Genomic DNA, 55,301 nt, shown 5'->3' with positions numbered 1-55,301 from the left:
GATGTCCAGGCGATTCACAATCTGGTGAAGAGGTTCTTTACGCTCAAGCGCCATGCCAACAATACACCAGACCATCATTTCGAGGGGAAGACGGCGCTTGCGTAGCGTTACTGTACCTGATTCGGCAAGGCAACGAGAGATGAGTTCGGGGTCGAGGTAATCCCCCAGAGAAGTCAGTGGGTTACGCAGAGAATCGTAACGGGATACCAAATCAAGGGCCTGTCCAATGTACATAAAAAAATCCGGAAACGAGTGAGCGTTTCCGGATTCTTACACAGCCACTGGATCGGTCAACTGATCCTTAACTGATCGGCATTACTCCGCCGGTAGCGCTTTGTTGTAAAGCCAGCTTTGCCCGTATTACACGCCACACTGTTATGAGTTTCGGTTTCGATACCTTTGGTAAACATCGCCAGTGTTAAGGCTTTTGCCATCTTGATAATGTGCGGCGTCACAGTTTTATGGGCAAAGAAACAGCGAAACAGATTATCGGCGGTGCGCCAGTCTGCGAACCAGGCGATCTCCCACCATCTGCACGCCCTGTACCATCACCACCAGGATAATCACGGTGCCGAACATGACCTGGTTGTTAAAGCGTTGGTAGCCGTAACGAATGGCTAAATCGCCCAGCCCGCCGCCGCCAATTACGCCCGCCATCGATGAGAAGCCAATCAGCATCACCACCGTTAAGGTGATCCCGGCCAGCAGCATGGGAAGCGCTTCTGGCAACAGCGCTTTCGCAATCACATGCCAGAGGTTACCGCCCATAGATAAAATGGCTTCAATGCGCCCGTAATCTACTTCGTCCAGCGCGGTTTCTGTCAGGCGCGCGAAGAAGGGAAATGCGCCAATGGTCACCGGCACGACGGCGGCGGTACTACCCAGCGTGGTTCCTATCAGTAAACGGGTAAATGGGATCAGTGCAATCAATAGCACAATAAATGGCAGCGAGCGGCCAATATTGATAATCGTACCGAGTAGCGCATTCAGCTTTGGCATCGGCGCTAAGCCATTGTTGCGGGAAATAAACAGCAGCACGCCCAACGGTAGACCAATCAGTACGGTAAAGAGTGCCGACAGACCGACCATATAAATGGTCTCCAGTGAGCCGTTTAACAGCAGTGGCCAGAGATCCTCCCAGCTCATGCGACCCCACATAACGGCCTCCCGGTAAAACCATGACGAGCAAGAAATGCCTGCTCTGCCTGCGGATCGTGCAACAGCGCCTGGCGCAGCCGTGACCACGGAGCGACCAGCAAATCAGCGATTTTTCCGCTCTCGATGACTTCGCCATTTTCCAGCAGCGCCGCGTGATCACACAGCGTTTTGACCACTTCCAGTTCATGGGTGATCAACACAATAGTGAGTTGCAGTTTTTGGTTGATGTCCGCCAGTAACTCCAGCACTGATGCCGTAGTTTCTGGATCCAGCGCGCTGGTGGCTTCGTCGCACAGCAGCACATCAGGATGTGCCGCCAGCGCTCTGGCAATGCCGACACGCTGCTTTTGTCCACCTGAAAGCTGTGACGGAAAGGCGTGCGCTTTTTCGCTTAATCCCACCAGCCACAGCAGTTCTTCCACACGCGCCTGACGCTGATCTTTCGCAACTCCGGCGATTTCCAGCGGCACGGCGACATTATCGGCGACGGTACGCGCATGCAGTAAATTGAAGTGCTGAAAAATCATTCCGGTGCGCAGACGGTGCTCGCGAAGCCCGGCCTTATCCAGTTGGGTGATGTCATTACCGTTAATGATAATGCGGCCCGCAGTGGGCCGCTCCAGCAGATTAAGACAGCGGATCAGCGTACTTTTCCCTGCGCCGCTGCGCCCGAGGATGCCGTAAATCGCACCTTTCGGTACGTTCAGCGACACCTCTTTTAACGCCGGTCGGCCCGCTCCGGCGTAGGTTTTACTCAGCCCTTCAATCTCAATCATGACTGCGGCGCAACCGGGATCACCGAACCGTTATATTGTTTGCGGATAAACTCCGCGACCTGCGGTGATGTCAGATCTTTGGCCAGTTCTTTGATGCGCGGATCGTTGGCCAATTGCGGATTGGTGACCAGAATATTGGCATAGGGGTTGTGCTTTGCACTCTCCAGACCGAGCGCATCTTTCGCCGGGCTCAACCCTGCTTCTAGCGCGTAGTTGCCGTTGATCACTGCCAGATCGACATCATCCAGCGAGCGCGGGATTTGCGGCGATTCTATCTCAAGGATCTGCAAATGTTTCGGGTTTTGCACGATGTCTTTCGGTGTCGCCAGCGTGGTGGCCGGATCGGTGAACTTGCTGTCGAGCTTGATCAATCCCTGAGCTTGCAGCAAGAACAGGGCCCGGCTCAGGTTAGTGGCGTTGTTCGGTACGGCCACTTTGGCGTTATTCGGCAGCGATTTGAAATCCTTGTATTTATGTGAATAGATGCCGAGCGGTTCAATGTGTACCGTCGCGGCGACGGCAAAAGTTTTACCCAGCGCCTTTTCCTGATCCTTCAAGTAAGGCACATGCTGGAAGTAGTTGGCATCGACATCGCCGTTCGCCAGCAGCTCGTTAGCATTGGCACCGTTGGTTAATTCAACTACTTTCAGATCCAGTTTTGGATCGATCTTTTTGATGTAATTGAGGATCTCCGCGTGCGGCACCGGGTCGGCAGCGACTCGCAGTGCTTCTGCCTGCGCGGAAGTCCATACCAGAGAAAGAGACAGTGCTACCCCTGCCAGAGTAAAAGCGGCATGTTTCATGATGTGTGTTCCTGTGTTGTTATGGTCAGACGATCAATTGTTCAGTGCGTTCGCGCAGCACATCGCGGTAATAACGTTCCGCCACATCCGGATGGGAGCGCAGGCGGCCTTTCAGATAGTTCCAGCCGACGTCACGCAGCAGTGGGTTGTGCGGATCGCTCTCCGGCCCGCGCGCCCCTTGTGCCAGCTTCGGCGGCAGGGTGTACAACGGCACTACCGCATCAAGCTGGGCGCCGAGGAAGAAAGCAATCGACAAACGCTGCTGTTCCGCAGGGGGCGAAACCACGCGGTGAACGGTAGCGCGCAGATAGCCGTTGGTGGCCAGTTCCAGCAGTTCGCCAATATTGACAACAAAACTGCCTGCCAGCGGTGCGGCATCGATCCAGTGGCCTGGTTCGACTTCTACCTGTAGCCCTTTTTGCTCATCCTGGAGTAGAAAACTGAGAAAGCCGGAATCTTTATGCGCGCCTACACCTTGTGCGCTTTGGGTCGAGTGCTGGCCTGGGTAGCGGATCAGCTTGATATGCTCGTTCGGTTTATCGCCATAAAGCGCGTCAAAGGCGTCCGCAGGTAGTTGCAGTGCTTCGGCAAACGCCCTCAGCAGTGTGATGGCCATATCGGTCATCGCTTTTTGCCAGGCGAGTAGGGCGGGCTTCAGCGTTGGCAAGGCTTGCGGCCAAAGATTCGGGCCTTGTAAACGTCGCCAGCCGGGATCGTTGTCGCTGAGCAGCAGCGCCGGGCGTTCCGCACCAATATCGAACTGCTCACGCCAGTCCGGCTGTCCGCGGGTTATCTCTGAAGCGACGCGGTTATAGCCGCGAAAATGGGGAGAGTGGATCATCGCCACTTGCTGTTTTTGTTCATCAGTGAGGGCGAAAAAACGTCGTGATTCTTGCTGAACGGCGCGTTGCAGTGCATCGTCGACGCCGTGGTTAATCAGGTAGAAAAAACCGATATCGCGCGCAGCGTGGCGCAGATCGGCAAGAAAGTGTTCGCGGTCAGCGCCGTGCGTGTAGCGGGCAAGATCGAGGATCGGTAACGTCGTTGCGTCCATTGTGTTCTCCGAAGGCAGTCAATAATCGTGTTCTGGTCAGGTTCAGGGTTCGGGGGCAACAACAGCGCATTTTCTTTTTCCTCTTCGTCAGGTGTGATGACAGCTTGCCTTAGGGGCATCAATTCGACCAATAACGTTCTTTTCTAATTTATGTCCGCACAGGATCATGTGCTTTTGCGAAAAACGCATAACGCGGATCGCTTGAAATGGAGAAATAACTTCGCTAGACTTTTGTTATGTTATAACAAAACAAATGAGTGAATTATGAAAGCTGATATCCATCCTCACTATCGTACCGTGGTCTTCCACGACACCAGTGCCAACGAATACTTTAAAGTGGGTTCAACCATTAAAACGGAACGCGAAATCGAACTGGAAGGCGTGACCTATCCGTACATCACCATCGACGTTTCGTCGGCGTCGCATCCTTATTACACCGGCAAACAAAAAGTGATTGCTAACGAAGGCAGCGCAGCACGTTTCCAGCAACGTTATGGTCGCTTTTTTAGCGATAAAAAGGAGTAAGTGATGCAGGTGCTGAATTCATTGCGCAATGCGAAACAACGCCACCCTGACTGCCAGGTTGTTCGGCGCAAGGGGCGTTTATATGTGATCTGTAAATCCAATCCGCGTTTCAAAGCGGTGCAGGGCAAAAAGAAAAAGCGTTAAGCGCGAAGTGATGCCAGGGAGCAGCGCTGCTTGCCATCGGCCGTGAAGTTATCGGCGGCAAGCCAGCGTTGCAGTGCGCGAAACGCCGCTTCATCTTTTTCCGGCTCCCGCAGTAACCACGTCCAGCTCCGGTTATCACCTGCTTGTTGATGCGCCTGAAACAGCGCGCTGGTGTGCTCAGTGTCCAGCGGTTCAAGACGATAATAACAGCCTTCGAGAGGGAAAGGGCGCGGCTGCCAGGAGGGGTTTTACGTCATTCGCCAGCGTTGGCGTTGACGCCGGGCATGCCGGCGGCAAATTACTTCCCGTTGGCTGTCTGGCGACGGCTGGCTGAACGAGTGTGGCGCGATGAAAGCAGCCTGTTATTGAATTATGGTGAATCCACCGGTGAATGGCGGTTACGCGTGGCATTGATTGCAACGCTGAACAGATAGTGATCACCGAAGGCGCGCAGGAAGCGCTGATGTTTTGTGTGTACTTGCGTTAAGTCGTTTCTGGCTGCATAAGAGTGCTGCTTCCAGCGGGTTGGTTCTGGGTTATGGCAACACGTCTGCCAGCCAGTTTATGGCGGCGGTACGTACGCTTAACCGGCTGATTGAGCAGTCTCGGGGCGGGTGAGGGTGAAGACGTCGTAAAATGAGAGATCGCCCTTACGCGCTACCATTTTTTCCAACCGGGACTTGCTCTCTTCCTCAACCTGCGGGGATTGCAGGATCGCGTTAATCAAACCTGATGGAACAAATCGTGTGTTGTACCACTCGCCGTTATAGCAGACCCGGAAATCGAGCACATCGATATCTTCGTAATGGTAGCGTGGATAAACGTCAAAAAAGAAGAAACCGTTCAGAACCACGAAGAGTACGATCAATAGCCAGACGGAGCCGGAGAGGGTTTCAGACTGAAGCATCACCGCCAGCGTGGCAAGCCAGGCCAGATACATGCCGACAAACAGGCCTGGGTGGTTGCGAATAAAACTGATGCTGAAGCGCGGGCGGTTATCCCGTTTCTCGCGCTGGTTGATCTCTTCGATCGTTTCGCTGAGCAGCCGCTGTATCTCTGTCATCTTACGCCTTTACTGATACTGTTTTGCAGGTAGACAGGCTATTTTAAGTTGCCATTTTGTATGAAAAAAGTAACAGTTTTGCCGCAAAAAACGATAACAGTTAGACGGCTGGCAGGGATTTGATGATACACGCCGGGTTGCCGCCGACCACGACATTCGCCGGCACATCTTTGACGACGACCGAACCGGAGGCGATGACGGCGTTATCGCCAATCGTTACTCCCGGGTTGATAATGGCGCGGCCACCTATCCAGACATTGTGACCAATGGTGACAGGTTTGCCATATTCCACACCGCTGATGCGTTCGGCGGCCTCCAGCGGATGCGTTGCGGTGTAGATATGGACGCCGGGCGCCAGCATGCAGTTATCGCCGATATGAATTGGGCAAACATCAAGCATGACACAGTCGAAATTCGCATAGAAATTGCGGCCGAGAAAAATATTGTAGCCATAATCGCAGCGAAAATTTGGTTCGATATAAGCCCCTTCACTCTGGCCGAGAAGGCTGGCGAGAATATCTTTACGCTCGGCTTTTTCTTCCGGCGCCGAATGATTGTAACGATGCAGTAACTGCCTGGCTCGTAGACGATCGGCGCGCAAGGCTTCATCTGCCGAAAGATAGGGCAATCCGGCAATCATTTTTTGCTTTTCATCATTCATCTGATTCGAAGACACTCGTCACGGAATCTGAAGGCTCTGTTTGCGTAGAAAAATAGTTTATCGTACAAATTTCCATACGGAGGAGGGGATTTTGTCATACAGCTTATTCATGGTCAGTTCTGCCAGACGATGGTCGGCTGCTGAATAAAACACCGCAAGTTCCTCATCCGGGAGTTCGTATTTATTTTTTTCAATTACGCGTTCAAGGGTATCAATTGTCTGACAGCGTCTGAGACGCATCAAATAATCAACTTTTGTTAATGGTTTTTCGGACATTGCTTCACCTTAGTGTTGAAAAATTAACAAGAGTGGCTAACCGGATTAGCCTTACTTACATTGACGAAGCAGCGGAACAGCTTGTTGCCTGTTTTTTGCCATTTCTGTAAGTCATGTGTATTTATGCCATAGCTACTGAACAACATAAACGTATCGTCAAGATATTCGTCTAACTGTTCAATCAGTTTATTATCTTCATTATACTTAATTTTATAATTAAGTGCGAAGGTCGCTATGTGTTCAATCAGCTCATTTAACTGCAAATTGGCTGCGGATGTAGGATCATTAACCCACCCATGATGGCTCTCTTCGAGATTCACAAGGCAGTCATGGTACATCGTTTCGCAGAGAAATTTGAGTTGTGCGATATCATGCCTTTTTGGCGAGTATTCGTCCATAACGCATCCCCTTCTGAGTGGTAATTTTTTACTAACCGACTGCTGTTTCAGGATGGGAACTTCTGCTCTGACCAGAGACTGACGTTGCTTTATGTTTGTCAATATAACTATAAGCTAGTCTGAATAGGATTTCATTGGGCTATCACGAAAAATTACAAATAATGTTTTTTTTGAGAAAAATGGACAAAATAGGAACATAACATCGGGATGGAACGTGTTACACCTGTGTGCGTTATTGCTTGTTCATCCTTGAGATTCATTAAGTTAGCATGGAATAGATTATTCCAGCCTGAAAGGTATTCTTATACCAGGAATCGTCTGGGTTAAACTGATTGTACCAGATAATTAAACTTTATAAACGGCAGATGATCGCCGATTTCAAAATACGTAGTTATTATAAGCCTTATATCGCCAGTATAAAATAAGCAAACAGGCAATAAATGCTTTTAATTTCGGATGTGTTGATATGAAAAAGGCCGCTAAGTGCGGCCTTTCCTGTAGAGAAACGATCAATGTTCCTCAATCTTATGGCTGTGCTCGATATCCTCACTGCGGCTGCTAAAGCGGCGACGTACCACCACGAAGAACACCGGAACGAAGAAGATAGCCAGGATGGTTGCGGTGATCATCCCACCCATTACGCCAGTACCTACTGCGTTCTGCGCGCCGGAGCCTGCGCCGGAGCTGATAACCAACGGTAGCACCCCAAGGATAAATGCCAGCGAGGTCATCAGAATAGGACGCAGACGCATACGAACCGCTTCCAGCGTCGCCTCTACCAGACCTTTACCTTCTTTATCCATCAGATCCTTGGCGAATTCGACGATAAGTATCGCGTTCTTCGCCGACAAGCCAATGGTTGTCAGCAGGCCAACCTGGAAGTAAACGTCATTGGTCAGGCCGCGGAAGGTAGCAGCCAGCAATGCGCCCACAACACCCAGCGGTACAACCAGCATGACCGAGAATGGAATCGACCAGCTTTCATACAGCGCTGCGAGACAGAGGAATACCACGATCAGCGAGATAGCATACAACGCCGGAGCCTGGTTGCCGGAGAGACGTTCCTGATAGGACATCCCCGTCCAGTCATAACCGATACCGGTCGGCAGCTTACTGGCCAGTTGTTCCATCATTATCATCGCTTCACCGGTACTTTTACCCGGTGCCGCCTGGCCGAGGATTTCCATCGATGGCAGACCGTTATAACGCTCCAGACGCGGTGAACCGTATTCCCATCGTGTGCTGGAGAAGGAGGAGAACGGCACCATCTGTCCATCGCTCGCCCGCACGTACCAGTCACCAATATCGCTTGGCAACATACGGTATTTGGCCAGTGACATAACGTACACTTTCTTCACGCGACCACGGTCGATAAAGTCGTTAACGTAACTGCCGCCCCAGGCTGCACCTAGCGTGGTGTTGATGTCGCTAATCGACACGCCCAGCGCCTGTGCTTTTTCCTGATCAATATCGATCTTGAACTGCGGCGTATCTTCCAGGCCGTTAGGACGCACGCCCACCAGCAGATCCGGATGCTGAGCGATTTCGCCAAACAGTTGGTTACGCGCCTGGGTCAATTTCTCATGTCCCAGGTTCGCTTGGTCAATTAACTGAAAGTCGAAGCCGGTTGCCGTACCGAGTTCAACAATCGCTGGCAGGTTGAAAGCGAAGACCATCGCATCTTTGATCGATGCAAAGTGCGCGCTCGCACGGCGTGCGATTGCTGGTACTTTATTCGCTTCACCAGGACGTTCGTCCCAGTTTTTCAGCGATACGAACGCCAGACCGGTGTTCTGACCGCGACCAGAGAAGCCAAAGCCGTTAACGGTAAAGACGGAGTTAACGTTGTCTTTCTCATTTTCCAGATAATAGTTTGTCACTTCATCCAGCACCTTCTGTGTACGCTCTTGCGTCGCACCTGCAGGCAACTGGGCCATAGTGAGAAATACGCCCTGGTCTTCATCCGGCAGGAACGAACTTGGCAGACGCACAAACAGCACCGCCATACCTGCAACGATGATGATATAGAGCAGCAAGTAACGACCGGTACTGCGCAGAATGTTACCTACGCTGTCGGTGTAGTGATGCGTGCTCTTCTCAAACATGCGGTTGAACCAGCCGAAGAAGCCTTTTTTGCCTTCACCGTGGTCGCCTTTGGCAACGGGCTTCAGCATCGTGGCGCACAGCGCCGGTGTCAGGATCAATGCGACCAGCACAGACAGTATCATCGCGGAAACGATAGTAATGGAGAACTGGCGATAGATTGCCCCGGTTGAACCGCCGAAGAAGGCCATCGGTATAAATACTGCCGACAGAACCAACGCGATACCAACCAGCGCTCCCTGAATCTGCTCCATGGAACGGCGCGTCGCCTCTTTTGGCGGCAGGCCTTCTTCCATCATCACACGTTCGACGTTTTCCACCACCACGATAGCGTCGTCCACCAACAGACCTATCGCCAACACCATACCGAACATGGTGAGGGTGTTGATGGAGTAGCCAAAGGTGGCGAGTATTGCGAACGTCCCGAGCAGTACCACCGGCACTGCGATCGTTGGGATCAGCGTTGCACGGAAGTTTTGCAGGAACAGGTACATTACCAGGAATACCAGTACGATCGCTTCAACCAGCGTTTTCACCACTTCGTTAATCGAGATCTTAACGAATGGCGTGGTGTCATACGGATAAACCACTTTCAGGCCGTGCGGGAAGAACGGTTCCAGTTTGGCAATGGTCGCACGTACCGCTTTGGCGGTATCGAGCGCATTCGCGCCAGTTGCCAGTTTGATACCGAGACCCGCAGCCGGTTGACCATTATAGCGCGCGATTACGTCATAGCTTTCGCCGCCCAGTTCAATCTTCGCTACGTCGCGCAGACGAACCTGTGAACCGTCAGCGTTAACTTTCAGCAGGATCTTACCGAACTCTTCCGTTGAGGTCAGACGGGTTTGCGCGATGATTGAGGCGTTTAACTGTTGCCCTTTCACCGGCGGAGTACCACCTAACTGGCCTGCCGCGACCTGGGCGTTCTGCGCTTTGATAGCCGCAATCACGTCAACTGGCGTAAGCTGGAAGTTATTGAGTTTGCTCGGATCCATCCAGATACGCATCGCATACTGCGCACCGAACAGCTGAACGTCACCGACGCCGGAAGTTCGGCTGACTGGATCTTTGATGGTTGCGCCAACGTAGTCCGCAATATCTTCCTGCGTCATAGTGCCGTTGGTACTGATCAGCCCGAGAACCATCAGGAAGCTGCTGGATGATTTCTGAACGCTAACGCCTTGCTGCTGCACTTCCTGCGGTAACAGCGGCATGGCAAGTTGCAGTTTGTTCTGCACCTGAACCTGCGCGATATCCGCATCCGTTCCGGAATCAAAGGTAATTGTAATTTGTACCGTACCAGAGGAATCACTGGCAGAGGACATATAAAGCAGGTTATCGATACCGTTCATGTTCTGTTCGATAACTTGCGTCACGGTATCCTGTACCGTTTTCGCATCAGCACCCGGGTAGGAAGCCGTGATCTGAATTGCCGGCGGCGCAATCGTTGGATATTGCGCTACCGGCAATTTGAGGATCGAGAGAACCCCTGCCAACATGATGATAATCGCGATAACCCACGCAAAGATGGGGCGATCGATAAAAAACTTAGCCATGTCTTAACGGCTCCTGTTTTAGTTAAGACTTCGGTTTTTCTGACTGGCCGCCTGTCTGGGCCTGCTCTTTGTTGTCAGAAGTCACTTCCTGAGCTTTAACCTGCACGCCCGGTTTTACTTTTTGTAAGCCGGCAATAATCACGCGATCGCCGCTTTTCAGACCTTCAGTCACCAGCCATTTGTCGCCAATGGCCTGGTTTGCGACGATATTACGGACTTCAACTTTATCGCCTTCCCCCACCACCATCGCCGTTGCGCCACCACGCGGCGTACGGGTAACACCCTGCTGTGGAACCAGCATGGCATTCGTATTGATACCTTCTTCCAGTTTGGCGCGTACGAACATGCCTGGCAGCAATGCGTGATTCGGATTCGGGAACACCGCGCGCAGAGTGATGGAACCGGTGGTCTGGTCTACCGTCACACCAGAGAACTCAAGCGTACCTTCCTGGGCGTATTGAACGCCGTCGTTGGTAACAAGCTGAACTTTCGCTTTGCCGTTCTCCTGCTTCAGCGTACCGTTCGCCATTTCCTGCTGCAGACGCAGAAAATCATTGCTGGACTGGGTAACGTCAACGTAGATCGGATCAAGCTGCTGTACGGTAGTCAGCGCAGTGGCTTGTCCGTTCTGTACCAGCGCGCCTTCCGTGAAGGTGGACGTTCCGATACGGCCACTGATGGGGGAAATAACTTTAGTATATGCCAGGTTGATGCGCGCGCTTTCTACTGCTGCTTTCGCCGCAACAACGGAAGCGTTAGCCTGCTGAGCGTCCGACTGCGCGGTATCGTAATCCTGTTGGCTAATGTACTTAGTGCCCAACAGTTTCTGATAACGGTTGACGGTCATCTGAGCGATGTTAGCAGCTGCTTGCGCTTTCGCCAGATCGCCTTTTGCGCTGTCATAAGCGGCCTGATAAGTCGCGGGATCAATCTGATAGAGTGAGACACCAGCTTCAACGTCACTACCTTCCGTGAAGTTGCGTTTCAAAATAATGCCGTTGACCTGAGGACGCACTTCCGCAATGCGAAAAGCGGTTGTTCGACCTGGTAGCTCAGTGGTGACTTGCAGAGGTTCAGTCTTGACCGTGACAACGCCTACTTCCGGCATCTGACCCGCACCATGCTGAGCCGGTTTATCATCACATCCTGTAAGCGCTAAGCTGCCCGAAAGCATCAGAACGACCGCCAGAGGCGTAAACCCTCTGTTTTTGTTCATAAGTAAACCTCGAGTGTCCGATTTCAAATTGATCAATGGATCAATGGCCCAAAAACCCATTGCTGCGTTTATGTTATGGTCGTGCTATGGTACAAACATTCACAAATGTATGTAAGTCTGACTCCTGTAAATTCACAATCATATGGCACGAAAAACCAAACAACAGGCGCAGGAGACGCGACAGCACATTCTCGATGTCGCCATACGCTTGTTTTCCCGGCAAGGCGTTTCTTCTACTTCACTGGCTGACATTGCGCAGGCGGCAGGTGTGACTCGCGGCGCGATTTACTGGCACTTCAAAAATAAGTCGGATTTATTTAGTGAAATTTGGAAGCTGTCAGAGTTCAGTATTGACGATCTTGAGCTTGAGTATCGGGCAAAATTCCCTGGCGATCCACTCTCTATACTAAGAGAAATATTGGTTTATATCCTTGAAGCGACAGTTATTGAAGAGCGGCGGCGATTAATGATGGAGATCATTTTTCACAAATGTGAGTTTGTCGGGGAAATGACCATTGTACAAGAAGCACAGCGCAACCTGTGTCTTGAAAGCTATGATCGAATCGAGCATACGCTTTCCCAGTGTATTCAGGCAAAATTGCTGCCCGCCAATTTACTCACTCGCCGCGTGGCGGTATTAATGCGCGCCTATATTTCCGGCATTATAGAAAACTGGCTATTTGCGCCGCAATCTTTCGATTTGAAAAGTGAAGCGCGTGCTTACGTGGCGATCCTGCTGGAGATGTGCCAGCTCTGCCCGACGCTGCGGGCAGACCAGGGCGGCGTCAGCGCCTGACTACCAGATCCGCCAGGATTTATTCTGAAGGCGATTCACTTTTCTAGGTTGTTGCATAACGGCGTGATATTCTTGCGTTCGCGGCCATTCCGGTCGCCTTTCCCGTACAGAAAACGATCGCTCAAATTATGTTGCACAACTACCACATGCGAAACACGCTCGCCGCTTTTGCCGCCGCACTGTTCCTGCTCTTCGCAAGCCTGGTGAGTAACGTCGCCCTTGCGCAGACCGCGAACGATTTACCTTCCCGCAGCGACGTACAAAGCCAGCTTGATACGCTAAACAAACAAAAGAATCATACCGCGCAGGACAAACTGGTTATTCAGGATTTGACCGAGACGCTGGACACATTCGACAAAATCGACCGCGTGAAGCAAGAAACCGCGCTGCTGAAGCAAAAAATTGCCCAGGCGCCGGATCAACTGCTCCAGGCGACCGATGCCCTCAATGCGCTAAGTGATAAAGATAACGACGACGAAACGCGTAAAACGCTGGCCTCGCTCTCCCTGCGCCAACTGGAGTCCCGCATCTCGCAATCTCTGGAAGATTTACAAACTGCCCAGAACGATTTATCGAGCTACAACAGTCAACTGATTTCGCTGCAAACTCAGCCTGAGCGCGTGCAACATTCCATGTACTCTGCTTCTCAGCAGTTGCAGCAGATCCGCAACCGTCTGAACAGCACTGTGGTAGGTGAAGGCGCTCTACGTCCTACGCAACAAACTCTGTTGCAGGCACAACAGGTGTTGTTGAATGCACAGATCGAGCAACTGCGTAAAAGCCTTGAAGGCAACACCACATTACAGGATACGCTGCAAAAACAACGCGATTACGTGACGGCGAATAGCAACCGCCTTGAGCATCAGTTGCAGCTGTTGCAGGAAGCAGTGAACAGCAAGCGTTTGACGCTGACGGAAAAAACGGCTAAGGAAGCGGTAACGCCGGATGAAACGTTGCGGATTCAGGCCAACCCGCTGGTGAAACAGGAGCTGGATATTAATCATCAGCTAAGCCAGAAACTGATTGCAGCCACGGAAAATGGCAACTCGCTGGTGCAGCAGAATATTAAGGTGAAAAACTGGCTCGATCGTGCTCTACAATCCGAACGCAACGTTAAAGAGCAGATCTCGGTGCTGAAAGGCAGTCTGTTGCTGTCGCGTATTTTGTATCAGCAACAGCAGACATTGCCCTCGGCGGATGAGCTGGCAGACATGACCAACCGCATTGCGGATCTGCGTCTTGAACAGTTTGAAATCAACCAGCAGCGTGATGCGCTGTTCCAGAGCGATACCTTTGTCGCCAAACTGGAGGAAGGTCATTCCAGTGAAGTCAACGATGAAGTGCATGACGCGCTATTACAGATTGTGGATATGCGTCGTGAGCTGCTCGATCAACTGAATAAACAGTTGGGTACTCAGTTGATGATGGCCATCAACCTGCAAGTTAACCAGCAGCAGTTGATGAGCGTGTCGAATAACCTGCAAGAAATTCTGACACAGCAGATCTTCTGGGTGAACAGCAATAAGCCAATGGACTGGGAGTGGATCAAATCCTTCCCGCAGGCGCTGCATGACCAAATCAAAGCCATGAAGATCACTGTCAACTGGGAGAAAGCTTGGCCTGCGGTAGCTATCGCGTTCCTGGCAGGGCTACCGTTGCTGCTGATTGCCGGGCTTATCCGCTGGCGTTTGCGCTGGCTGAAAGATTATCAGGCTAAGCTGGCGGCGCAGGTTGGACAACTGCGTAACGACAGCCAGTTGCACACGCCGAAAGCGATTCTGATTGATCTTATCCGTGCGTTGCCGGTGTGCCTGATTATTCTGGCCATTGGCCTTATCCTGCTGACTATGCAGCTTAACGTTAGTGAATTGCTGTGGGCATTCAGTAAAAAACTGACATTATTCTGGCTGATATTTGGCCTGTGCTGGAAAGTTCTGGAGAAAAACGGTGTCGCCGTCAGCCACTTTAATATGCCCGCCCAGCTTACCAGCCACTGGCGGCGGCAAATTGTGCGCGTCAGTCTGGCGCTGTTGCCGTTGCACTTCTGGTCGGTTGTTGCTGAACTCTCTCCGCTGCATCTGATGGATGACGTGCTGGGGCAGTTTGTCATCCTGCTGAATCTGCTGGTGATTACCTGTCTGGTCTGGCCGATGTTCCGTGAAACCTGGCACGACAAAGAGTCTCACACCCTTCGCCTGGCGACGATTACCGTGCTGGCAATAGTGCCGATAGCGCTTATGGTATTGACCGCAACGGGATATTTCTATACCACGCTGCGTCTCTCCGGGCGCTGGATCGAAACCGTCTATCTGGTGATTATCTGGAACCTGCTTTACCAGACGGTTCTGCGTGGCCTCAGTGTGGCCGCCCGACGTATTGCCTATCGCCGTGCGTTGGCGCGTCGGCAGAATATGGTAAAAGAGGGGGCTGAAGGCGTTGAACCGCAGGAAGAGCCGACTATCGCGCTGGAACAGGTTAACCAGCAAACCCTGCGTATTACGATGCTGGTGATGGTGGCGCTGTTTGGCGTGATGTTCTGGGCGATTTGGTCAGATCTGATCACCGTATTTGCTTACCTCGACAGCATAACGCTGTGGCACTACAACGGTACCGAAGCGGGCGCTGCGGTAATGAAGAGCGTAACGCTTGGCAGTTTGCTGTTTGCGGTGATTGTTTTTGTTGTGTCGTGGGCGCTAATCCGCAACTTGCCGGGTTTACTGGAGGTGCTGATCCTCTCCAGGCTCAATATGCGGCAGGGCTCTGCGTATGCCGTGACGACGATCCTGAACTACATCATCATCGCAGTCGGGGCGTTGACGGTGTTCGGCTCGCTTGGTGTCTCGTGGGATAAACTGCAATGGCTGGCTGCGGCGCTATCGGTTGGTTTAGGTTTCGGCTTACAAGAAATTTTCGGTAACTTTGTCTCCGGTCTGATTATCCTGTTCGAACGTCCGGTGCGTATCGGCGATACCGTGACTATCGGCACTTTCTCCGGAACGGTGAGTAAGATCCGCATCCGTGCGACCACTATTACCGACTTTGACCGCAAAGAGGTGATCATTCCGAACAAGGCGTTTGTTACCGAGCGTCTGATCAACTGGTCGCTCTCTGACACTATCACCCGCGTGGTGATCCGCCTCGGCGTGGCGTACGGTTCCGATCTGGATAAAGTGAAAAAAGTGCTGCTGAAAGCGGCGATGGAGCACCCGAAAGTGATGCACGATCCGGAGCCGTCGGTGTTCTTCACCACCTTCGGCGCCAGCACGCTGGATCATGAACTGCGTCTGTACGTGCGTGAATTGCGCGATCGAAGCTACACGGTTGATGAACTGAACCGCGCCATCGACAAGCTGTGCCGCGAGAACAATATTGATATCGCCTTTAACCAGCTCGAAGTCCATCTGCACAATGACAAAGGTGATGAGCTGACTGAAGTTAAGCGCGAACTGAAAGGCGACGATCCAACGCCTTCTCAGGCGGGGTAAGTCCTGTCAATCTTCTCCCCGCTGGGGCTCTCTTTTGATCAGATGATCCGATCAAGAGACAACTGGTGGGGAGGGGATCACGCCTCAAGTTTCTTCTCAAAATCCCGTTTGACTATCTCCAGCGCTTTCAGCACAACGTCTGGCGCAATCTCATGTTGTTCCAGTAACATGATCAGATCAACAGCCAGCTTGATCTCCTCCGGGGCATTTTCCAGCGACATTACCTCTCCTCGATTTAGCGGGTTAAGCGCGCCAGCACGCGCTCAATATTGTCCAGCGCCTGGCGGCAACGGGCGAGCCTGCCGGCCAGCACCTCCACTTCTTTATGCAGTTGCTGCTGCTCGACCAGCGTGCTGACGGCGTTTAAGCGCTGCTCGCGCGCCTGTTTCATTGCCAGCAACCGACGCTCATACTCCTGATGTTGCAAACGCCTGCGCTGCCAGCGCGCAATGCCTGGCGATGCATGATCCCACTCGCGCAGCGGCCAGACTGCGCTTTCACGCGTGAGAGCAGTGATTTGCGCGGTCAGGCGCTCCGCCAGCCAGGCAACCTGATCCAGATGGTTGCCCTCTACAGCGCGGTGCAACGCTGCCAGATTGGCCGCAGCCTCATCCAGACAGGATTTCATCAACGTGCTGCGGGTCTGGAAAAGCTGGCGGTCAAAACGAGCGCTGATCGTCGCATGCTGCGCCAGCGGCGCGGCCAACTGGCGTAATTTATCCATGTGCTGCTCCAGCGTGTCTAAAAGCGCGGCGTTTTTCACGTCTCTTCTCCCGGTAAATATCACACTCTTACATTACCCGTTCATAATGCTGATGAAGTGCGCTATGCAACGGACTATTTTACTCATCATTGGTTGGCTGGCGGTAGTGCCTGGTACGCCTGGCGTGGTTCTGTCGCTCACCCCAGTCACTGACTGGAGTAAACTCCTGGGGATTACTGAGAGACATCCTGTCTCTCACCGGAGGCCAACCTTCGGTTGGGCAAATTCGTTCCCGACGAATTTGTCGCTGCGCCGCCGCCTTCCTGCAACTCGAATTATTTAGGGTAGATATGGCGTATTCCGGTGATTGATGCAAAGCAACAAAAAACATAAACCGCAGTAATGGCAGTTGCAATTGTGGCGCACAGTCAGTAAATTCGAGCGTTTTCGAGCACGGGTGCGGCTGATTAAATGTTAATCAGTAGTTACATAAAGTGTAAACGCGTGTACCGTGAGTAATACCGTTTCTATCAGGCAAAAATCCATGACAGCGACTGCGCAGCAGCTTGAATTTCTTAAAAACAGCATCAAAAGCATTCAGGATTATCCGAAGCCGGGCATTCTGTTCCGTGATGTCACCAGTTTGCTGGAAGATCCGCAAGCGTATGCTCTTAGCATTGAATTGCTGGTTGAGCGTTATAAAAACGCTGGCATAACCAAAGTGGTGGGAACCGAAGCGCGTGGCTTCCTGTTTGGCGCACCGGTTGCGCTGGGTCTGGGCGTTGGCTTTGTTCCGGTGCGTAAGCCGGGTAAATTGCCGCGTGAAACCATTGCCGAGAGCTATGAGCTGGAGTACGGCACTGACCAGTTAGAGATCCATGTTGATGCGATCAAACCGGGAGACAAGGTGCTGATGATCGACGATCTGCTGGCAACCGGCGGCACCATCGAAGCCACGGTGAAACTGATTCGCCGTCTGGGCGGTGAGGTGAACGACGCGGCATTCATCATTAATCTGTTCGATCTTGGCGGTGAACAACGCCTTGAAAAACAGGGTATTAACTGCTACAGCTTGGTGCCGTTCCCGGGACATTAATGCCATTTCCGCTTTCTCATCCCTCAGGCCTGCGCCTGAGGGATGAAGTGTATTAACAGCATGTGCTGTGTTAGCATTATTCCTTCGTAAATCCACCTTCCAGCGTTTCAGAGCCTGCCAATGAGTTATCAGGTCTTAGCCCGAAAATGGCGACCGCAAACTTTTGCTAACGTCGTCGGCCAGGAGCATGTGCTGACCGCACTGGCGAACGGCTTATCATCAGGACGCATTCATCATGCGTATCTGTTTTCCGGCACCCGTGGCGTCGGCAAAACCTCTATCGCCCGTCTGCTGGCGAAGGGGCTGAACTGTGAAACCGGCATCACCGCAACGCCGTGCGGCGTGTGTGATAACTGCCGTGAAATTGAGCAGGGACGTTTCGTCGATTTAATTGAGATCGACGCTGCGTCGCGCACCAAAGTCGAAGATACCCGCGATCTGCTGGATAACGTGCAGTACGCCCCGGCGCGTGGGCGTTTCAAAGTCTATCTGATTGACGAAGTGCATATGCTCTCGCGTCACAGCTTTAACGCGCTGTTAAAAACGCTCGAAGAGCCGCCTGAACACGTCAAATTCCTGTTGGCGACCACCGATCCGCAAAAGCTGCCGGTGACCATTCTTTCCCGCTGTCTTCAGTTCCACCTGAAAGCACTGGATATCGAACAGATCCGCAGCCAGCTTGAGCACATTCTTACTGACGAGAAGATTGAACATGAACCCCGTGCGCTGCAATTGCTGGCGCGTGCGGCTGACGGTAGCCTGCGTGATGCGCTAAGCCTGACCGATCAGGCGATTGCCAGCGGCAACGGGCAGCTCTCCGCGGCGGCGGTCAGCTCCATGCTTGGCACACTGAATGACGACCAGGCGCTTTCATTAGTTGAAGCTGTGGTTGCCGCCGACGGCGAACGTGCCATGGGACTGGTGAACGAGGCTGCATCACGCAGCGTTGAATGGGAAGCCCTGCTGCTGGAGATGCAAACGCTGCTGCACCGTATCGCCATGGTACAGCTAACGCCTGCGGCGCTCGGCAGCGACATGGCCCCGATTGAGCAGCGTCTGCGTGAACTGGCCCGCACCGTGCCGCCCACCGATGTGCAGCTCTATTACCAGACGCTGTTGATTGGCCGTAAAGAGCTACCCTTTGCGCCGGACCGCCGCATGGGCGTTGAAATGACACTGCTGCGCGCGCTGGCGTTCCATCCACGAGCGCCGCTAGCAGCACCAGAAGTGCCTCAACAATCCTTCGCTCCTGTGGCGCCCACCGATGTGATGGCGCCGCAGCAGGTTCCGCCCGTGCCGCAGGCCCAACCAGCGGCCGCACCAGTGCAGAACGATGTACCGCTGCCTGAATCAACCAGCTCGGTGCTGGCGGCGCGCAGACAGTTGCAACGCGCTCAGGGAGCAGACAAAGCAAAAAAGAGTGAACCGGCAGCCGCAAACCGCGCGCGGCCGGTGAATAATGCCGCGCTGGAGCGTCTGGCTTCGGTTACCGAGCGTGCGCAATCGCGCCCGGCACCGTCGGCGCTTGAACAGGCTCCGGCGAAAAAAGAGGCCTACCGCTGGAAAGCAACTACTGTTGTCGCCGAGACAAAAGAGGTTGTTGCCACGCCCAAAGCGTTGAAAAAGGCGCTGGAACACGAGAAAACGCCAGAGCTGGCGAAAAAGCTGGCGGAAGAGGCAATTGAGCGTGATGCCTGGGCGAAAGAGGTCAGCCAGCTAACATTGCCGAAACTGGTTGAGCAGGTGGCGCTGAATGCCTGGAAAGAGCAGGAGGGCGATCGTTGGTGTCTGCATTTGCGCAGCTCGCAGCGCCACCTTAATTCGCAGGGCGCACAGAAGGCGCTGAGCGATGCGCTTAGTGAATTGCACGGTTCGACGGTTGAACTGACTATCATTGAAGATGATAATCCGGCGGTGCGTACGCCGCTGGAGTGGCGTCAGACAATCTATGAGGAAAAGCTCGCGCAGGCGCGTGAAGCAATTATTGCGGATAACAACATCCAGACGCTGCAACGGTTTTTCGATGCGGATCTGGATGAAGAGAGTATTCGTCCCCTTTGACGGCAAGCTGCGGCTTTCCGTTTTTAACCCTGAATGTGACTTACCGCTCTGGTCAGTCACCACAGCTAAAGAGAGAAGCCTATGTTTGGAAAAGGCGGTCTGGGCAACCTGATGAAACAGGCCCAGCAGATGCAAGAAAAAATGCAGAAAATGCAGGAAGAGATCGCACAGCTGGAAGTGACCGGCGAATCAGGTGCAGGCCTGGTGAAAGTGACCATCAATGGCGCGCATAACTGCCGTCGCGTGGAGATCGATCCGAGCCTGCTCGAAGACGACAAAGAGATGCTGGAAGATCTGATCGCCGCTGCGTTTAACGATGCTGCACGCCGTATCGATGAAACCCAGAAAGAGAAAATGGCTTCTGTTTCCTCCGGCATGTCTTTGCCGCCAGGCTTTAAGATGCCGTTCTGATGCAGACCAGTCCGCTGTTAACGCAGCTTATGGAAGCACTGCGCTGCCTGCCGGGCGTTGGCCCGAAGTCGGCGCAACGCATGGCGTTTACGCTGTTGCAGCGCGATCGCAGCGGCGGTATGCGGCTGGCGCAGGCGCTTACCCGGGCAATGTCGGAAATCGGCCACTGCGCCGATTGCCGTACCTTTACCGAGCAGGATGTGTGCAATATATGCAGCAACCCACGGCGCCAGGAAAACGGTCAAATCTGTGTGGTAGAAAGCCCGGCGGATATTTATGCCATCGAGCAAACCGGGCAGTTCTCGGGGCGCTACTTTGTGCTGATGGGGCATCTGTCGCCGCTGGACGGTATCGGGCCGGATGATATCGGTCTCGACCGGCTTGAGCAGCGGCTGGCCGCAGAAAAGATCCAGGAAGTGATCCTCGCCACCAACCCGACGGTGGAAGGTGAGGCAACGGCGAACTATATTGCGGAGCTTTGCGCGCAATATGGTGTGGAAGCCAGCCGCATCGCGCACGGTGTGCCGGTGGGTGGCGAGCTGGAGATGGTTGACGGCACCACGCTGTCACACTCGCTTGCCGGTCGCCACAAGATTCGTTTTTAATCAAACGGAGGCAGAAATTTTTGCCTCCGCTTGAAAATTCCCGCCTCTGTCCCCACTTCACCCTCAACGCATTTTTTACCTTGTAAATGGCATTGTTGAGGTTTTCCCAATGAAAGGACAAGAAACTCGCGGTTTTCAGTCTGAAGTTAAACAGCTTCTGCACCTGATGATCCATTCTCTCTATTCGAACAAAGAAATTTTCCTGCGTGAGCTGATCTCCAACGCCTCGGATGCGGCGGACAAACTGCGTTTCCGCGCGCTGTCCAACCCGGATCTCTACGAAGGCGATGGCGAATTGCATGTCCGCGTCTCTTTCGATAAAGAAAAGCGTACGTTGACCATCGCCGATAACGGTATTGGTATGACTCGCGATGAAGTTATCGATCATCTGGGTACCATCGCCAAGTCCGGCACCAAAGCCTTTCTCGAATCAATGGGCTCCGATCAGGCTAAAGACAGCCAGTTGATTGGTCAGTTCGGCGTAGGTTTCTACTCGGCGTTTATCGTTGCGGATAAAGTGACTGTACGTACCCGCGCGGCGGGCGAGAGCGCAGAAAATGGCGTGTTCTGGGAATCTGAAGGCGCGGGCGAATACACCGTCGCTGATATCACCAAAGCCGATCGCGGGACGGAAATCACGCTGCATCTGCGCGAAGGGGAAGATGATTTCCTCAATGACTGGCGCGTGCGTTCTATTATCAGTAAATATTCCGACCATATCGCTCTGCCGGTCGAGATCGAAAAACAGGAAGAGAAAGACGGCGAAACCGTGGTTTCCTGGGAGAAGATCAACAAAGCGCAGGCGCTATGGACGCGCAACAAGTCTGAAATCAAAGACGAAGAATATAACGAATTCTACAAACATATCGCCCACGACTTTACCGATCCGCTGACCTGGAGCCACAACCGTGTGGAAGGGAAGCAGGAGTACACCAGCCTGCTTTATATCCCGTCGCAGGCGCCGTGGGATATGTGGAACCGCGATCATAAACACGGCCTGAAACTTTATGTGCAGCGCGTGTTTATTATGGACGAAGCCGAACAGTTTATGCCGAACTATCTGCGCTTCGTTCGCGGCCTGGTGGATTCCAGCGATCTGCCGCTCAACGTTTCGCGCGAAATTTTGCAGGACAGCAGCGTTACGCGCAATCTGCGTACCGCGCTGACCAAACGTGTGCTGCAAATGCTGGATAAACTGGCGAAAGATGACGCGGAAAAATACCAGACATTCTGGCAGCAGTTCGGCCTGGTGCTGAAAGAAGGGGCTGGCGAAGACAGTGCTAACCTGGAAGCGATTGCCAAATTGCTGCGTTTTGCCTCCACGCACAATGACTCTTCTGCGCAGACCGTGTCGCTGGAAGAGTACGTATCGCGTATGAAAGAAGGCCAGGAGAAGATCTACTTCATTACCGCTGACAGCTACGCTGCGGCAAAGAGCAGCCCGCATCTGGAACTGCTGCGTAAGAAAGGGATCGAAGTGCTGCTGCTTTCCGATCGCATCGACGAATGGATGATGAGCTACCTGACCGAATTCGACGGCAAACCGTTCCAGTCAGTGGCGAAAGCTGATGCGTCGCTGGAAAAACTGGCCGACGAAGTGGACGACAGCGCGAAAGAGGCGGAAAAAGCGCTCGAGCCGTTTGTTGACCGCGTGAAAACCCTGCTTGGCGATCGCGTGAAAGAAGTACGCCTGACCCATCGTCTGACCGAAACGCCTGCGGTGGTAGTAACCGATGCCGACGAGATGAGCACGCAGATGGCGAAACTGTTCGCGGCTGCGGGTCAGAATGCGCCGGAAGTAAAATACATCTTTGAACTGAACCCGGATCACGCGCTGGTGAAACGTGCTGCGGGCACCCAGGATGATAACCAGTTCAGCGAGTGGGTCGAGCTGTTGCTGGAGCAGGCGCTGTTTGCCGAACGCGGCACGCTGGAAGATCCGAACCAGTTCATCCGTCGTATGAATCAGCTGCTGACTGCCTGAGTTTCTGTTTTTGGTCTGACCTTACCCCTCTCGTTTCACGCGAGAGGGGTACTCCCCGAAGTAATCTCTCTCATTAACCGTTTCAGCCATTCCGGCTTCCTTGAGCGATACTCGTTCTGGTGGTATCTTTTAGCGCTTTTGAAAAATTGAACCAACTTTTGAGGGGATTTTCGCAATGCGTATTATTCTGCTTGGCGCTCCGGGCGCGGGTAAAGGAACTCAGGCTCAGTTCATCATGGAGAAATACGGTATTCCGCAAATCTCTACCGGTGACATGCTGCGCGCGGCTGTTAAATCTGGCAACGAACTGGGCAAACAGGCGAAAGATATCATGGACGCCGGCAAACTGGTGACCGACGAGCTGGTTATCGCACTGGTGAAAGAGCGTATCACCCAGGAAGATTGCCGTAACGGTTTCCTGCTGGACGGCTTCCCGCGTACCATTCCGCAAGCAGATGCCATGAAAGAAGCAGGCATCGCCGTGGATTACGTACTGGAATTCGATGTTCCGGACGAACTGATCGTTGATCGTATCGTGGGACGTCGCGTACACGCCGCTTCCGGACGTGTTTATCACATCAAATTCAATCCGCCGAAAGTAGAAGGCAAAGACGACGTGACCGGCGAAGAGCTGACCACGCGTAAAGACGATCAGGAAGAGACCGTACGTAAACGTCTGGTGGAATACCATCAGTTGACCGCGCCGCTGATCGGCTACTACCAGAAAGAAGCGCAGGCGGGTAACACCAAATACGCTAAAGTGGACGGCACCAAAGCCGTTGCTGATGTACGTGCAGAGCTGGAAAAAATCCTCGGCTAAGCGCGTGTTCTCACTCGGATCCCTCCGGGTGAGAATATTTCTCATCTTACCTTTCGCTGCAATTGGTTCCGTTTAAACGCTTTTACGCTACAATTACCAACCATTCAAAAGGTTAAGAGGCGTGAATGAGTCAGGCGAAAACCGGCATCCTGCTTGCCAATCTCGGTACCCCCGATGCCCCCACTCCGGCAGCAGTAAAACGTTATCTGCGGCAATTTTTAAGCGACAGACGTGTTGTTGATACGTCGCGCTTGCTGTGGTGGCCGCTATTACGTGGTGTGATCCTGCCGATTCGTTCACCGCGCGTGGCAAAACTCTACCAATCTGTCTGGATGGAAGACGGTTCGCCGCTGATGGTTTACAGCCGCAGGCAGCAACAGGCGCTGGCTGCGCGGTTGCCGGGCGTTCCCGTGGCGCTCGGCATGAGCTATGGTTCACCGTCGCTGGAAAGTGCCGTGGATGCCCTGCTGGAGCAGGATGTTGACCATATTGTTGTGCTCTCACTCTACCCGCAATACTCCTGCTCAACGGTGGCGGCGGTATGGGACGAACTGGCGCGAATTCTGGCGAAGAAACGCTATATTCCCGGCATCTCCTTTATCCGCGATTATGCCGACGATACGGATTACATTTCGGCGCTGGCAAACAGTGTGCGCGCCTCTTTCGCCATACACGGCGAGCCGGATCTGCTGCTGCTCTCTTATCACGGCATTCCGCAGCGCTACGCGGCAGAAGGGGATGACTACCCGCAGCGCTGCCGTGATACCACGCGTGAACTGGTCTCGGCGCTCGATCTGCCGCCGGAAAAAGTGATGATGACCTTCCAGTCACGCTTTGGCCGCGAACCCTGGCTGACACCGTACACCGATGAAACGCTGAAAATGCTGGGTGAGAAAGGGGTGAAACATATCCAGGTGATGTCGCCAGGTTTTGCCGCAGACTGCCTTGAGACGCTGGAGGAGATCGCGGTGCAAAACCGTGAGTTTTTCCTCGAGGCGGGCGGCGAGAAATATGAATACATACCAGCGCTGAATGATTCACCAGAGCATATCGAAATGATGGTCAACCTGACGGCCAGGTATCGCTGATCGCCCGCAGGGCTGAGAGTGTGTTAACATTCTCAGCCCTTATGTTCAGCGCTTATTACAACCATGAAATTTCCCGGTAAACGTAAATCCAAACACTATTTTCCCGTTAACGCCCGCGATCCGTTATTGCAACAAATCCAGCCAGAAAATGAAGTTAGCGCCTGCTGGGTGGTTGGTATCGATCAGACGCTGGTGGATATCGAGGCTAAAGTGGATGATGCGTTTATCTCACGTTATGGCCTGAGCACCGGGCATTCGCTGGTGATCGCCGATGATGTGGCCGAAGCGCTGTACCAGGAACTGGTGAGCAACGATCTGATCACCCATCAGTTTGCTGGCGGTACGATCGGTAACACCATGCATAACTACTCAGTGCTGGCCGATGACCGTTCTGTGCTGCTCGGCGTGATGTGCGACAGCGTGAAAATCGGTAGTTACGCCTATCGTTATCTGTGCAACACCTCTAGTCGTACTGATCTGAACTATCTGCAAGGCGTGGATGGCGCGATTGGTCGTTGCTTTACGCTGATCAGCGACAGCGGCGAACGGACGTTTGCCATCAGCCCCGGACAGATGAACCAGCTTCGCCCGGAGAGTATTCCGGAATCGGTGATTGCGGGCGCGTCTGCGCTGGTGCTCTCTTCCTATCTGGTGCGTTGCAACCCCGGTGAGCCGATGCCGGATGCCACTCTGCAAGCCGTAGCTTATGCCAAAAAGCATAACGTGCCGGTGGTGCTGACGCTGGGCACCAAATATGTGATTGCCGATAATCCGCAATGCTGGCGTGATTTTCTCAAAGAAAACGTCTCGATTCTGGCGATGAACGAAGAAGAAGGCCACGCGTTGACCGGCGAAAGCGATCCTCTGCTGGCCGCCGATAAAGCGCTGGACTGGGTAGATCTGGTACTGTGTACCGCCGGGCCGATTGGCCTGTATATGGCCGGTTTTACCGAAGAGGATACGAAGCGCAAAACCCAGCATCCTCTGCTGCCGGGAGCGATTGCCGAGTTCAACCAGTATGAGTTCAGCCGGGCGATGCGCCATAAAGATTGCCAGAACCCGCAGCGGATCTACTCACACATTGCCCCCTACATGGGTGGGCCTGAGAAGATCATGAACACCAACGGCGCGGGTGATGGCGCACTGGCGGCGTTGCTGCACGACATTACCGCAAATAATTACCATCGCACTAATGTACCGAATTCCAGCAAACATAAATTTAACTGGCTGACCTATTCCTCTCTGGCGCAGGTGTGTAAATACGCCAATCGCGTGAGCTATCAGGTGCTGAACCAGCATTCACCGCGCTTAAGCCGTGGCCTGCCTGAGCGGGAAGACAGCCTCGAAGAGGCGTACTGGGAACGTTGATGTCGCATGTTTCGCCGGATAAGCGTAGCGCCATCCGGCAATCAATGTTGTTTGTTTACCCCGTCACGGCTTCTTCAGCCGACGGTTTCTCCAGCAGCGTTATCATGGTATTGGCGATTTCGCGTTCACCCATCACCACCTGGTTGGCGCCGCGCTCGGTAATGTAATCCACTTCATCGTCGTAATGCGCGCGGGCAATAATTTCAATGTCCGGGCATTTCTCACGCGCGGTTGCGACAATCTCCCCGGCCTCGTAACCATTCGGAATGGTCAGCAGCAGCCAGCGGGCGCAGTCGAGATGCGCCAGATTCATGATCTCTTCATTGGTGGCATTGCCCAGTACGGCGCGGATCCCACGTGCGCGCAACTCATCCACCCGGGTGCGCGAGGTTTCAATCACCACCAGCGGAATACCCCGCGCCATCAGTTTTTCGCCCAGCAGGCTACCAACACGGCCAAACCCAACCAGCAGTGCATGGTTGCAGATATCCACCGGGATCTGCTTCTCTTCTTCGGTGGCTTCTTCCAGCGTTTGCTCTTCCAGCGTCTCGGTTTTGTTGAGGTACTTCTCCAGCAGCGTAAACAGCACCGGGTTGAGCATAATCGACAGGATAGCGCCTGCCAGCACCAGGTTTTGCCCGGTCTGCGGCAGCAGTCCCATCGACATTCCCAGGCCTGCCAGGATAAAAGCGAACTCCCCAATCTGTGCCAGGCTGGCGGCAATGGTCAGCGCGGTGCGCGGCGAGTGACCAAACAGGCGCACCAGCAAGAAAGCGGCCACCGATTTACCGAAGATGATGATAGCCAGCGTGCCGAGCACCGCCAGCGGCTGTTCGATCAGGATCATCGGGTTGAACAACATGCCGACAGAGACAAAGAACAGCACTGCAAACGCGTCGCGCAGCGGCAGAGTGTCGTGCGCCGCCCGATGGCTGAGCTCGGATTCGTTTAGCACCATACCGGCGAAGAATGCACCAAGGGCGAAGGAGACATCAAATAGCTCGACGGCGCCAAAGGCGATGCCGAGCGCCAGCGCCAGCACGGAGAGAGTAAACAGCTCGCGCGAGCCGGTTGCGGCGCTACGCGCCATGATCCACGGCACCAGACGGCGGCCAACCAGCATCATTATGGCGATAAAGGCCACCACTTTACCGATGGTAATGCTCATATCCAGCGCCAGCGATGCCAACCCAACGTTGTCTTTTTCTATCATCCCGGCGACGGCGGGCAGTAGCACCAGTGTCAGCACCATCACCAGATCTTCAACAATCAGCCAGCCGATGGCGATTTGCCCGCGCTGGCTGTCGATAAGCTGTCGCTCCTCAAGCGCGCGCAACAACACCACCGTACTGGCGGTGGAAAGACATAACCCAAAGACAATACCGGTCATAAGAGACCAGCCAGACAGTGCGGAAAGCGCCATACCCAGCAGCGTCGCGACGGCAATTTGCGCTATCGCTCCGGGAATGGCGATCGACTTTACCGCCATCAAATCCTTTAATGAGAAGTGCAACCCAACGCCGAACATCAGCAGAATCACACCTAATTCCGCCAGTTCGGGCGCCAGTTGAGTATCGGCGACAAAGCCCGGCGTAAACGGCCCGGACAGCACACCCGCTAACAAGTAGCCCACCAGAGGAGAAATTCGCAGTTTATTGGCAAGCATGCCGAGAATGAAGGCCAGTACAAGGCCGCCGACAATGGTGGTGATAAGCGGTGTGGTGTGATGCATTCCGTCTCCTTTCGTTGATGCGTGAAACCTGCGGTCGATGACCGCTAGCTGAGTTACAGTTTATGACAATTTTTGCCAGTATGTTTATGAATAATTGTTGAATTATGAAGAAAATGACGCGTTGGAAGGAAAAAAAGCACAACAGTGTCATCTGTAACAGAAATCACGTGGCAGGTAAGGAAAAGCAATAGAAAGCAGCGGCCAAAGAGAGATTTTGGCCGCAAGGAAATCAATGTTGTGGGCGATTATCAGGCAGGAATATCGTCAGAATTCCGAGTAATGGCAGGAAAGCACATATTTTGTAGACCAAATCGATACTGGTGTGATCGGCAACCAGCCCCAGCACCGCAGCGCCAAGCCCGCCCATACCAAAGGCGAAACCAAAAAACAGTCCGGAAACCATGCCAATACGCCCTGGTAACAGCTCCTGGGCATAGACCAGAATGGCGGAGAACGCCGATGCAAGAATAAAACCAATTATCACCGTTAAAATTCCGGTCCAGAACAGAGAGGCATAGGGTAAAACCAGCGTGAAGGGAGCAACACCGAGAATGGAGCCCCAAATTACATATTTTCTGCCGATCTTATCGCCCAAAGGCCCGCCGATAACGGTGCCAGCGGCAACCGCAAACAGGAAGATAAACAGATGCATCTGCGCGTTTTGCACGGATAAATCGAACTTGTTCATCAGATAAAAGGTGAAATAGCTGCTGATACTGGCCATATAGAAGTATTTGGAGAAAATCAGAATCAGCAGGATACAGACCGCCAGCACCACTTTATTGCGTGGCAGCGGATTATTCACCCCAGTAATCTTTTTCCCTTTGTTCTCCCGGTGCTGGGCTGCATACCAGCGGCTCACCTGCATCAGCACGACGATCGCCAGCAGGGCGGCCAACACAAACCAGGCAACATTACCTTTACCATAGGGCGCAATGATCACTGCCGCCAGCAACGGGCCGAGTGAGGCACCAAAATTACCGCCTACCTGAAAAATGGATTGCGCCAGCCCGTGACGGCCACCGGAAGCCATCCGCGCCACGCGCGACGATTCAGGATGGAACACCGAAGAGCCGGTACCGACCAGCGCTGCGGCAATCAGCACCGTTGTAAAATTACCCGCCAGCGCCAGCAGAACCAACCCGCTGAGGGTAAAACACATACCAATGGGCAGCGACCACGGCATCGGATGTTTATCTGTCCAGTAACCGACCACAGGTTGCAGCAGCGAGGAGGCTACCTGGAAGGTGAGGGTGATAAACCCAATCTGCACAAAGGACAGGGAAAAATCGGCTTGCAGCAGCGGGTAAATCGCCAGCAGCAGCGACTGGATCATATCGTTAAGCAGGTGCGAAAGGCTGATTGCACCAAGAATACCGAACGAGGTGCGCGCGACCGGAGGAGTCTGCGACGTTTCACTGATTGCCATAAATACCACGTTGTGTTGTCAGAAGAGGAAAGAAGAACGGTAATCGTTATCCGACTAACATTACCTGCGTGGATGCTTTGAAGGAAGTCGCAATGATGAAAACATATTTGTCTATTATTGTTTAGCATTGTAATTTCGGGTTTTTATCAATGAAGTCAGGGAGAGAAGCATGAATTGGCTACCAAAGAGCGCCACGTTGGCGCTGCTGGCGACGATGGGCATGGCAAGCTGGCAGGTGCAGGCATATGAACAGGACAAAACGTATAATGTCACCATCTTGCATACTAACGATCACCACGGCCACTTCTGGCGCAGTGATTACGGCGAATATGGGCTGTCGGCGCAAAAGACGCTGGTGGACGGCATTCGTAAAGAGGTGGCTACCGAAGGTGGCAGTGTACTGCTACTCTCCGGCGGCGACATCAATACTGGTGTACCCGAATCCGATTTACAGGATGCTGAACCGGATTTTCGCGGCATGAACCTGATTGGTTATGACGCCATGGCTGTCGGCAACCATGAATTCGATAATCCACTCAGCGTGTTGCGTCAGCAGGAGAAGTGGGCAAAGTTCCCGTTCCTCTCCGCCAATATTTATCAAAAAAGTACCGGTGAGCGCCTGTTTAAGCCGTGGATGATCTTTAATCGCCAGGGGTTAAAGATTGCCGTGATCGGGTTAACCACTGATGACACCGCCAAAATCGGTAACCCGGAGTTTTTCACCGATATTGAATTCCGTAAGCCTGCCGAGGAAGCGAAGCTGGTGATTCAGGAGCTACAGCAGAACGAAAAACCGGACGTGATCATCGCCACCACTCATATGGGCCATTATGACAATGGCGAGCACGGCTCGAATGCGCCGGGCGATGTGGAGATGGCGCGTAGTCTGCCGAAAGGGGCACTGGCGATGATTGTGGGTGGTCACTCACAAGATCCCGTGTGCATGGCTTCCGAGAACAAAAAGCAGGTCGATTACGTGCCTGGAACGCCCTGTGCGCCCGATCAGCAGAACGGTATCTGGATTGTGCAGGCCCATGAATGGGGTAAATATGTTGGCCGCGCTGATTTCCAGTTCCGCAACGGTGAGATGAAACTGGTGCGCTACCAGCTGATCCCGGTCAACCTGAAGAAGAAAGTCACCTACGATAACGGCAAAAGTGAGCGCGTACTCTACACGCCGGAAATTGCCGAAAACCCACAGATGTTGTCGCTGTTGACGCCGTTCCAGAACAGAGGCAAAACACTACTGGAGGTGAAAATCGGTAACGCCACTGGTCACCTGGAAGGGGATCGCAGTAAAGTCCGTTTTGTGCAAACCAACCTGGCGCGGGTGATTCTGACTGCGCAAATGGTACGCACTGATGCGGATCTGGCTGTGATGAGCGGCGGTGGAGTACGTGATTCCATTGAAGCGGGCGACATCACCTATAAAGATGTGCTGAAAGTGCAGCCGTTCGGCAACACGCTGGTTTACGTCTCGCTTACCGGTAAAGAGCTGACAGATTATCTCACCACTGTGGCGCAGATGAAGCCAGATTCCGGCGCTTATCCGCAGTTCGCCAATGTCAGTTTTGTCGCGAAAGATGGCAAGCTCAACGAGCTGAAGATCAAAGGTGAACCGGTTGATGCAGCGAAAACGTATCGTCTGGCGACGTTGAGTTTCAACGCCACCGGCGGTGACGGTTATCCGCGTCTTGATGATAAAGCGGGCTATGTGAATACTGGTTTTATCGATGCCGAAGTGCTGAAAGAGTTTATTCAGAAAAACTCGCCGCTGGATGCGGCTGCATTCGAACCGAAAGGGGAAGTGAGCTGGCAGTAACCAGCTCATATACCCGTCATACTTCAAGTTGCATGTGCGTTGGCTTTTTTATTCGGCTCATCCCTGAGCCTTATCCCTTCGGGGCCGCTACTTACAGCGTTCAAATCTGCTTCTGGCAGATTTGTCGCTCACCCCGGTCACGGACTGAAGTAAGCTCCCGGGGATTACTGAGAGACATCCTGTCTCTCACCGGAGGCCAACCTTCGGTTGGGCAAATTCGTTCCCGACGAATTTGTCGCTGCGTCGCCGTCTTCCTGCAACTCGAATTATTTAGGGTATAAACGTTAATCACGGCGGGCGATATCGGCAAATTTCGCGTCCAGCATTTTTGCCAGATCGCTCGCCGCCAGTTCAATATCCAGCCCGCGCTTGCCGCCAGAAACGTAAATAGAGGCGAATTCCTGCGCAGGGGCGTCAATCAGCGTCGGCAGGCGTTTTTTCTGTCCCAGCGGGCTAATGCCGCCCACCAGATAACCGGTGCTGCGCTGTGCGGCCATCGGATCGGCCATATCCACTTTTTTGGCTCCCAGCGCTTTGGCGACCTTTTTCAGATCCAGTTGACCGGCGACCGGCGTAACCGCCACGGCCAGGTGTTTTATATCGCCGTTAATGGCCACCAGCAGCGTTTTATAGACCTGATCGGCATTCAGCCCCAGCTTGCGCACCACTTCATCGCCAAAATTAGTTTCGTTGGGATCGTGATCGTAAGTGTGCACCTGAAAAGAGATGTTGTTTTTTTCGAGTAACTTCACGGCGGGAGTCATAGCAAATCCTTCTTACCACAGTCATTTCACGCCATAAGCATACGCCTGTGTGCCGCAACAAAAATAGTACCATCTTGCGCTATTGGGCCATCCGTTGTTGCAGCAGCGCCGGAAGGTTGCCATCACCATAGAGATGAAGCGCGCCAGCTGCCACCACATAACGCCCCGGCGGCAGCGCGAACAGGCGATCGCACCACGCCTGATTACGCTGATGCATCAGAACATCATGCAGCGGCTGGCTGAAGGTTGACGGTAAGCTGAGCAGCTCTGCGGCAGGCGGCGTTTCCAGCCACCAGCTCATCATCACCTGTAACAGGCGCGCATTTTCATGCCAGTGCGTTAAGGTGTCCTGTAGCAGTTCGACGCCATCATCGGGTAACTGGCGCAGGATATCCAGTTGGCTGGTGGTGCCTTCCAGCTCCAGCACGCTGATCTGGTGCTGCTGGGCCTCCTGCAACAGTTGATAATCGACGCCATACTCCGGGCGTAGCCCCAGCCGTTGAGCCTGGGTAGCCTGAAGCACCAGCGCGATATGCCAGGCCGGGCGCTGTTCAAACTCCTCGCGTGACAGCGAAAGGGTTTGCAACGTCTGCTCAAGCTGGCTCAGGATCTGTGGATTCAGACGCTCTTCGAGCGGAGCTGCGGGAGGAAGGTTATCAAAAGGGGAATCGGATCCGGCAATATCCGCTTCGACGATCAACGCGTCGGCATGACGCAGTTTGTGCAGCAGCAATTCCGGCAGCGGTGACATGCCATAGGTGCCCATATGAATACTGCCGACCAGGTGCAGATGCTGGCCGCCGGGCAGCGTGATATCCATTGCCGGCCAGCGGTAGCGGCGCACACAAAGCGCGAGAAAGAAGTTTTTCAATCGTTGAAACAGAGTCATACGCGCTTTCCGGGAGAAAAATTCCATGCTAACGCGACAGGCAGCAAGGTGCAAACCCCGCCGCCTGCCCGGCGGGGCAACATCGACTGGTTAATGGCGAGGTTTAAAACGCAGCAGGCGGTTGGCATTGCTGACCACCGTAATGGAGGAGAGCGCCATTGCTGCACCTGCCACAACCGGGTTGAGCAGGGTGCCTGTCAGCGGCCAGAGAATTCCGGCGGCAATGGGGATCCCCAGCGAGTTATAGACAAACGCCCCCAGCAGGTTTTGTTTCATATTGCGCAGCGTCGCTTTGGCAATTGCCAGCGCATCAGCCACCCCCAGCAAGCTATGGCGCATCAAGGTAATCGCGGCAGTTTCAATGGCAACATCGCTGCCGCCGCCCATGGCGATCCCGACATCGGCCTGCGCCAGCGCAGGCGCGTCGTTAATACCATCACCCACCATCGCCACCTGGCGACCCTGCTGTTGCAGGTTTTTGATCGCCTCGGCTTTGCCGTCAGGCAGAACGCCGGCAATGATCTCATCAATCCCGGCCTCTTTAGCAATCGCGTTGGCCGTGATGGGATTATCACCGGTGAGCATCACCAGACGATAACCGGCGCGGTGCAGGTGTTGCAGAGCTTCCACACTATCATCGCGTAGCGGATCGCGAATAGCGAACAGCGCTACGGCGACGCCATCAACCGCCAGCAGCACGGGTGTTGCTCCGAGACTGGCCTGACGGGCGATCTCCTCGTCAAGCACGCGGGTATCCACGCTCTGCTCTGCCAGCAGAGCCTGATTGCCGAGCAATACAGTGCGCCCATCGACAATACCGCTGACGCCCAGTCCACGTAGCGTGCGGAATTGATTCACCGTCGGCAACGCATCGCTGCCCGCTTTTTCCACGATCGCCCGCGCCAGCGGATGACTGGAACCTTGCTCCAGCGCCGCTGCCAGACGCAGCGCCGCCGAATCGTCGCTATCCAGCGTTTTCACGCTGACCACTTCCGGTTTGCCGCGTGTCAGGGTGCCGGTTTTATCAAACACGATCGTATCCAGCGTACTGGCGCGTTGCAGGGCATCTGCATCGCGCACCAGCACGCCAAATTCCGCAGCGCGACCGACGCCGGAGATAATCGACATCGGCGTTGCCAGCCCCAGCGCACATGGACAGGCAATAATCAACACGGTAGTGGCGATCACCAGTGTATAAACGATTTGCGGTGCAGGGCCAGCGAAGTACCAGATTGCGCCGCTGAGCAGCGCGATAGCGACCACTACCGGCACAAATACCGCCGAAATACGGTCGGCCAGTTGACCAATTTCCGGCTTGCTGCTTTGCGCCTGACGCACCATCCGGATGATGCGGGAAAGCGTGGTGTGGCTGCCGACCGCGCTGGCGGTAAACAGCACGCTACCATCCTGCACTACCGTCCCGGCGTGAATGCTTTCGCCGATACTTTTTTCCTGCGGCACAGGTTCGCCAGTCAGCATCGCTTCATCGAACCAGGCTTCGCCCTGGCTGATTTCGCCATCTACCGGCACGCGATCACCGGTGGTAAGACGCAATGTCATTCCCGGCTGTACTTCTGCCAGCGGTAGATTTTTTTCGCCGTCGTCGGTGACGACCCGCGCGGTTGGCGGTGTTAAATCCAGTAAGCGTTCCAGCGCTTTCGATGAACGTTGGCGGGCGCGGGCTTCCAGCATATGGCCGAGATTAATCAGGCCGATAATCATCGCGCTTGCTTCGTAATAAAGGTGGCGGGCTTCCATCGGGAACCACTGCGGCCAGATATTAACACTCATCGAATAGAGCCAGGCGGCACCGGTTCCCAGCGCCACCAGCGTATCCATGGTGGCGGAGCCGTTACGCAGACTTTTCCACGCGCTGGAGTAGAAATGCCCACCGGCGACAATCATCACCGCCAGGGTTATCAGGCCGATAAACAGCCACAGGGCACGGTTACTGTCGGTGACCATCATATTGTCACCCATCATGCCCCAGACCATGATTGGCACGCCGACCACCAACGCGACAAGCGCCTGCCAGCGGAAGCGCTTCATGGTGGCGAGCGCGGTTTCCTGCTGGCGCTCGCGGCGCTTAATATCGTCTTCTATCGCTTCAGCGCCGTAGCCCACTTGCTCTACGGCACTGACTAATTCAGCGGCGGGCGCGCTACCCATGACTAACGCGGTGCGCTCCGCCAGGTTGACCCGTGCCTGCGTCACGCCTGGTACGGCCTGCAAAGCTTTTTGTACCCGGGAAACACAACTGGCGCAGCTCATGCCGTTGATCAATAGCTGTTGGCTGTCATCAAGGTCGTCGGCTGCCGGAAGCTCATGGGGGGCCGCTGTCAGTGCTTCCGACGGGAGTGATGACTCTGCCAGCGGTTTAGCCTTTGGGTGGCTTAAGCTCGCGCCGTATCCGGCTTCTTTAATGGTCGCGATCAGCGCCTCAGCGCTGGCGCTGCCGGTAACTTCCGCACGTTCAATGGTCACGTCCGCCTGTTCAACATCGGGGCGTTTTTCCAGGCTCTCTTTGACACGTTTAACGCAATGGCCGCAGGAAAGACCATCGAGGTTTAGTTCTATGGTATGAGACATAGTCAATCTCCTTGGTTGTGATGCTTCAATACGGAGTAAAATGAAGCTTAAACCTTCCATCAAGGGGAAGGTCAAGTTTTTATCATGGCAAAGAGGCGACAGGTGTTCCATAAACGACAAACCCCGCACAAGGCAGGGTTTGTTTATTACCGGCTGGGTAAAACTCAACCGTATTTACGGGCAAATTCCTGATCGGAGTTGCACAGATAAATAATAAATTCGACGAAAGAGATGATCGATGGAATAAAGGTCCAGCAAAACAGAAGATAAAGGATCCCCTGTCCTGGTTTCCCTAAATAGAACTTGTGTGCGCCAAAACCACCTAAGAAGAAGGCGAACAACGCAGCGGAAATTCGGCTTTTCTTCCCGGCAATATTTTGTGGCGCGCCGCAATGCGGGCAGGCCACCGCTTCTTTATGTATTTCCTTTCCGCAACCACGGCAAAACGTCATATCACTCATAAACACTCCTGTGTGTAAATCATTTATCATTCTTTGAAACATCCGGCCACATATTATAGCGAAGCGGCAAGGTGGGTAAATAAAAAATATATTAGTTACATGGATATATTTGGTTGATTACATGTTTGCGATTTATATTATAAATCAGAGGTTCGGCAGCAAGGTGAAAAAATGAATATCAGCGATGTGGCAAAAAAAACCGGTTTAACCAGCAAAGCGATTCGTTTTTATGAAGAGAAAGGGCTGGTGACGCCGCCGCTACGCAGCGAGAACGGTTATCGCTGCTACAGCCAGCAGCATCTGAACGAACTGACGCTGCTGCGCCAGGCACGGCAAGTTGGGTTTAACCTTGAAGAGTGCGGCGAACTGGTGACGTTGTTCAACGATCCGGCCCGCCACAGCGCCGATGTAAAAGCCCGGACATTACAAAAAGTGGCGGAGATTGAGCGTCATATTAAGGAATTACAAGTCATGCGCACGCAACTGCTGGCGCTGGCGGATTCCTGCCCTGGCGATGACAGCGCCGAGTGTCCGATTATTGATAACCTTTCCGGCTGCTGCCATCACGCGAAGGGGTGAGCGCTATTTGCTCACCGCTTTAACCCGTAGCGTAATGCCTTCCACGGCAACTACTTTGACGCGCGTGCCAGCGGCGAGATCGTCGTCAGCGCTGACCGGCCATGAACTGTCACCGACGCGCATATGACCACGCCCATTAACCAGTGCGTTATCCAGTTGAAAGTGGCGTCCTACCAGTTGTTGCCCGCGAAGGTTAAGCGAGGCGTCGGCGGGTTTCTGCTGTTTCAACCGGCTGCTGAGCCATTTCCACCATAGCCAGGCCGCCAGCAGGGTGAGCAGGGCAAATAGCACGCCTTGCCACTCCCAACTGAAAGGGATGAGCCACGCCAGTAGACCCGTGATCACTGCCGCCACGCCGCTCCACAACAGGTAGCCGTTACCGCCGAGCATTTCGGCGACGAGCAGCAATCCGCCCAGCACCAGCCAGGCGAAGTGGGTATGTTCGAGCAGCAGCACGATCATCGTTTAGTCCGCTCGCTGGTACTGTCTTTGATAAGCTCAGCGATCCCGGAGATCGAGCCCATCAGGCTGCTGGCATCGAGCGGTATCATCACCACTTTGCTGTTATTCGCAGAGCCGATCTGTTGTAAAGCTTCGGTGTATTTCTGTGCCACAAAGTAGTTCACCGCCTGAATATCCCCGGCGGCAATCGCTTCCGAAACCATTTGCGTTGCGCGAGCCTCCGCTTCGGCAGAACGTTCGCGCGCTTCTGCTTGCAGGAATGCCGATTGACGCTCGCCTTCCGCTTTCAAAATCTGCGACTGTTTTTCCCCTTCGGCTTTGAGAATTTCTGCCTGGCGAACCCCTTCCGCTTCCAGAATATAGGCGCGTTTGGTACGTTCGGCTTTCATCTGTGCGTTCATCGAGGCAATCAGTTCTGCTGGTGGGCGAACGTCGCGGATCTCAATACGCGTTACCTTCACACCCCAGGGATTGGTGGCCTCATCGACAATGTGCAGCAGACGCGTATTGATGCTATCGCGCTGCGAGAGCATCTCGTCCAGCTCCATCGAGCCGAGCACCGTACGAATGTTGGTCATCGTCAGGTTGACGATAGCCAGTTCCAGATTGCTGACTTCATAAGCGGCGCGCGGCGCATCAATAACCTGAATAAAACAGACCGCATCGATGGTAACGTTGGCGTTATCTTTCGAGATAATTTCCTGCGAAGGGATATCAAGGACCTGCTCCATCATATTGATCTTACGGCCAATACGATCCATAAACGGCACCACCAGGCTCAGACCCGGTTGCAGGGTTCGGGTAAAGCGGCCAAAGCGTTCTACCGTCCACTGAAAACCTTGCGGTACGATTTTGACGCCGGAAATAACCACCACCAGCGCGACAAAGATAAGAACCAGAATGACGATTGGCATCAAAAAAACCTCCTGTTTAATTTGATGCCATCTTAGCCTTATTTGGCGATCAAAACAGCACGATCGCCAAATTTAGCGGGGAGAATTAATAGAGCAGGGAATAAAGCTGGCGGCGGTATTTCGAGGCCAGCGCGTCACCGGTTCCCAGTGCGGCAAGAATTTCTTGCAGCATTTTACGCGCTTCGCCGTTGGCGGCACTGAGATCGTGACGCAGATGGCTGAACAGCAACTCCAGCGCTTCTTCATTGCGCCCTACCTGATGCAGTTGCAGCGCGAGTTGCGTTGCCAGCAGCGCGTCCTGCGGGTTGTCGGCAACCTGTTTTTGTAACTGCTGTATTTCCGGCGTATCGGCGGCTTTTTTCAGCAGTTCAATTTGCGCGACCAGCCCCTGATAGCGGGTATCCTGATCCTGTAACGGAATGGTTTTCAGTACGTTTTCGGCTTCATCCGCGCGGTTCAATACAATCAATGTCTCCGCCAGCAGCAGGCCGATTTCGCTGTTTTGTTGTGAAAGCTGCCTGGCCTCTTTCAGCAGCGGCAACGCTTCGGCGTGCTTGCCTTCCTGCATCAGTTGCATTGCCTGTTGCGCTTTCAGTTCCTCTTCACGCGGCAGGACTTTATCCAACAATGCGCGGATGGCCTCTTCCGGCTGCGGCCCCTGGAAGCCATCAACTGGCTGGCCGTTCTGGAACAGATAGACGGTAGGAATGGCACGCAGACCAAACTGCGATGCCACCATTTGCTCGGCATCGCAATCGACTTTCGCCAGAATAAACTGTCCGTTGTACTGTGCGGCCAGGCTTTCCAGCACCGGTGTCAGTTGCTGGCAGTGCTGGCTACGATCGGACCAGAAATAGAACAGCACCGGCGTGGCCATCGACTGCTCAAGCACCTGTTGCAGATTCACTTCGGTAATATTGACAATATTCTGTACGGACATAAGAAATTCTCTGTTTTTTAACTCATTGTTCTTACATGGGGGAAGATATTGCGCCTTCAACTCACTCCAGCAAAATTTTATCCATCATTCGCCCAGGCAACAGGCGTTTCAGCAGGCTTACCGCCCAGGTTACCAGCGTAACCGGATAGCGCATTTTGGGATGCGTGCTTTCAAAAGCATGGCGCACTTTTGCCACTACCGCCTCTGGACCAAGAGTAAAACGTGCTGCGATGCCGGGGTTTTCCACGGGTTTGTCGCGCTGAGTCTGATTAACGTTGTCGGTAAAACGGGTACGGATGGGGCCTGGCTCAATCAGACTTACTTTGACGCCGCTGTGGCGTAGCTCCATTCGCAAAGCGTCGGACCAGGCTTCTAGCGCATACTTGCTGGCGGCATAGGCGCCGCGGCCGGGCGTAGAGATAAGCCCCATCACCGATGAGGTCATCACAATGCGTCCTTCGCCGTGTGGTGTCATGGCGGGCAGCAGGCGCATCGTCAGTTGATGGGTACCGAAAAAATTACTGGAGAACTGCTGTTCCAGTTGCTGGCGGCTGATGGTTTCCAGCGGGCCGTAAACGCCGTAACCGGCGTTATTGAAGAGACCATACAGGCGGTTGTTGGTCAGATCGATCACTTTATCGGCGGCGCGATCGACGCTCGCCGGATCATCAAGATCCAGCAAAATACCGGTAAAGCCTTCCTGGTTCATGCGGGCAACGTCGTCCGCTTTGCGGCAGGCAGCCAGTACGCAGAACCCCTGGCGTTTGAGTTCGCGCGCGCTTTCCAGACCAATACCGCTGGAACATCCTGTTATTAAGACCGTTTTTTGCATAACTTTACCTGCGGGGCGTCCCTGAATACTCAGGAGTCGTGTTTAACTAAAGGAGCCAGTCGCGTCGCCATCCAGTCGGCAATAAACGGCTGGGCATCGCGGTTGGGATGAATACCATCATCCTGCATCCATTGTGGTTTCAGATAGACCTCTTCCATAAAAAATGGCAGCAGAGGGACGTCCAACTCTTTGGCGAGCTTAGGATAAATGGCGCTGAACGCCTCATTATAACGGCGACCGTAGTTGGCGGGCAGCCGAATTTGCATTAACAGCGGTTTTGCATTGGCGGCTTTGATCGCCTGCAATACCTGACGCAGCGTCTGTTCTGTCTGCTGCGGCGCAAAACCACGAAGGCCATCGTTACCGCCCAGCTCGACCAGTACCCAATGCGGCTGATGTTCTTTAAGCAGTGCTGGCAGACGCGATAGCCCTTGTTGTGAGGTATCCCCGCTGATGCTGGCGTTCACCACCATCGGCTTCTGCTGCCATTTGTCATTGAGCAGCGCGGGCCACGCCACGCTCGCCGCCATGCGATAACCGGCGCTCAGGCTGTCGCCCAGAATCAATAACGTGTCCGCCGCCGCGGCGCGAAAGGTTAACAACAGCAACAACAGGAAGGGCAAATGCCAGCGGAAAACATTATTGAAGTTCATCGTCTTAAGAAGTCCGTCGGTCAGGGGGAGCATGAGCTTCCCATCCTTACCGGAGTTGAGCTTGTTGTCAAACCAGCCGAGACCATTGCCCTGATTGGCGAATCGGGATCCGGTAAATCGACGCTGCTGGCGATCCTCGCCGGGCTGGATGATGGTAGCAGTGGGGAAGTTCATCTGCTGAGTAAGCCACTGCATTCGATGGATGAAGAGGCGCGAGCGACACTGCGGGCGCAGAATGTGGGTTTTGTTTTTCAGTCATTTATGTTGATTCCTACGCTTAACGCGCTGGAAAACGTGGAACTGCCGGCCTTACTGCGCGGAGAAAACGGCGGACAAAGTCGCGGTAGCGCCAAAGCTCTGCTGGAAGAGCTGGGGCTGGGCAAGCGCCTTGATCACCTGCCTGCGCAACTTTCTGGCGGCGAGCAGCAGCGAGTGGCGTTGGCGCGCGCCTTTAACGGCCATCCGGCCGTGCTGTTTGCCGATGAACCCACCGGCAATCTCGATCGCCAGACCGGCGACAAAATTGCCGATCTGCTGTTTTCCATGAATCAGCAGCATGGCACAACGTTAATTCTGGTGACACACGATCCGCAACTGGCAGCGCGCTGCGACCGGCGATTACGTCTGGTTAATGGCGAATTGCGGGAGGAAGCATGATCGCCCGCTGGTTCTGGCGTGAATGGCGTTCGCCCTCGTTGCTGATTGTCTGGATGGCGCTTAGCCTCGCTGTCGCTTGCGTGCTGGCGCTTGGCAATATCAGCGATCGGATGGAAAAAGGGCTAAGCCAGCAGAGCCGCGACTTTATGGCCGGTGATCGTGCGCTGCGCAGTTCCCGCGAAATCCCTTCAGCATGGCTGGATGAGGCGCGTAAACGCGGTCTGAAAGTGAGCGAGCAAATCAGCTTTAGCACCATGACCTTCGCCGGAGATACGCCACAACTGGCGGATGTGAAAGCGGTCGACGATCTTTACCCTCTTTATGGCGAGCTGCAAACCCGTCCGGCCGGGCTGAAGCCACAGGCTGGTAGCGTATTGCTGGTGCCACGGCTGATGGCGCTGCTCAATTTGAAGGTCGGCGATACGATCGATGTTGGCGATGCGACGTTACATATCGCGGGTGAAGTGATTCAGGAACCGGATTCCGGTTTCAATCCTTTCCAGATGGCGCCGCGCCTGCTGATGAATACGGCGGATGTGGCGAAGACCGGTGCCGTACAGCCGGGTAGCCGGGTAAGCTGGCGCGCAAAATTTGCCGGTACGCCCGCACAGCTTGATGCCTACGAAAAGTGGTTGCTGCCGCAGCTAAAACCGGAGCATCGCTGGTATGGGATGGAGCAGGATGAAGGGGCGCTCGGTAAATCTCTCCAGCGCTCGCAACAGTTCCTGCTGCTTTCGGCGCTGCTAACCCTGCTGCTGGCGATTGCTGCGGTGGCCGTAGCGATGGGGCACTACTGTCGCAGCCGTTACGATCTGGTGGCGGTGCTGAAAACGCTTGGCGCCGGGCGCGTGCAACTGCGCAAACTGATTATTGGCCAGTGGCTGTTGGTGCTGTCGCTGGCAGTGGTGACGGGCGGCGTGCTGGGGCTGGCCTTTGAAAGCCTGTTGATGGTGTTGCTCAAACCGGTACTTCCCGCTGCGCTGCCACCTGCCAGCTTGTGGCCGTGGCTGTGGGCAATTGGCGCGGTGATAGTGATTTCGCTGCTGGTGGGATTGCGTCCTTATCGCTTGCTGTTAGCCACACAGCCGTTGCGCGTATTGCGCCGTGATGCGGTAGCGAACGTCTGGCCGCTGAAGTTCTATATTCCTGTTATCTGCGCCGTAGCGATTTTGCTGCTGGCCTGGCTGATGGGCGGCAGTATGCTGCTATGGTCTGTGCTGGCGGGGGCAGTGGTGCTGGCATTGCTGTGCGGTGTGGTTGGCTGGCTGTTGCTCAATATTTTAAAACGGCTGACCCTGAACGCGCTGCCGCTGCGTCTGGCGGTGAATCGCCTGCTGCGCCAACCGTGGTCAACGCTGAGCCAACTGTCGGCATTTTCCCTCTCTTTTATGTTACTGGCGATGTTGCTGGTACTGCGCGGCGATCTGCTGGATCGCTGGCAGCAGCAGTTACCGCCGGAAAGCCCAAACTATTTCCTGATCAATATTGCGCCGGAACAGGTTGCGCCAATGAAAGCCTTCCTGGCTGAACACCATGTGCGCCCGGAATCGTTCTATCCGATTGTGCGGGCCAGGATGACGCAAATTAATGGGCAATCCACCGAAGGAAATCAGGATGAAGCGCTAAACCGTGAACTGAATCTTACCTGGCAGCAGCAGCGACCGGAGCATAATCCGATCACCGCAGGAAGCTGGCCGCCAAAAGCGGGTGAAGTTTCTGTCGAAGAGGGGCTGGCAGAACGGCTTGGCCTGAAGCTGGGTGACAGCGTAACCTTTATGGGTGATACGCAGGAATTTAGCGCCAGAATCAGCAGCTTGCGTAAAGTTGATTGGGAAAGCATGCGACCTAACTTCTTCTTTATATTCCCGCAAGGGGCGCTGGATAGTCAGCCGCAAAGCTGGCTGACCAGCTTCCGCTGGGAAAATGGCAACGGCATGTTGACTCAGCTTAACCGGGAGTTCCCCACTGTTAGCCTGCTGGATATTGGCGCAATTTTAAAACAGGTAAGCCAGGTACTGGCGCAGGTAAGCCGGGCGCTGGAAGTGATGGTGGTGCTGGTTACTGCCTGCGGTCTGTTGCTGCTGCTGGCGCAGGTTCAGGTAGGAATGCGTCAGCGTCACCAGGAACTGGTGGTTTATCGCACGCTGGGCGCGGGAAAACGGTTGTTGCGCGCCACGTTATGGTGCGAATTTGCCTTACTGGGTGCAGTCTCCGGGCTGGTGGCGGCCATTGGCGCAGAAACGGCGCTGGCGGTACTGCAAACCCGGGTCTTTGGTTTCCCCTGGCAGCCAGACTGGCGGCTGTGGATCACCCTGCCACTATGTGGCGCGCTATTGCTCTCCGTCTGTGGTGGCTGGTCAGGTGCGCGTCTGCTAAAGGGCAAAGCCCTGTTTCGTCAGTTCAGCAGTTAATCATTTCTCAATACCTTCTTAACGAAAAACACACCATTAATTCTGATGGTGTGTTTTCATTTCAAAGTGTAAGTACCTGGTTGCAAAGTACTTAGTGGCGCAAAAAATCAAAAAATCCCCAACAGGCGCGAACTTTTGGTTTAAATTCGGCAATGCTTATCAAAGCATAACGGAATGGCGTATTACCCGCGAAAAGAGAGGCTTTTCGTTATGTTTCATCATCTTACCCTGAAAATATCTCCCCATCATTTGCTATTGCTGTCGGGCTGGATCTGGATTGATATCCATGAGTGGGTTCATCTGGACGGCTTACTCACCTGCATCACTACTGGTGAGTTTGTGCCGCCAGCCAGGCGGCCGTTTCATTGAAATCGCCGCGGAAGATAATATCTTTCGTGCGCTTTTCTAACTGATAGCGATACATCGGGTCGTAATACTCTTCAAGCAGTGGCGCGAGCCAGGCAAAGTGCACGCTTGTGTTACCAGTGCGCTGCTGTTGAACCAGCGCTTCCTCCAGGCTGGCGCTAAGCTGTACGAAACGCTGTAACCCAAGACGGCGACGAATCGCAAACAGACCGTGGCGCAGATACTCTGCATAAGCCAACCAGCCTGCTTCTTCACCATCACGCTGGATAAAGGCTTGTGACATCTGTAAAAAATAGTCGTTACGCAGACGCTCAAGCCGTTGCTCAAACGGTTCTTCCACCACAGCCAGCGGTGATTGCGCCATTCGCTCCCGCAGTATCGCTGGCAGATGGTTCGCGCCAATCGCATGACCTTCATCCTCCAGCAGCCAGAAGGCGGGGGATGTTTGCAGCAGTGCCGCAGCCAGTTGGTTTTCAAAACTGGCCTGCGAATGTTGCGCTTGCAGCGTGCGGCCAAACGATGAGCCGCGATGTCGGGCAAGCCCCTCAAGATCGATCCCGTTTCGCCGGGATGCCACCAGTAATGTTTTGCCGCTGCCCGTACAGCCGCCAATCAGCAACAGCGGGCGCTGCAAACGCTGCTGTGTCGCTTCTATCGCCGCCTGGCGTAGTGCTTTGTAGCCGCCGGTGACCAGCGGATAGTCAACCCCTCGCTCACGTAACCACTGCTGTACGATGTGCGAACGCTGGCCGCCGCGCGCACAACAGAGATAGCCACGTGGATTTTTCGCGCAGGCCTGTAGCCATGCCTGTATGCGTAGTTCTCGTAATTCGCCCTGAACCAATTGATGGCCCAGACGCAACGCTGCTTCCGGCCCCGCTTTTTTGTAGCAGGTGCCGACGGCAGCGCGCTCACTGTCATTCATCAGCGGCAGGTTAATGGCGCCAGGCATGGCACCCTGTTGAAACTCAACCGGTGCGCGGACATCAATAAGGGGAGTGGTATCACGCAGGATAGCCAGGTAATCCGTTGTGTTGTTCATGGGGCTTCCTTCTGCAAAACGCGGGCGGTAACCGCCGCGTGCAGATTTTACGCCCGAAGCCACGGAGATCAATGGCGGAAGCTAAACGCTTTTTGAATAAGTATCAGGATGTCTGCACTATATTCCGGCACAGCGCCCATATTTATCTTTTGTAAAACGCTGGCGATGGTCGCCAGCGTACGGAACCAGGATTATTGCAGTTTTGACTGCGCCCAGGCGATGCTGCTGGCATATTCCGGCGGCAACAGTGGAACCAGCGCTTCCAGCGTGGCGCTCAGACGGGCGGTATCGCTGTCGTTGAGGTTCAGGTGACCCACTTTACGCCCCGGACGCACCTCTTTGTCGTACCAGTGCAGATGCACCAGCGGCAACTTCAGCCAGTCGTAATTGAGATCGCTGCCAATCAGGTTGATCATCACTGACGGGCTGTTGACCACTGGTGGCGGCAGCGGTAAATCTACTACCGCGCGCAGATGCAGTTCAAACTGGCTGATTGAGGCGCCGTTTTGCGTCCAGTGGCCGCTGTTATGAACTCGCGGCGCCAGCTCGTTAATCAGCAGCCCGGACGGGGTGACAAAGCACTCCATCGCCATCACGCCGACGTAGTTCAGTTCGTGCATGACCGCCGAAAGCATCTCTTCGGCTTGCTGCTGCTGTTCGGCATTGGCCTGTGGGAAAACCACGCTGGTACGTAAAATGCCATCCTGATGCAGATTGTGCGTCAGCGGATAAAACACGGTGCTGCCATCATGGCCACGCGCGCCAACCAGTGACACTTCACCTGAAAAATTGATGCCCTGCTCGACGATACACTCGCCGTAGCACTCTTCCGGCAGTTGATCGGTATCGGCAGCCCGCAGACGCCACTGGCCGCGACCGTCATAGCCGCCGATGCGGCGTTTGACGATAGCCAGCTCGCCCAGACGCGAAAACACGCCCGGCCACTCGTTTTTCTCCGCCAACAGTTGCCATGGCGCGGTGGCGAGTTGCAGCTTGTCAAAGAGTTGTTTCTGTGTCAGACGATCCGCAATCACCGGGAATACATCGCGGTTTACAAACGCCGGGTGACGTGCCAGTTCGCGGGTCAGCGCCGTTTCCGGCCAGCGTTCAATTTCCGCCGTGATCACGCTCTGCTGAAACGGTACCGCTTCCGGTGCCGCGTCCAGCCCGACCGGCCACACTGCAATGCTCAGTGGCTCACCAGCCTGGCGCAGCATGCGGCCAAGCTGGCCGTTACCTAATACGCAAACCTGTTTCATGCCGCACCCCGGGGGTCCGGATTATCCAGCACTTCATCAGTCTGAGTTTGGCGCCACTGTGCCAGACGCTGATGCAGCGCAGTATCATGCTGGGCGAGAATTTGCGCGGCCAGTAGCGCTGCGTTTGCTGCGCCAGCTTTACCAATCGCCAGCGTCCCAACAGGGATCCCGCGTGGCATCTGGACGATAGAGTAGAGGCTATCAACGCCGCTCAGTGCAGCGCTTTGTACTGGTACACCCAGCACCGGCACCAGCGTTTTGGCCGCAATCATCCCAGGCAAATGTGCTGCGCCGCCAGCACCGGCGATAATCACCTGAAAACCATTTTGCTCCGCGCCTTCGGCGAAGCTAAACAGTTTATCCGGAGTGCGGTGTGCAGAGACGATTTCAACATGGTGCGGGACGTTCAGGGTATCAAGGATTTCTGCGGCGAACTGCATGGTTGCCCAGTCGCTTTTCGATCCCATAACAATGGCGATGCGCGCCGGTTGGTTGCTTGAAGACATGCGTCTCAAAACTCCTGTGGGTGTACTTCAGACGACAAAAGAGGGCACAGAGAATAGCACGTAAAATGGCGAAGGAAAACGGTTGCGTGGCGATGTGTTGCGCATTTGCCAGCGATGCTGGCGTTGCTAATCAGAAGGGAAAAAAGAGCAGTTCGACACCGGTTTCGCTGACGCGCACCATTGAACCTTCGCTGTGCCAGGCACCGAGAACGGCGCGGTAAGCCGGAGCGTTATTGGCCGTCAATTCATGCACAGCCGGGCGGTGCGTATGGCCGTGAATCAACCACTGAGCACGGTGCTTTTCCATCACGTCGATAACGGCTTGCTGGTTCACGTCCATGATCTCAAGTGATTTACTGCTGTTAGCGGCTTTACTTCCGGCGCGCATTCTTGCGGCGATACGACGGCGGATAAACAGCGGCAGGGCAAGAAACAGGGTTTGTATCAACGGCGTGTGAACTTTTTTGCGAAACGCCTGGTAACCGGCATCGTCGGTACACAATGTATCGCCGTGCATAATCAGTACCTTGCGGCCATACAGGTCGAGTACTTTCGCTTCCGGCAGTAGTTGCATACCGCTTTGGCGGGCAAAGCGTTTGCCGAGCAGAAAATCACGGTTGCCGTGAATGAAGTAACAGGGAACACCGCTTTCAACCAGCGATTTGATGGCGCTGGCGATTTGCTGGTGCAGCGGGTTGGGATCGTCATCGCCGATCCAGGCTTCAAACAGATCGCCGAGAATATAGAGCGCGTCCGCTTTGCGAGCCTCACCGGCTAAAAAACGCAGAAAACCGGCGGTGATCGCCGGTTCTTCTGTTTGCAGGTGCAAGTCTGCAATAAAGAGTGTCGCCACGCTTACTCGCTGACGGTCACGTTTTCAATCACAACGTCTTCTTTCGGAACGTCCTGATGCATACCGCTACGACCGGTGGAAACGCTTTTGATTTTATCAACCACGTCCATACCTTCAACCACTTCGGCGAAGACACAGTAGCCCCAGCCTTGCAGGCTTTCGCCGCTGAAGTTCAGGAAGTCGTTGTCTGCGACGTTAATGAAGAACTGCGCAGTTGCTGAGTGCGGTGCCTGAGTACGCGCCATTGCCAGCGTACCACGGCTGTTTTTCAGACCGTTGTTGGCTTCGTTTTTGATCGCATCTTTAGTGACTTTCTGATTCATGCCCGGTTCGAAGCCGCCGCCCTGAATCATGAAGCCGTTGATAACACGGTGGAAAATTGTGTTGTTATAGAAACCTTCACGGCAGTAGTCCAGGAAGTTTTTAACTGTTTCAGGCGCTTTATCGTCAAACGTTTTGATTACGATGTCGCCGTGATTAGTGTGGAAAGTAACCATTATTGCATCCTGTTCTGATAGTGTAGTGCGCAGACCCGCCAGTGGGTCAGAGATAGTCGCCTGTTATAGCATAACCGCGAGGTGGGATCACCTTGCAAAGTGTGCTGCTTCGGGGTTGAATTACAGGTAATATATGCGGTTTTCGTTCCACACACGTCCAAATGGAATCTTCGATGTTAAAAATCTTTAATACACTGACGCGCCAAAAAGAGGAATTCAAACCTATTCATGCCGGAGAAGTCGGCATGTACGTGTGTGGTATCACTGTTTACGATCTGTGTCATATCGGCCACGGCCGCACTTTTGTTGCCTTCGACGTGGTTGCTCGTTACCTGCGTTTTCTCGGCTATAAGCTGAAGTATGTGCGTAACATCACCGATATTGACGATAAAATTATTAAACGTGCTAATGAAAACGGCGAAAGTTTTGTTGCGCTGGTCGATCGTATGATCGTCGAGATGCATAAGGATTTTGATGCGCTCAATATCCTGCGCCCGGACAGCGAACCGCGCGCAACGCACCATATCCATGAAATTATTGAAATCACCCAGCGCCTGCTGGAACGCAAGCATGCCTATGTTGCTGACAATGGCGACGTGATGTTCTCGGTGCCGACGGATCCGACTTACGGCCAGCTTTCGCGCCAGGATCTGGATCAGTTGCAGGCAGGGGCACGCGTTGAAGTCGCAGAAGTAAAACGTAACCCGATGGATTTCGTGTTGTGGAAAATGTCCAAGCCGGGCGAGCCGAGCTGGCAGTCGCCGTGGGGCGAAGGCCGTCCGGGCTGGCATATTGAGTGCTCCGCGATGAACTGCAAACAACTGGGGTCACATTTCGATATCCACGGTGGTGGTTCTGATCTGATGTTCCCGCATCACGAAAACGAAATTGCCCAGTCGACCTGTGCGCACGATGGTGAATACGTGAATTACTGGATGCACTCCGGCATGGTGATGGTTGACCGCGAGAAGATGTCTAAATCGCTGGGCAACTTCTTTACCGTGCGCGACGTGCTGAAGTATTACGACGCGGAAACCATCCGCTACTTCCTGATGTCCGGCCACTACCGCAGCCAGTTGAACTACAGCGAAGAGAACCTGAAACAGGCACGCTCTGCGCTGGAGCGTCTGTACACTGCACTGCGCGGCACGGACAGCGCAGTGCTGGCGGAAGGCGGCGAGGCGTTTGAAGCGCGTTTCGTTGAAGCAATGGATGATGATTTCAATACGCCGGAAGCCTACTCGGTGCTGTTTGACATGGCGCGTGAAGTGAACCGTCTGAAAACGGAAGATGCGCATGCGGCTAATGCGCTGGCGTCACATATGCGCAAGCTGGCGGGTGTGCTTGGTCTGCTGGAGCAGGAGCCGGATGTTTTCCTGCAAAGCGGTGCACAGGCGGGCGATGGCGAAGTGGCAGAAATCGAACAGTTGATCCAGCAGCGTCTGGATGCGCGTAAAGCAAAAGACTGGGCGGCGGCCGATGCGGCGCGTGACCGTCTCAATGAGATGGGGATCGTGCTGGAAGATGGCCCACAGGGCACCACCTGGCGTCGTAAGTAACAAAAAAGCGGCTTTTGCCGCTTTTTTTACCTCTGGCGTATTTTTCTCTGCCATTCGGTAGCGAGCGCCGGATGGCGTTTATCCTGCCTGCACAACACAGGTTAACGCGAAAACCGTACGCAGTACGTGAGGATTACTCGCTTCGCTCGCCCTAAAGGGCCGCCGCAAGCGGCGTTCAAAATGCCATAACATTTTGTGTGAGCACTGCCCAGGACCAAAATGGCAAATAAAGCCTAATGGGGGCTCTTAACGCCTGCGCCACCACAAGAACCCCATCACTATCGCGCCCGGTAGCCATACCCACAGTAGCTCCGAAATGATCACCTGGTGCCCGTACGGCGTGGTGTAGCGTGACAGGGCAAACGGCGCGACTTTAATCACCTGCCAGGGCGCAAAGAAGCGTTCTTCTGACCACGGCCACAGCCAGCTGACGCCTTTACCTCCGGTGGTTATTGAATCCAGCAGGCTATGTGATAACAGCGAAACCGTTAAAAATACCCAGCAGCGCAGCAGACTGGTTTTAAACCATTTTCGCCCAAACCACGCGACCAGCAGCGGTACAACAAAGGCAAACAGCAGCGAGTGGGTAAATCCGCGATGACCAAAAACATTACCGTAGGCGACGCCAAACTTGAAGGCTAACACATCGGCATCCGGCAGCATCGCCAGCGCGATCCCCGCCACTAATAACCCGCGCGGAATGACCTTATTTCCGAGCCCTAAGCCCAGGCACAGAGGAACGGCGGCATGAGTGACGATCGTTGGCATAGGGTGTCTCCCTGAACAAAAGCGAGATTATAACGATTGCGCGAACAGGAATGACTGCGTGCTTTTCCGAATCTATCAGCGACCGCATAAATTTTATGGCGAATTTTCATGTAGATGGCAAATATCCATGCCAGTTTTTTCTGCGCTCAGGAAGCGAGAAAAATCATAAAAAACCAGCAGCCGATAGGCGGGTGCATCATTAACAACGCTTCGATTTACGCGATGACGCCGCGGCTAATTACGCTGACTCGCGAGCGATAAGCTGCCCGGAGAGCGTAATACGCTGGGTTTGCAACTCTGGTTCTTTCAGTTTGCGCAGCATCAGTCCGGCGGCCTGGCGCCCGGTCTCTTCGCTGGCAGAAGAGACATAGGTGAACGAGGGCGAGGTGAGATTGACGTGCAGCATATCCTCAAACCCTATCAGTGCAACTTGTTGAGAAAGAAAGACATCTTTGCCGATGGTGCGCCCGGTGTGGTGAATCCCGGATATCGAGCCAATCATCGCCGCCGGGGAGTGACAGAGCAGGGCGGTGATGGTGTTGTTATTTTCCAGCAACTGACGGGTGGCGTAGCTTGCCGCCCGGGTATCGTCGCTGCAATCTGGCGTTGAGCCTTCACGTAGCACCAGCCCATACTGGCTCATCGCACTGCGAAAACCCAGCAGCCGCTGCTGGCGAAGTAAATCGCCCTCAACCCCGCCAATATAGGCAATGCTGCGGTGTCCGCGTTCAATCAGGTAGCGCGTCGCCAGGCTCGCCGCCTGCCGGTTATCACGCATCACCAAATCGCAGTTTTCGTTGAGCAGTGACTGTGAAACGACTACCAGCGGTAGCTGGCACTGGCGGATCTGTTCAGGCAGCGAGGCGCTGCGTGTATCCGAGGCCAGATAAATCACGCCCGCCACGCCTTGCTGCTGGAAGGAGAGCAGGCAGCGTTCCAGATGTTCACCATCATTAAGCGGCTGGCCGAGGAATACCATATACCCCTGCTTTTCCAACTCCTGAACGATACTTGCCATTACTTTGATGGAAAAGCTGTCGCTGAAATCGCGCAGAATAAGTCCAATCAGGTTTGAGGTGTTGGCGCGCAGGTTAGCCGCTGCGACGTTTTGCACATAACCAAGTGCCGCGATCGCCGCATGAACTTTATCGATCGTAGCTTCTGAGATTTTCCCTTTCTGACGTAGCACCAGCGAGACGGTGGAGACGGAAACGCCCGCCTGTTTTGCGACATCAATAATACTGACTTTCTTCAACTCTGCTCCCTGAATTTCCTGCTTATCCGCCGGGTTAGCGCCTCAGATAGCCTACCGCAGAGGCGCCAGTCCGGCATATTATTATTTGCCGATCATCGTGGACATGGTTTGTGCGATAAATTGTGCCCTCGCGCCAAAAATCACCTGAATACCGCTGTCGCCAACGAACACCACGCCGCGTGCGCCCAGCCCGTTAAGACCATCTTTATCCACCATTTCGCTCTTTGCCACTTCGAGGCGCAAACGGGTGATGCAGGAACCCACGGAGTCAATATTCTTCGAGCCACCCAGCAGGCCGATAATTTCAGTGGCCAGTTCGTCATCGGTTTTATCGTCTACCACGGTGGTCACGTCGGTACGACCTGGCGTTTTGACATCAAAACGGCGGATCACAAAGCGGAAGGTGAAGTAATAAATCAGCGCCATCGGAATACCGACAATAATGGCATTCAGGAAGTGGGTCTGATAGCCATTAAACGAAGGCAGAATGCCGAACGACAGGTAATCAATAAAACCAGCAGAGAACGATTTGGCGATGTGCGCATGCAGCAGGTACATCGTCATATAGGCCAGGCCCGCCATGATGGCGTTAAAGACATAGAGGATCGGGGCAACAAAGATAAAGGTAAATTCAACTGGTTCGGTGATCCCGGTCAGGAAGCAGGTCAGCGCCGCCGAGAAGAGGATACCGAAAGCGATCTTTTTGTTGCGGGTCTGCGCTTCGTGGTACATCGCAAGGCAGGCAGCCGGAAGCGCGAACAACATCAACGGAAACTCACCCTGCATAAATTTCCCGGCGTTCTGGTAGGTGTCACTGCTGAATGATTTCACCCCTTCTTCCAGCATCTTGAACCAGATAGTCTGGTCGCCGTGGATTATCTGGCCGGACTGTGTGGTGTAATCGCCAAACGAATACCAGAATGACGGATACCAGATGTGGTGCAGACCGAGCGGGATCAACGCGCGTTCTACCAGCCCGAAAATAAAGGTCGAGGCCGCCTGGTTATCGCCGTTGACGATCACCGACAACGCATCAATACCCGCCTGGATGTGTTGCCAGACATACGGCAGTAGCAGGCCGAGTACAAATGACAGGAACGCCGTAGCAATGGCGACAAAGCGTTTGCCGGAGAAGAAGCCGAGAAACTCCGGCAACTGCATAGTGTGGAAACGGTTATAGCACCAGGCGGCGAGAATACCGCAGATCAGGCCACCAAAAACGCCCATTTGCAGCGTCGGGATCCCAACCACCATGGCATATTTCCCACCCTGCGAGGCCATCTCCGGCGTAATGCCTAACATGGTGCCGATGGTGATGTTGGTAATAAACACCGATACCGCCGCCGACAGCGCCGCGATCCCGGATTCGGAGGCCAGTCCGACAGCAGAACCGATGGCGAAAAGCATGGGCAGGTTATCAAAAATGACGCCGCCTGCGTTCATCATCAGCGGCAGATGAAATTTGTCGCCAAAGGCCAGTAATAAGCCCGCAGCCGGTAACAGCGAGATCGGCAGCATCAGTGCGCGACCAATCATCGATAACTTAGACAGCGATTTAACAAACCCTGATATCAGACTCATGCTGATTTCCCCCGATATTGCGCATTTTGCGCGTTATTATTGTCAGTAGAACGTTTTAGTAGAACGTTCTACTTATCGTGAGATAAGGGTGAAAATGCTGCAACTAAATTTTCACATTCAGCCAGATCAATTAATGATTATTTGATGTTGATCGGTAATAAACCATGATGATTGCGGGGTGATTAAAGGTGATTAAATAAGAAAGGCCGGACGGCGACTATTGCCTTACCCGGCCTGGAAACACGTAATTTGCAGGTGCTGGTAAGTACAGCGCCATCCGGTATTTTAGATGTTCAGGCGGTGACGGTCACACTCTGGCCGTCAAAACTCACCGTCTGACCGGCGACGATTTTACAGCGTTTGCGCGTTTCCACCGCGCCATCCACATTAACCAGACCTTCAGCAATGGCGATTTTTGCTTGCGCGCCGCTCTCGCTCCAGCCTTCCAGTTTCAGCAGATCGCACAACTCTACGTGCGGATGTTTACCCAGGGAAAATGTTGCCATCTTATGCGCCTTCTACATCATTATATTCTTCACACGCTTGCAGCGTGTTCTGGATCAGGGTGGCGACGGTCATCGGGCCGACACCGCCCGGAACCGGGGTAATATACGCCGCCCGGGCCGCAGCTTCTTCATAAATCACATCGCCGACCACTTTGCCGTTTTCCAGGCGGTTAATGCCGACATCGATAACAATCGCGCCCTCTTTAATCCACTCGCCAGGAATAAAGCCCGGTTTACCGACCGCGACGATCAGCAGATCGGCGTTCTCAACGTGATGACGCAGATTTTTGGTGAAACGGTGTGTCACGGTGGTGGTGCATCCCGCCAGCAGCAGTTCCATGCTCATCGGGCGGCCGACAATATTGGACGCGCCGATTACAACGGCGTTGAGGCCGAAAGTATCAATGTTGTAGCGCTCCAGCAGCGTCACGATCCCGCGTGGTGTGCAGGGACGTAGACGCGGCGCGCGCTGGCACAGGCGACCCACGTTATACGGATGAAAACCGTCAACGTCTTTGTCTGGCGCGATACGTTCCAGCACCTTCACATTGTCGATCCCGGCGGGTAGCGGCAATTGCACCAGAATACCGTCGATGGTGACATCAGCGTTCAGCTTGTCGATAAGTTCCAGCAGATCAGCTTCGCTGGTGGTTTCAGGAAGATCGTAAGAGCGGGAGATGAAACCCACTTCCTCACAGGCTTTGCGCTTGCTACCGACATAAATTTGCGATGCCGGGTTGCTGCCAACCAGTACGACTGCCAGGCCTGGGGCGCGTTTCCCGGCCGCAACGCGCGCCCGTACTTTTTCTGCAACCTCAGAGCGCACCTGCTGCGCAATCGTTTTACCATCAATAATCTTTGCTGCCATCAGAGAGAGGATTCCATCTGTCGTTTCAACTAAGGGGGATGTGACTATTTTGTCAGAAGCGCAGCGTGCTGTCAGTTATCGTTTGCGTATTTCACCTGCAAAGAGGAGGGCAGAGAGCGGAAAATGTCCCGTGAAGTCCCGTTTTTAACGAAATTTCAACAAGTCATCTCCCTCAGTATGTGTGGGGCTACGCCAGGCATTGCAACGTATGACGCGCTATTTGCTGATCCATTCGAATACTCTGAGCTGGTTATTTCTTCGATCCTATTAAGAATCCCCACAGGAAAGTTAAAGTTCCGATGGATATTTTCTTGTTCATTACGCGTCTACTTTATTGCGGTGGTAATTGTTCTGTCCGCAGAGATTAATGTTAGGGTGTTTTCCGCGAGAGAGGGAAAACACAGGGAGTGAATATCGACTGAATTATATCTTTACAGGAAGAAGATGTTTTAACTGGTATTAAGTGTCGTCAGGAATCAAACGGTATTTGGCAGGAGAGTGAAGCCGGATGTGCGTATTCATGGCGCGCTGGCAGAAGGCTGAGTTCGTAGCCGTAGAGTGCATCGTTATAGAAAGGCACGGAAAAGAAGTCATTAGCCGTGAGGAATTGGCCTGAAAACAGGAAGGATGGCGCAAAAGTACCCTCAGCCGTTTATTAAGCAAGCAGACAGCGGAAAATACATTGACTCATCAGGCGCTGACCGTATAATTCCAGCCGTTTCCACCGCAAAGGTGGAACATCCGCGCAATGCGCCCTTAGCTCAGCTGGATAGAGCAACGGCCTTCTAAGCCGTAGGTCACAGGTTCGAATCCTGTAGGGCGTACCATTTCAAATCAATAAGTTACGTTTGTTTTGGTGGGTGTGGGAGTGTTAGAAATTCTGTGTCATTCCAGTAATATACAATCAAAAAGGAATGACACATGTCCCAGCCCTTCGATTTTGACAAAGCACTTAAG

At 53.9% G+C, this 55,301-nt stretch carries 52 protein-coding genes, 1 tRNA gene, 2 pseudogenes and 1 other annotated feature; of the genes and pseudogenes, 20 read left to right on the top strand and 35 right to left on the bottom strand.

Translation table 11 applies throughout. The features are described 5' to 3' along the window. The 5 genes from GA0061070_RS16230 to GA0061070_RS16210 form a co-directional block, all read right to left on the bottom strand. The coding region (locus GA0061070_RS16230; protein WP_208598182.1) for a transposase domain-containing protein at nt 1-234 on the bottom strand (234 nt) is incomplete at its 3' end. Between the two features lie 252 nt (nt 235-486). Continuing rightward, nucleotides 487-1,146, bottom strand: coding sequence for a methionine ABC transporter permease (locus GA0061070_RS16225; protein ID WP_167353586.1), 660 nt, complete (start codon nt 1,144-1,146; stop codon nt 487-489). Continuing rightward, nucleotides 1,143-1,934, bottom strand: coding sequence for a methionine ABC transporter ATP-binding protein (locus tag GA0061070_RS16220; RefSeq protein ID WP_090137079.1), 792 nt, complete (start codon nt 1,932-1,934; stop codon nt 1,143-1,145). The genes GA0061070_RS16225 and GA0061070_RS16220 overlap by 4 nt, the downstream gene beginning before the upstream one ends. After that, nucleotides 1,931-2,737: a MetQ/NlpA family ABC transporter substrate-binding protein gene (locus tag GA0061070_RS16215; protein ID WP_090137078.1), complete on the bottom strand. Its 807-nt coding sequence runs from the start codon at nt 2,735-2,737 to the stop codon at nt 1,931-1,933. Before GA0061070_RS16215 ends, GA0061070_RS16220 begins: the two co-directional genes overlap by 4 nt. 25 nt (nt 2,738-2,762) lie before the next feature. Continuing rightward, nucleotides 2,763-3,791, bottom strand: coding sequence for an isopenicillin N synthase family dioxygenase (locus GA0061070_RS16210; RefSeq protein WP_090137077.1), 1,029 nt, complete (start codon nt 3,789-3,791; stop codon nt 2,763-2,765). A 264-nt stretch (nt 3,792-4,055) separates the two neighbouring features. Between GA0061070_RS16210 and GA0061070_RS16205 the strand changes: the two genes are divergently transcribed. Together GA0061070_RS16205 and ykgO are read left to right on the top strand one after the other, a co-directional pair. After that, on the top strand, nt 4,056-4,316 hold the full coding sequence (locus GA0061070_RS16205) for a type B 50S ribosomal protein L31 (protein ID WP_090137076.1): 261 nt from the start codon (nt 4,056-4,058) through the stop codon (nt 4,314-4,316). 3 nt (nt 4,317-4,319) lie between these two features. Continuing rightward, entirely contained in the window at nt 4,320-4,460 is a 141-nt protein-coding gene (gene ykgO / locus GA0061070_RS16200) for a type B 50S ribosomal protein L36 (protein WP_090137075.1), read from the top strand. A 35-nt stretch (nt 4,461-4,495) separates the two neighbouring features. Here the strand turns inward: ykgO and GA0061070_RS26015 are convergent. After that, nucleotides 4,496-4,648: pseudogene (locus tag GA0061070_RS26015) on the bottom strand (hypothetical protein); the annotation flags it as partial. Nucleotides 4,649-4,744: 96 nt separating this feature from the next. Here GA0061070_RS26015 and GA0061070_RS26010 point away from each other — a divergent pair. After that, complete coding sequence (locus GA0061070_RS26010) at nt 4,745-4,894, top strand: hypothetical protein (RefSeq protein ID WP_425256060.1); 150 nt, start codon at nt 4,745-4,747, stop codon at nt 4,892-4,894. 149 nt (nt 4,895-5,043) lie between these two features. Here the strand turns inward: GA0061070_RS26010 and GA0061070_RS16185 are convergent, their stop codons facing one another. The 6 genes from GA0061070_RS16185 to acrA all read right to left on the bottom strand — a co-directional run bounded on the left by GA0061070_RS16185 (nt 5,044) and on the right by acrA (nt 11,733). Then, nucleotides 5,044-5,523 carry a YlaC family protein gene (locus GA0061070_RS16185; protein WP_090137074.1) on the bottom strand — a complete coding sequence of 160 codons (480 nt, stop codon included), beginning with the start codon at nt 5,521-5,523 and terminating at the stop codon, nt 5,044-5,046. A gap of 100 nt (nt 5,524-5,623) precedes the next feature. Beyond that, the gene (gene maa, locus GA0061070_RS16180) at nt 5,624-6,184 is read right to left on the bottom strand and encodes a maltose O-acetyltransferase (RefSeq protein WP_090137073.1); all 561 of its coding nucleotides are present in this window, start codon (nt 6,182-6,184) and stop codon (nt 5,624-5,626) included. A gap of 57 nt (nt 6,185-6,241) precedes the next feature. Beyond that, nucleotides 6,242-6,460 carry an HHA domain-containing protein gene (locus GA0061070_RS16175; protein WP_007373583.1) on the bottom strand — a complete coding sequence of 73 codons (219 nt, stop codon included), beginning with the start codon at nt 6,458-6,460 and terminating at the stop codon, nt 6,242-6,244. Nucleotides 6,461-6,483: 23 nt separating this feature from the next. Next, the gene (gene tomB, locus GA0061070_RS16170; RefSeq protein WP_090137072.1) at nt 6,484-6,858 is read right to left on the bottom strand and encodes an Hha toxicity modulator TomB; all 375 of its coding nucleotides are present in this window, start codon (nt 6,856-6,858) and stop codon (nt 6,484-6,486) included. 509 nt (nt 6,859-7,367) lie between these two features. Next, nucleotides 7,368-10,517, bottom strand: a complete 3,150-nt coding sequence (gene acrB / locus GA0061070_RS16165; RefSeq protein WP_090137071.1) for a multidrug efflux RND transporter permease subunit AcrB — start codon at nt 10,515-10,517, stop codon at nt 7,368-7,370. Between the two features lie 22 nt (nt 10,518-10,539). Continuing rightward, nucleotides 10,540-11,733 carry a multidrug efflux RND transporter periplasmic adaptor subunit AcrA gene (acrA, locus tag GA0061070_RS16160; RefSeq protein ID WP_090137070.1) on the bottom strand — a complete coding sequence of 398 codons (1,194 nt, stop codon included), beginning with the start codon at nt 11,731-11,733 and terminating at the stop codon, nt 10,540-10,542. 142 nt (nt 11,734-11,875) lie between these two features. Between acrA and acrR the strand changes: the two genes are divergently transcribed. Then, on the top strand, nt 11,876-12,529 hold the full coding sequence (gene acrR, locus GA0061070_RS16155) for a multidrug efflux transporter transcriptional repressor AcrR (protein WP_090137069.1): 654 nt from the start codon (nt 11,876-11,878) through the stop codon (nt 12,527-12,529). A gap of 128 nt (nt 12,530-12,657) precedes the next feature. Then, complete coding sequence (gene mscK / locus GA0061070_RS16150; protein WP_090137068.1) at nt 12,658-16,014, top strand: mechanosensitive channel MscK; 3,357 nt, start codon at nt 12,658-12,660, stop codon at nt 16,012-16,014. Nucleotides 16,015-16,091: 77 nt separating this feature from the next. On the opposite strand, the gene rsmS is transcribed toward mscK, so the two are convergent. Both rsmS and priC read right to left on the bottom strand, forming a co-directional pair. Beyond that, complete coding sequence (rsmS, locus tag GA0061070_RS16145; RefSeq protein ID WP_090137067.1) at nt 16,092-16,235, bottom strand: pleiotropic regulatory protein RsmS; 144 nt, start codon at nt 16,233-16,235, stop codon at nt 16,092-16,094. A gap of 14 nt (nt 16,236-16,249) precedes the next feature. Further along, the gene (gene priC, locus GA0061070_RS16140) at nt 16,250-16,777 is read right to left on the bottom strand and encodes a primosomal replication protein N'' (RefSeq protein WP_090137066.1); all 528 of its coding nucleotides are present in this window, start codon (nt 16,775-16,777) and stop codon (nt 16,250-16,252) included. Between the two features lie 64 nt (nt 16,778-16,841). Between priC and GA0061070_RS25560 the strand changes: the two are divergent. The 9 genes and pseudogenes from GA0061070_RS25560 to GA0061070_RS16095 all read left to right on the top strand — a co-directional run. Beyond that, nucleotides 16,842-16,928: pseudogene (locus tag GA0061070_RS25560) on the top strand (hypothetical protein); the annotation flags it as partial. 333 nt (nt 16,929-17,261) lie between these two features. Further along, nucleotides 17,262-17,813, top strand: coding sequence for an adenine phosphoribosyltransferase (gene apt, locus GA0061070_RS16135; protein WP_090137065.1), 552 nt, complete (start codon nt 17,262-17,264; stop codon nt 17,811-17,813). Between the two features lie 120 nt (nt 17,814-17,933). Then, nucleotides 17,934-19,874, top strand: coding sequence for a DNA polymerase III subunit gamma/tau (gene dnaX / locus GA0061070_RS16130; RefSeq protein WP_090137064.1), 1,941 nt, complete (start codon nt 17,934-17,936; stop codon nt 19,872-19,874). Then, nucleotides 19,207-19,271 (top strand) — a sequence feature (DnaX frameshifting element). (Overlaps the previous gene by 65 nt.) 81 nt (nt 19,875-19,955) lie before the next feature. Beyond that, entirely contained in the window at nt 19,956-20,285 is a 330-nt protein-coding gene (locus GA0061070_RS16125; RefSeq protein WP_090137063.1) for a YbaB/EbfC family nucleoid-associated protein, read from the top strand. Beyond that, a complete protein-coding gene (gene recR, locus GA0061070_RS16120; RefSeq protein ID WP_090137062.1) occupies nt 20,285-20,890 on the top strand; it encodes a recombination mediator RecR in 606 nt (201 codons plus the stop codon). The genes GA0061070_RS16125 and recR overlap by 1 nt, the downstream gene beginning before the upstream one ends. A 109-nt stretch (nt 20,891-20,999) precedes the next feature. Beyond that, nucleotides 21,000-22,874, top strand: a complete 1,875-nt coding sequence (gene htpG / locus GA0061070_RS16115; protein ID WP_090137061.1) for a molecular chaperone HtpG — start codon at nt 21,000-21,002, stop codon at nt 22,872-22,874. A 175-nt stretch (nt 22,875-23,049) separates the two neighbouring features. Further along, nucleotides 23,050-23,694, top strand: coding sequence for an adenylate kinase (gene adk / locus GA0061070_RS16105; protein WP_090137060.1), 645 nt, complete (start codon nt 23,050-23,052; stop codon nt 23,692-23,694). 125 nt (nt 23,695-23,819) lie between these two features. Next, the gene (gene hemH, locus GA0061070_RS16100) at nt 23,820-24,782 is read left to right on the top strand and encodes a ferrochelatase (RefSeq protein ID WP_090137059.1); all 963 of its coding nucleotides are present in this window, start codon (nt 23,820-23,822) and stop codon (nt 24,780-24,782) included. Between the two features lie 63 nt (nt 24,783-24,845). Further along, nucleotides 24,846-26,150, top strand: coding sequence for an inosine/guanosine kinase (locus GA0061070_RS16095; RefSeq protein ID WP_090137058.1), 1,305 nt, complete (start codon nt 24,846-24,848; stop codon nt 26,148-26,150). Between the two features lie 55 nt (nt 26,151-26,205). On the opposite strand, the gene ybaL is transcribed toward GA0061070_RS16095, so the two are convergent. Together ybaL and GA0061070_RS16085 are read right to left on the bottom strand one after the other, a co-directional pair. Continuing rightward, nucleotides 26,206-27,882, bottom strand: coding sequence for a YbaL family putative K(+) efflux transporter (gene ybaL, locus GA0061070_RS16090; RefSeq protein ID WP_090137057.1), 1,677 nt, complete (start codon nt 27,880-27,882; stop codon nt 26,206-26,208). A gap of 229 nt (nt 27,883-28,111) precedes the next feature. After that, nucleotides 28,112-29,311 carry an MFS transporter gene (locus tag GA0061070_RS16085; RefSeq protein WP_090137056.1) on the bottom strand — a complete coding sequence of 400 codons (1,200 nt, stop codon included), beginning with the start codon at nt 29,309-29,311 and terminating at the stop codon, nt 28,112-28,114. Between the two features lie 169 nt (nt 29,312-29,480). Here GA0061070_RS16085 and ushA point away from each other — a divergent pair, with 169 nt between their 5' ends. Next, nucleotides 29,481-31,133, top strand: a complete 1,653-nt coding sequence (gene ushA / locus GA0061070_RS16080) for a bifunctional UDP-sugar hydrolase/5'-nucleotidase UshA (RefSeq protein ID WP_090137055.1) — start codon at nt 29,481-29,483, stop codon at nt 31,131-31,133. Nucleotides 31,134-31,417: 284 nt separating this feature from the next. Here ushA and ybaK read toward each other — a convergent pair whose 3' ends face one another. From ybaK to GA0061070_RS16060, 4 genes are all read right to left on the bottom strand, one after another. Further along, the gene (gene ybaK, locus GA0061070_RS16075) at nt 31,418-31,897 is read right to left on the bottom strand and encodes a Cys-tRNA(Pro)/Cys-tRNA(Cys) deacylase YbaK (RefSeq protein WP_090137054.1); all 480 of its coding nucleotides are present in this window, start codon (nt 31,895-31,897) and stop codon (nt 31,418-31,420) included. A gap of 79 nt (nt 31,898-31,976) precedes the next feature. Then, the gene (locus GA0061070_RS16070; protein WP_090137083.1) at nt 31,977-32,786 is read right to left on the bottom strand and encodes a TraB/GumN family protein; all 810 of its coding nucleotides are present in this window, start codon (nt 32,784-32,786) and stop codon (nt 31,977-31,979) included. A 90-nt stretch (nt 32,787-32,876) separates the two neighbouring features. Next, entirely contained in the window at nt 32,877-35,375 is a 2,499-nt protein-coding gene (copA, locus tag GA0061070_RS16065; RefSeq protein WP_090137053.1) for a copper-exporting P-type ATPase CopA, read from the bottom strand. 164 nt (nt 35,376-35,539) lie between these two features. Then, nucleotides 35,540-35,836 carry a TM2 domain-containing protein gene (locus GA0061070_RS16060; RefSeq protein WP_090137052.1) on the bottom strand — a complete coding sequence of 99 codons (297 nt, stop codon included), beginning with the start codon at nt 35,834-35,836 and terminating at the stop codon, nt 35,540-35,542. A gap of 171 nt (nt 35,837-36,007) precedes the next feature. Here GA0061070_RS16060 and cueR point away from each other — a divergent pair, with 171 nt between their 5' ends. Next, the gene (cueR, locus tag GA0061070_RS16055) at nt 36,008-36,415 is read left to right on the top strand and encodes a Cu(I)-responsive transcriptional regulator (RefSeq protein WP_090137051.1); all 408 of its coding nucleotides are present in this window, start codon (nt 36,008-36,010) and stop codon (nt 36,413-36,415) included. Between the two features lie 3 nt (nt 36,416-36,418). On the opposite strand, the gene GA0061070_RS16050 is transcribed toward cueR, so the two are convergent. The 5 genes from GA0061070_RS16050 to tesA form a co-directional block, all read right to left on the bottom strand. Continuing rightward, nucleotides 36,419-36,877, bottom strand: coding sequence for an NfeD family protein (locus tag GA0061070_RS16050; protein WP_090137050.1), 459 nt, complete (start codon nt 36,875-36,877; stop codon nt 36,419-36,421). Further along, a complete protein-coding gene (locus tag GA0061070_RS16045) occupies nt 36,874-37,791 on the bottom strand; it encodes an SPFH domain-containing protein (RefSeq protein WP_090137049.1) in 918 nt (305 codons plus the stop codon). The genes GA0061070_RS16050 and GA0061070_RS16045 overlap by 4 nt, the downstream gene beginning before the upstream one ends. 85 nt (nt 37,792-37,876) lie before the next feature. Beyond that, nucleotides 37,877-38,731 (bottom strand): co-chaperone YbbN, encoded by an 855-nt coding sequence (locus GA0061070_RS16040; protein ID WP_090137048.1) that lies wholly within the window; start codon nt 38,729-38,731, stop codon nt 37,877-37,879. A 61-nt stretch (nt 38,732-38,792) separates the two neighbouring features. Continuing rightward, nucleotides 38,793-39,563, bottom strand: a complete 771-nt coding sequence (locus tag GA0061070_RS16035) for an SDR family oxidoreductase (RefSeq protein ID WP_090137047.1) — start codon at nt 39,561-39,563, stop codon at nt 38,793-38,795. Nucleotides 39,564-39,592: 29 nt separating this feature from the next. Next, a complete protein-coding gene (gene tesA / locus GA0061070_RS16030; protein WP_090137082.1) occupies nt 39,593-40,216 on the bottom strand; it encodes a multifunctional acyl-CoA thioesterase I/protease I/lysophospholipase L1 in 624 nt (207 codons plus the stop codon). Here tesA and ybbA point away from each other — a divergent pair. Next, nucleotides 40,187-40,873: a putative ABC transporter ATP-binding protein YbbA gene (gene ybbA, locus GA0061070_RS16025; RefSeq protein WP_090137081.1), complete on the top strand. Its 687-nt coding sequence runs from the start codon at nt 40,187-40,189 to the stop codon at nt 40,871-40,873. The two genes, tesA and ybbA, sit on opposite strands and share 30 nt — an antisense overlap. Then, nucleotides 40,870-43,284: a putative ABC transporter permease subunit YbbP gene (ybbP, locus tag GA0061070_RS16020; RefSeq protein WP_090137046.1), complete on the top strand. Its 2,415-nt coding sequence runs from the start codon at nt 40,870-40,872 to the stop codon at nt 43,282-43,284. The genes ybbA and ybbP overlap by 4 nt, the downstream gene beginning before the upstream one ends. Nucleotides 43,285-43,609: 325 nt before the next feature. On the opposite strand, the gene mnmH is transcribed toward ybbP, so the two are convergent. The 5 genes from mnmH to ppiB all read right to left on the bottom strand — a co-directional run bounded on the left by mnmH (nt 43,610) and on the right by ppiB (nt 47,807). After that, entirely contained in the window at nt 43,610-44,692 is a 1,083-nt protein-coding gene (gene mnmH, locus GA0061070_RS16015) for a tRNA 2-selenouridine(34) synthase MnmH (RefSeq protein ID WP_090137045.1), read from the bottom strand. A 191-nt stretch (nt 44,693-44,883) separates the two neighbouring features. Continuing rightward, nucleotides 44,884-45,951 carry a 5-(carboxyamino)imidazole ribonucleotide synthase gene (gene purK, locus GA0061070_RS16010; RefSeq protein WP_090137044.1) on the bottom strand — a complete coding sequence of 356 codons (1,068 nt, stop codon included), beginning with the start codon at nt 45,949-45,951 and terminating at the stop codon, nt 44,884-44,886. Continuing rightward, nucleotides 45,948-46,457 carry a 5-(carboxyamino)imidazole ribonucleotide mutase gene (gene purE / locus GA0061070_RS16005; protein WP_090137043.1) on the bottom strand — a complete coding sequence of 170 codons (510 nt, stop codon included), beginning with the start codon at nt 46,455-46,457 and terminating at the stop codon, nt 45,948-45,950. The genes purK and purE overlap by 4 nt, the downstream gene beginning before the upstream one ends. Before the next feature lie 130 nt (nt 46,458-46,587). Beyond that, complete coding sequence (gene lpxH, locus GA0061070_RS16000) at nt 46,588-47,310, bottom strand: UDP-2,3-diacylglucosamine diphosphatase (RefSeq protein ID WP_090137042.1); 723 nt, start codon at nt 47,308-47,310, stop codon at nt 46,588-46,590. A 2-nt stretch (nt 47,311-47,312) separates the two neighbouring features. Continuing rightward, the gene (gene ppiB, locus GA0061070_RS15995) at nt 47,313-47,807 is read right to left on the bottom strand and encodes a peptidylprolyl isomerase B (RefSeq protein ID WP_090137041.1); all 495 of its coding nucleotides are present in this window, start codon (nt 47,805-47,807) and stop codon (nt 47,313-47,315) included. Between the two features lie 173 nt (nt 47,808-47,980). Here ppiB and cysS point away from each other — a divergent pair, with 173 nt between their 5' ends. Continuing rightward, on the top strand, nt 47,981-49,366 hold the full coding sequence (gene cysS, locus GA0061070_RS15990) for a cysteine--tRNA ligase (RefSeq protein ID WP_090137040.1): 1,386 nt from the start codon (nt 47,981-47,983) through the stop codon (nt 49,364-49,366). Nucleotides 49,367-49,612: 246 nt separating this feature from the next. Here cysS and GA0061070_RS15985 read toward each other — a convergent pair whose 3' ends face one another. From GA0061070_RS15985 to folD, 5 genes are all read right to left on the bottom strand, one after another. Next, a complete protein-coding gene (locus tag GA0061070_RS15985) occupies nt 49,613-50,134 on the bottom strand; it encodes a metal-dependent hydrolase (protein ID WP_090137039.1) in 522 nt (173 codons plus the stop codon). 238 nt (nt 50,135-50,372) lie between these two features. Continuing rightward, nucleotides 50,373-51,389: a Mal regulon transcriptional regulator MalI gene (gene malI / locus GA0061070_RS15980; RefSeq protein WP_090137038.1), complete on the bottom strand. Its 1,017-nt coding sequence runs from the start codon at nt 51,387-51,389 to the stop codon at nt 50,373-50,375. An 81-nt stretch (nt 51,390-51,470) separates the two neighbouring features. Further along, a complete protein-coding gene (locus tag GA0061070_RS15975) occupies nt 51,471-52,970 on the bottom strand; it encodes a PTS transporter subunit EIIC (protein WP_090137037.1) in 1,500 nt (499 codons plus the stop codon). Between the two features lie 293 nt (nt 52,971-53,263). Then, nucleotides 53,264-53,476, bottom strand: coding sequence for a ribosome-associated protein YbcJ (gene ybcJ / locus GA0061070_RS15970; protein WP_043954536.1), 213 nt, complete (start codon nt 53,474-53,476; stop codon nt 53,264-53,266). Nucleotide 53,477: 1 nt separating this feature from the next. Further along, nucleotides 53,478-54,344, bottom strand: a complete 867-nt coding sequence (gene folD / locus GA0061070_RS15965; protein ID WP_090137036.1) for a bifunctional methylenetetrahydrofolate dehydrogenase/methenyltetrahydrofolate cyclohydrolase FolD — start codon at nt 54,342-54,344, stop codon at nt 53,478-53,480. 750 nt (nt 54,345-55,094) lie between these two features. On the opposite strand from folD, the gene GA0061070_RS15955 reads away from it, so the two are divergent. Beyond that, a tRNA-Arg gene (locus GA0061070_RS15955) sits at nt 55,095-55,171 on the top strand. The last annotated feature ends 130 nt before the right edge of the window (nt 55,172-55,301 follow it).

It is taken from the genome of Kosakonia oryziphila (genome assembly GCF_900094795.1).
GTDB lineage: Bacteria > Pseudomonadota > Gammaproteobacteria > Enterobacterales > Enterobacteriaceae > Kosakonia > Kosakonia oryziphila.
The sequence above is the reverse complement of the archived record's forward strand: the minus strand, read 5'-3'. Positions and strand labels throughout refer to the sequence as shown.

Coding starts and splice junctions, on each gene's coding strand:
- GA0061070_RS16225 (WP_167353586.1), bottom strand. CDS start 1,146: ATGAGCTGGGAGGATCTCTGGCCACTGCTGTTAAACGGCTCACTGGAG.
- GA0061070_RS16220 (WP_090137079.1), bottom strand. CDS start 1,934: ATGATTGAGATTGAAGGGCTGAGTAAAACCTACGCCGGAGCGGGCCGA.
- GA0061070_RS16215 (WP_090137078.1), bottom strand. CDS start 2,737: ATGAAACATGCCGCTTTTACTCTGGCAGGGGTAGCACTGTCTCTTTCT.
- GA0061070_RS16210 (WP_090137077.1), bottom strand. CDS start 3,791: ATGGACGCAACGACGTTACCGATCCTCGATCTTGCCCGCTACACGCAC.
- GA0061070_RS16205 (WP_090137076.1), top strand. CDS start 4,056: ATGAAAGCTGATATCCATCCTCACTATCGTACCGTGGTCTTCCACGAC.
- ykgO (WP_090137075.1), top strand. CDS start 4,320: ATGCAGGTGCTGAATTCATTGCGCAATGCGAAACAACGCCACCCTGAC.
- GA0061070_RS26010 (WP_425256060.1), top strand. CDS start 4,745: ATGCCGGCGGCAAATTACTTCCCGTTGGCTGTCTGGCGACGGCTGGCT.
- GA0061070_RS16185 (WP_090137074.1), bottom strand. CDS start 5,523: ATGACAGAGATACAGCGGCTGCTCAGCGAAACGATCGAAGAGATCAAC.
- maa (WP_090137073.1), bottom strand. CDS start 6,184: ATGAATGATGAAAAGCAAAAAATGATTGCCGGATTGCCCTATCTTTCG.
- GA0061070_RS16175 (WP_007373583.1), bottom strand. CDS start 6,460: ATGTCCGAAAAACCATTAACAAAAGTTGATTATTTGATGCGTCTCAGA.
- tomB (WP_090137072.1), bottom strand. CDS start 6,858: ATGGACGAATACTCGCCAAAAAGGCATGATATCGCACAACTCAAATTT.
- acrB (WP_090137071.1), bottom strand. CDS start 10,517: ATGGCTAAGTTTTTTATCGATCGCCCCATCTTTGCGTGGGTTATCGCG.
- acrA (WP_090137070.1), bottom strand. CDS start 11,733: ATGAACAAAAACAGAGGGTTTACGCCTCTGGCGGTCGTTCTGATGCTT.
- acrR (WP_090137069.1), top strand. CDS start 11,876: ATGGCACGAAAAACCAAACAACAGGCGCAGGAGACGCGACAGCACATT.
- mscK (WP_090137068.1), top strand. CDS start 12,658: ATGTTGCACAACTACCACATGCGAAACACGCTCGCCGCTTTTGCCGCC.
- rsmS (WP_090137067.1), bottom strand. CDS start 16,235: ATGTCGCTGGAAAATGCCCCGGAGGAGATCAAGCTGGCTGTTGATCTG.
- apt (WP_090137065.1), top strand. CDS start 17,262: ATGACAGCGACTGCGCAGCAGCTTGAATTTCTTAAAAACAGCATCAAA.
- dnaX (WP_090137064.1), top strand. CDS start 17,934: ATGAGTTATCAGGTCTTAGCCCGAAAATGGCGACCGCAAACTTTTGCT.
- GA0061070_RS16125 (WP_090137063.1), top strand. CDS start 19,956: ATGTTTGGAAAAGGCGGTCTGGGCAACCTGATGAAACAGGCCCAGCAG.
- recR (WP_090137062.1), top strand. CDS start 20,285: ATGCAGACCAGTCCGCTGTTAACGCAGCTTATGGAAGCACTGCGCTGC.
- htpG (WP_090137061.1), top strand. CDS start 21,000: ATGAAAGGACAAGAAACTCGCGGTTTTCAGTCTGAAGTTAAACAGCTT.
- adk (WP_090137060.1), top strand. CDS start 23,050: ATGCGTATTATTCTGCTTGGCGCTCCGGGCGCGGGTAAAGGAACTCAG.
- hemH (WP_090137059.1), top strand. CDS start 23,820: ATGAGTCAGGCGAAAACCGGCATCCTGCTTGCCAATCTCGGTACCCCC.
- GA0061070_RS16095 (WP_090137058.1), top strand. CDS start 24,846: ATGAAATTTCCCGGTAAACGTAAATCCAAACACTATTTTCCCGTTAAC.
- ybaL (WP_090137057.1), bottom strand. CDS start 27,882: ATGCATCACACCACACCGCTTATCACCACCATTGTCGGCGGCCTTGTA.
- GA0061070_RS16085 (WP_090137056.1), bottom strand. CDS start 29,311: ATGGCAATCAGTGAAACGTCGCAGACTCCTCCGGTCGCGCGCACCTCG.
- ushA (WP_090137055.1), top strand. CDS start 29,481: ATGAATTGGCTACCAAAGAGCGCCACGTTGGCGCTGCTGGCGACGATG.
- ybaK (WP_090137054.1), bottom strand. CDS start 31,897: ATGACTCCCGCCGTGAAGTTACTCGAAAAAAACAACATCTCTTTTCAG.
- GA0061070_RS16070 (WP_090137083.1), bottom strand. CDS start 32,786: ATGACTCTGTTTCAACGATTGAAAAACTTCTTTCTCGCGCTTTGTGTG.
- copA (WP_090137053.1), bottom strand. CDS start 35,375: ATGTCTCATACCATAGAACTAAACCTCGATGGTCTTTCCTGCGGCCAT.
- GA0061070_RS16060 (WP_090137052.1), bottom strand. CDS start 35,836: ATGAGTGATATGACGTTTTGCCGTGGTTGCGGAAAGGAAATACATAAA.
- cueR (WP_090137051.1), top strand. CDS start 36,008: ATGAATATCAGCGATGTGGCAAAAAAAACCGGTTTAACCAGCAAAGCG.
- GA0061070_RS16050 (WP_090137050.1), bottom strand. CDS start 36,877: ATGATCGTGCTGCTGCTCGAACATACCCACTTCGCCTGGCTGGTGCTG.
- GA0061070_RS16045 (WP_090137049.1), bottom strand. CDS start 37,791: ATGCCAATCGTCATTCTGGTTCTTATCTTTGTCGCGCTGGTGGTGGTT.
- GA0061070_RS16040 (WP_090137048.1), bottom strand. CDS start 38,731: ATGTCCGTACAGAATATTGTCAATATTACCGAAGTGAATCTGCAACAG.
- GA0061070_RS16035 (WP_090137047.1), bottom strand. CDS start 39,563: ATGCAAAAAACGGTCTTAATAACAGGATGTTCCAGCGGTATTGGTCTG.
- ybbA (WP_090137081.1), top strand. CDS start 40,187: ATGCCAGCGGAAAACATTATTGAAGTTCATCGTCTTAAGAAGTCCGTC.
- tesA (WP_090137082.1), bottom strand. CDS start 40,216: ATGAACTTCAATAATGTTTTCCGCTGGCATTTGCCCTTCCTGTTGTTG.
- ybbP (WP_090137046.1), top strand. CDS start 40,870: ATGATCGCCCGCTGGTTCTGGCGTGAATGGCGTTCGCCCTCGTTGCTG.
- mnmH (WP_090137045.1), bottom strand. CDS start 44,692: ATGAACAACACAACGGATTACCTGGCTATCCTGCGTGATACCACTCCC.
- purK (WP_090137044.1), bottom strand. CDS start 45,951: ATGAAACAGGTTTGCGTATTAGGTAACGGCCAGCTTGGCCGCATGCTG.
- purE (WP_090137043.1), bottom strand. CDS start 46,457: ATGTCTTCAAGCAACCAACCGGCGCGCATCGCCATTGTTATGGGATCG.
- ppiB (WP_090137041.1), bottom strand. CDS start 47,807: ATGGTTACTTTCCACACTAATCACGGCGACATCGTAATCAAAACGTTT.
- cysS (WP_090137040.1), top strand. CDS start 47,981: ATGTTAAAAATCTTTAATACACTGACGCGCCAAAAAGAGGAATTCAAA.
- GA0061070_RS15985 (WP_090137039.1), bottom strand. CDS start 50,134: ATGCCAACGATCGTCACTCATGCCGCCGTTCCTCTGTGCCTGGGCTTA.
- GA0061070_RS15975 (WP_090137037.1), bottom strand. CDS start 52,970: ATGAGTCTGATATCAGGGTTTGTTAAATCGCTGTCTAAGTTATCGATG.
- ybcJ (WP_043954536.1), bottom strand. CDS start 53,476: ATGGCAACATTTTCCCTGGGTAAACATCCGCACGTAGAGTTGTGCGAT.
- folD (WP_090137036.1), bottom strand. CDS start 54,344: ATGGCAGCAAAGATTATTGATGGTAAAACGATTGCGCAGCAGGTGCGC.